This is a genomic window from Achromobacter sp. Bel, assembly GCF_012928505.1.
GTDB lineage: Bacteria > Pseudomonadota > Gammaproteobacteria > Burkholderiales > Burkholderiaceae_B > Achromobacter.
In genome coordinates this window covers 55,813-98,052 of sequence record NZ_JABBJN010000022.1, presented here as the reverse complement: position 1 = coordinate 98,052, position 42,240 = coordinate 55,813, and the positions used below count along the sequence as shown (strand labels likewise).

The window sequence follows — 42,240 nt, the reverse complement described above, 5'->3', positions numbered from 1 at the left end:
GCCCGCTACGCGTTGTGGCGGTCCGGGCCGGGCGCGCCGGCCTGGACCCGCGCGGGCCTTACTTGCCGGCCGCGGCGCGCCAGTCCTTGATGAACTGCAGGCGCTTGGTCTGTTCCAGGTAGTCCAGCAGCGTTTCGTTGACCGGAATCGGCTTGAGCGAGGCGCCCAGTTTCTTGGTCATGCCGTCCACGTCGTTGTCGCCGTCGATGTCGTTGCGCACCGAGGCCAGGTCAGCCTGGTTGGCCATGATTTCCTGGCCCTTCTGCGACAGCAGGTAGTCCATCCACAGCTTGGCCGCGTTGCGGTTCTTGGCCTTCTTGCTGATGAACGCCACGCGCGACAGCACCAGCGCGTAGTCGGTCGGATAGGCCACGCCCAGCGACGGGTCCGACTTGGCGCGCGTTTCGGCATACGAACCCAGGATGTTGTAGCCGATCAGGTTTTCGCCCGACGACACGCGCTCCATCATGGTGCCGGTGGACGACTGCACGATCAGGCCGCCTTTGGCGATGTCCTTGAGCGTTTCGAAGTACTTGGGGTCGTTGGCCTTGTCCTGCACGGCCAGCATGAAGCCCACGGCCGACTTCTCGATGTCGTAGGTGGTGACCTTGTTCTTGAACTTGTCGGGCTGGCTGGCGATGAGCTTGGCCAGCGCGCCGTGCGTGGTCGGCACTTCGTTGGCCGGGATCAGGCGCTTGTTGTAGATGAACACGGCCGGCTCGTACGTCGTGCCGTAGGCGGAATCCTTCCACACGGCCCAGGCCGGCAGCTTGCCCGCTTCGGGCGACTTGTACTGCATGGCGTAGTCGGTGGCCAGCTTCAGCGCCGAGTCCATCGACGAGCTCCAGACGACGTCGCCGCTGCCGCCGCCCGCCGCCTGTTCGCTGATGTAGCGGTTGTAGAGCTCGGTGCTGTTCATGTCGTTGTATTCGACCTTGACGCCCGGGTACAGCGCTTCGAAACCCTTGATGATGGGGCCGGCGGCCTTGGTGTCGGTGGTGGAATAAATGACGACCTTGCCTTCCTTCTTGGCGCCGTCCAGGATCTTCTGATAGTCGGCCGGGTAACCCGCGGGCACGGCCTGTGCAAAGGCGCTGCCGGTGGCAATGGCGAATGCAGCGGCGCAGGCGGCCGCCAGTTGGGACTTGGCAAGCATGGGTGTTGTCTCCGATTGGAATTAGTGTGAGCAGGATCTTGGTCCAGCCTGCGCCCATCTTAGGAGGCGGCGTCTGTCGTCGTCCTGTCATGGAGACAGGTTGCGGCTAGGGGTAATCCCTGGCCGGCATCTACGGACGCTTGGGCGTGTCCGTCACCAGCCGCACCCAGTTCTGCACGAAGCGCGAGTGCCGCCGCTGGTCCAGCCCCACCAGCAGGGCGGGGCTTAGCACCACGGGCTGCACGATGCCGCTTGAACGCGCCAGCACCGCCTCTGACGTCCAGCGTCCCGGCGTGTCTTCCATGATGGAACCCAGCGCCGCGTGGCTGGAGGCCACCTGCTGGCCGGCGGGCGACAAGAGCCAGTCCACCAGCGCGCGCGCCAAGTCGGGGCTGGGGGCGCGCCGCGATATCAGCACGGACCGCGCCAGCACCAGCACGTAGTCCTGCGGGAACACCACGCCGATCTTGCTGCCGGAGGCCTGGCGTGACAGGGCGTAAGAACCCAGGATGTTGTAGGCCAGGTCCATCTCGTCGTTTTCGATGGCGTCCAGCAACTGGGAGGTAGTGGGCGACAGGCGCACGCCGACCTGCCCCATGGCGTTGGCCAGCCCCCAGAAGTTCGACGACACCAGCTCGTCCTGCTCGGCCAGCAGATAGCCCACGCTGCTGGCGGCGATGTCATAGGTGCCGACGCGGCCTTGCAGGCGCGACTGTTCGCGTTCCAGCAGCCGCAGCAGATCCTGGCGCGACCGGGGCACGGTGGCTTCCGTGAAGCGCTTGGGGTTGTAGACGATCACCGCCGGCTCGAAGGTGAAGCCATAGACTTCGTTGCGCCAGACGGCCCACGAGGGCAGCTTGGGAGCGTAGGGCGACGCGTAGCTTTGCGCATAGCCGTCGTTGGCCAGCCGGATCTGCAGGTCCGACGCCGAACTCATCAGCACGTCCACCTGTGTCAGCCTCCCGTCGATCGTCGCTTCGTACAGGTCCCGGCTGCCGATTTCGCGATAGGTCACCGAGACATCCGGCCGCAGCGACTGGAAGCCCTGGATCAAGGGCGCGACGACGGGCGTGTCGGTCGGCCCCGCGATGACCAGCGTGCGCGACGTGGGCTGCGGCGCGGGGTAGTGCGTGACGATCTCTTCCAGCTCCGCCGCCCGCACCGCGCCAGGCGCCGTGGCGAGCAGCGTCGCCGCCGTGAAAAGGGCGCCCAGCCAGGCAACAAGCTGGCGGCCCGACGGCTGCGCCAGCGGCAGGATGACCCGCGCCGACAGGCCGCCGCCCGGGCGGTCGTGCAGCCACAGCGAGCCGCCATGGGCCATCGCCACGGAACGCACGATCGCCAGTCCCAGCCCCGACCCCGATTGCGACTGCCCGGCCCGGCCGCGCGTGAAGCGCTGCTGCACGGCTTCTTTTTCGTCGTCGGAGATGCCGGGGCCGCGGTCCGAGACCGTCAACGCGACACGAAAGCCCGCGACTGGCGTTGCCTGGATATCGACGGTGCCGTCGGGCGCGTAGCGCAGCGCGTTGTCCACCAGATTGCGCAGCATTTCTCGGAGCGCCACGCGGTCGCCGGCGATCCGCGCGCGACGCACCTCGGGGGCGATCTCGATACGCAGCCGTCCGGCTTCCACCGGGCCGATGCGGCGGCGCGTTTCGTTGATGGTTTCGGCAACGCCTACGGGCTCCGGCGGCCCTTTGCCCAGGCGGTGCGTGATGGTGGCGTCCATCAGCAGTTGGTTGATCAATTGGCTCGCATGCGTGGCATTCTGGTGGATGCGGCCGATGCGTTCGCGCAGGCGTTTGGGATCGGTTTCCTCCAGCGCCACCTCGGCCTGCGCGCGCAAGGACGCCAGGGGCGTGCGGACCTGATGCGTGGCGTCGGCCACCAGCGTGTTCAAGGTGTCCATGATGATGGAAAGGCGTTGCATGAAGGCGTTCAGCGCTTCGACCAGCCGGTGGACTTCCCGCGGCACGGGGGTGGTCAGTGGCGTCAGGTCTTCAGGCGCGCGGGTGCGCAAGTCGCGCTCCAGCACGGCCAGCGGGGCAAACGCGCGCTGCACCCCGAACCACAGCAAGCCCAGCGCCACCAGCGAGACGACCAGCAGCGGCAGCACCCCGCGCCCCAGGATTTCGCTGGCCAATTCTTCGCGCGAACCCAGCGTTTCCGCCACGCGCACGGTTACCCAGCCGGCGTGCTGGCTGGCGGACACCAGCCGCCCCACGGTCGCCACGCGGACCGGTTCGTCGTGATAGGTCACATACGCGAACACGGGCGTTGCCGCCTGCGCCAGCGGTAACGCGGGCGCCAGATCGGCGTAGCCCGTGATCAGCCGGCCATTGGAGGTGCGCGCCTCGTAGAACACGCGCTCGCTGCCCGACAGCATCGCCAGCGACGAGACGGGCGGCTCGACGGTCACGCCGTTGTCCTCGATCTGCACGGACCCGGCAATGGTCAGCGCCGACGCGGCCAACAGCCGGTCGAAGGCCTGCTCGGCGGCCCGATGCGCGTAATCGCGCAGGAAGAACACCAGGCCGATCAGCGCGCACGCCAGCAGCGCCGCGCCCAAGGTGAAGACGCGGCGGCGGATGGAGGCGCTTTCAGGGATGCTCATGGCTGCGGGCCTGATAGCCGACGCCGCGCACCGTGACGATATCGATCGACGCGCCCGCCAGCTTCTTGCGCAGCCGCGAGATCAGCAGTTCCAGCGCATTGAGCGACCCGTCATCCAGGTCGAACAGCTGGTTCATCAGCCGTTCTTTGGCCACCGTCTGGCCGATCCGGCCCACCAGGATCTCCAGCAACCGGAATTCGCGCCGCCCCAACTCCAGCGGCGCGCCCGACAGCGTGACGCTACGCCCCGCCAGGTCCAGGCTGAGATTGCCGTAATGCGTGGTGCTGCTGGTCTGCCCGGCCGGCCGGCGCATCAGCGCCCGCAGCCGCGCTTCCAGTTCGCGCAGGTCAAACGGCTTGACGAGGTAGTCGTCCGCGCCCAGGTCCAGCATGTCGATCTTGTCTTCGATCTCGGCCCGCGCGGTCATGACGAGCACAGGCGCCTCCAGCCCGGCCGCCCGCAATTCACGAATGACCGAAAACCCGTCCTTGCCCGGCAGATTGATGTCCAGCACCAACGCGTCCCAGGTCTCGTCCAGCCCCCAGCGCAACGCCGCCAGCCCATCGTGCACCCATTGCACGCTATGGCCCGCCAGACGCAGTTTGCTTTCCACGGCATCGCCTAGATCAAGGTTGTCCTCGACCAGCAGAATGCGCATGTTGTTTCCTCCGGATGTTTTGATTTTTTTGGGGAGTTTACGGGGTTCAGGGGAATGGGGGGCAATTTGAGTTCTTGAGACGCCCGGCGCGCGATGGAGGTTTTCGTCCTGGAGCGTGTTATGAACTTTGGCGTAGGTTGGCAGCATTTCACAGCATCAGCATGCTGAAGACCACTTCGACGGAACTTGTGGCTGCGCTAAAGCCCCGCTAGCATCGGCCCAACTGCATTCCCGTTCTGCCCCCGCATCCACGATGGAAGCCACCGTGACCGAACCGACCGCCATTGAAGTTTCAGCCAAAGCCGCCTCTCATAAGGGCGAATTTTTCCTGATCGACGCCAGCTTCTTGGGAAACGGCAGGGTGCCCGGCATCGAAATCGCCAACGAAGACAAGCTGATCGATCCCGGGATGAATGTCGTCTTGCGTCCTAATGGAATGCCAGACCAGTATCCGCAGCGTCCCCGCCTGGTTCATGTACCGGAGAAGGGCGGAATGCCACGCGATCTGGAAGAGCTCGCTGGCATATGGATTGTGTCGGAGCCGTTGAAGCAACTGTTTGAGCAGTTGGACGCCGAGGCGTTTGCCTTTGTGGCATGCGACTTCAGCCTTGCTGACGGCAGCCCCGCCCCTCAGTACTACCTGGGCAATGTGCTGCGCAGACTCGATGCCCTGGATGAAGCCTCTTCTCGCGTGAGGATCAAGCTCGACCACAATTATCAGACCGGCGAGGACGAGAAACTTTATAGCCTCGTCGGCGGAGCCAGCTTGGTGTTCAAGCCGGAGGTTGTGGGAGATGCCCATATCTTCCGCCAGGATCGCATGGGAGCACCCCCCATCTGCGACCGCGCGATGTTTGATGCATTGCGCGCGGCCAACTTCTCCGGCGTACGGCTGCGCGATGTAGCCGATATTTAATCCCGGATCGAGCGCGCTCCCCCCTCCCACATACGAGAAGACGAATAACCATCAACGATCCACTCGTCAGATGAGAGACAGTGCAGTAACCCACCACAGTCTCCCTGTTAGACGGGGGCGCGCGCACAGGTCTCAATCAGCACGCGGCTATGCGCCGCGCGCCACCCGTCGCTCCACCTCCCCACCTGACTGCGGGGCTCAACAGAAAGCCAATCACCGAAAGCGCGCAAGCGACCCTCGCACGGCGCCCCGACAGCACGTATGCCGAACGCGGCCGCCCGCGCGGCCGCATGAGGCGGGCCACGCAAATTTCGTCAGTAAACAGCGATCCAGCAGCGCATCGAGCCAAGACTGCGCCAGTCCGTCGGCGGGGCCGGGCGGATGGCGCGCAACCTTGATGCGCCCAAGGGAATCCGAAGGGAGCCGAAGGCGGACGAGGATGACGACGGGGACGTCCGGAGCGAAGGCTACGGACCGCAATCGTGGGCGCGCGCCATCCGCCCGGCCCCGCCGACGGGTGACCCACGAAGACCAGGACTCCCGAAGAAAAACCCCGAACATCGCCCGAAGCTACCCCTCAAAGCCCCAGAGCCCCAAAGCCCCGCAGCGACTAAGCCCCGCAGCGACTAAGCCGCATCTCCCGCAGCAGGACTCACTTCCCCCAGATACCGGCAATCCAGCTCCAGGCTCAACTCATCCATCCCCAGGATATCGATCTCTACCGCGGTCCCCCGTTCCAGCTCAGGCATTCCGCCCACCCGGGTCACCAGCGGCGCATTCGCGAACCGGACCAGATCGTCCCGCAACACGTGCGCCACCGTCCGGGTCACGCCGTGCTGCTTGAGCCAACGCAGGCACCAGTAGCGCTCCATCGCGCTCTGGAACTCCGCCCACGCCGCGTACTGCGCGTCGAATGCGCCAATGATCGCGAACAGGTCCGCGTCGCGCGGCTTGAACGGCGCCACCAGGCGGGCCGATACGCCGTGCTCCACCGCGGCGATCAACTGCCATTGGTTGACCAAGTCGACATAGCGGCGCAGCGGCGACGTGCTCCAGGCGTATTGCGGCACGCCGATCGCCTCGTGCGGCAGCGCCTGCGTGCTCATGCGCACGCGGCCCGCCTGTTGCGAACGGTAGATGCCCGGCACGCCGTGTTGGTGCAGCAGGCCGCCCCACTGGTTGTTGGCCAGGATCATGTATTCGGCCACCATGCGGTCCAGCGGCGCGTTGCGCTGGCGGGGCACCAGGCGCACGGGCGTGTCCGGATCGTCCGGGTTGCCGTCCAGATAGAAGCTGTACTCCACCCGCGAATTGTTCTCGGGCTTGCCGCGCACCTTCTCGCGTTGCGCCGACAGCGCCTGTGCCAGCTTCCACAGCGGACGCAGCCAGTGGCCGTAGGGGATGTCCGCCGACGGATCGGCCAGGCTCGCTTCCGTGACCTGGGCGTCCAGCATGTTGTGGCGCAGGTTCTCGCGCACCACCACGCGTTCCAGGCGAGTTTCCGATTCGAAAATCTCGCCCGTCTCGGGGTCGGCCACCACATACAACGACAGCACCGGCACTTCGCGGCCCGCATCCAGCGAGAACGCCTTGATGACGTTGTCCGGCTGCATCGGAATCTTGTCGCCCGGCATGTAGACCGTGGACAGGCGCGCGCGGGCGAGCTTGTCGAACTCGCTGTCGCGGGTCACGGTCAGGCCCGGAGCGGCCACGTGCACGCCCACGCGCAGGCGTCCGTCGGGCAGCTCGGTGACGGACAGCGCGTCGTCGATTTCGGTGGTGGTGACATCGTCCACCGAATAGATCTCGGCGTCCGACAGCGGCAGTTCGCGGTCGACGGGCGGCAGTTCCAGCTCGGGGAACGCCAGCCCGCGCGGGAAATTCACCGCCAGGAAGCGGCGCTTGTGCAAGGCCAGCGCATGCGGCCAGGCGCCCAGCTCAAGCAGCAGGCGGTCCGGCGTCTTGCCCAGCTTGGCGCACGCGGCGTCCAGGGCCTTCCATTGCTGCGTATTCTTGTCCGGGCGGATCAGCAGGGATTCCGCAGCCTGCGCGATGGGTTCCGGCAGTCGGCCGGCGGCCATCTCGTCCACCCATTCCTGCTGCTGCTCGGCCTGGCGCTGCTTCTTGTCCAGCGCGGCCAGGGCGGCGGCCAGGATATCGGGCGGGGCAGGGCGGTAGCGGCCCTTGCCGCGGCGATGGAAGTACGCCGGCGCGCCGTGCAGGCGCATCAGCAGTGCGGCCTGTTCCACGGGCGTAGGGGCATGGCCGAAGTAGTCGGCGGCCAGGGCGGGCGTGTCGAACTCTTCCTGCGGCGCGCATTCCCACAGGAATTGCAGGTCCAGCGCCTCGGCGGCCGCAGCCGCCTGGCTCATCAGCGCCGCCGGCTCGGGCGACGCGAAGTTGAACAGGGTGTTGGCGCGCTTGATCTTGCTGCGCTTGCCCGACTCCGACTCCACCTGCAGGCTGGCGTCGGTCTCGGACAGGATATTGCCGGCCTTGAAGCTGCCGTCGTCTTCGTAAAACACATACATGGTGGGGATCGTCCTGGGCGGCGCGCACGCGCCGCCTTGCGCAGCTATATAAAGTGTTGAGGTCTGGTATTGATTATTGGGGGCGAACCTGCCTGGCGCCAAGGGCGAATTCAAGCACCTCGGGCATCCATTGCGCGAAATCGGATAAACCGTGGTCGCTACCCTGCACGATACGCTGTCGGCAACCCGCGTAGCGATCGCGCATTTCACGCCAATCCAGCACCTCGTCGCCGGTCGCCGCCACCAGGAAATACCGGTCGGGCTGCGTGATGCGAGGGGCATGGATGGCCGCCAGTTCGTCCACATATTCGGGCAAAAAGACGAACGGCGCGTCGGAATGATACATGTGGTGTTCGCCGACCTGGGTCGCCAGGTCGCGCGGCGCCTCCACGGCCGGGTTCAGCAGGACCGCCTTGCAGCCCAGCTGTTCGGCCAGCCAGGTGGCGTAGAAGCCACCTAGCGACGAGCCGATCACGGTCAGCGCCCGGGGGCTGGCCGCAGCCTCCAATTGGCGCCGGGCAATGCCCAGGGCCAGGTCGATCGCTTCGCGGGGGCTGGCGGGTAACTGCGGGCAGGCCCAGTCGGCGGCCAGGCCGCGCTGGGCCATGGCGTCGGCCATCATCCGGGCCTTCATCGAAGTGGGCGAGGAGCGAAAGCCGTGCAGGTAGAGGATCATTTCGTGCTCGTCCGGTATCGGTCCGCCGTTCAACCGCGTGCCTGCAAGGCGTCCAGCAGCTTGCCGTGGATGCCGCCAAAGCCGCCGTTGCTCATGACCAGCACCTGGTCGCCCGGGCGGGCGGCGGCGGTCACGGCGGCCACGAGCGCGCCGATGTCATCGTAACTGGAAGCCCGGTCGCCCAGGGACGCCAGGACGTCGGCCGGATTCCAGCCCAAGGCATGCTTGCCGCTGTGCGCGCCGAAGCAGAACACCAGGTCGGCGTCGGCCAGCGCCTCGGGCAGGCGGGCGGCCATGGTGCCCAGCTTCATGGTGTTGGAACGCGGTTCCAGCACCGCCAGGATGCGTGCCGACCCGACTTGGCGGCGCAGCCCTTCCAGGGTGGTGGCGATGGCGGTGGGGTGATGGGCGAAATCGTCGTAGACCTTCACGCCGTTGACGGTGCCGCGCAGCTCCATGCGGCGCTTGACCCCGGCAAAGCGGGTCAGAGCCTCGATGCCCTGTTCCGCGGACACGCCCACGTGCTCGGCCGCCGCCAGCGCCGCCAACGCATTCATGCGGTTGTGCTCGCCTGTCAGGTTCCAGCGCACGGTGCCGACCGCCACGCCGTTGCGCAGCACGCCGAAGGCGCCCTCCGCATCGGGCTGCGTGGCCTGCCAGGCCCCATCGGCGCCGAACGTGACGGTTTCCGACCAGCATCCGCGGGCAATCACGCGGTCCATCGCGTCGGAGTGCGTCGGGCGCACGATGCGGCCCGAGCCGGGGATGGTGCGTACCAGGTGGTGGAATTGGGTCTCGATCGCGGCCAGATCCGGGAAGATGTCGGCGTGGTCGTATTCCAGGTTGTTCAGGATGGCGGTGCGCGGGCGGTAGTGGACGAACTTGGAACGCTTGTCGAAGAAGGCCGTGTCGTACTCGTCCGCTTCGATCACGAAGGGGCGGCGCGCCGGGTCGTACCGGGCCGACACGTGCAGGTCCTGCGCTACGCCGCCGATCAGGAAGTTGGGCGCCAGGCCCGCGGCTTCCAGCACCCACGCCAACATCGAACTGGTGGTGGTCTTGCCATGCGTGCCCGCCACCGCCAGCACGTGCTGGCCGGGCAGGACGTTGTCGCCCAGCCATTGCGGGCCGGACACGTAGCGCGCGCCGGACTCCAGGATGGCTTCCATCAGCGGATTGCCGCGGCTGACCACGTTGCCGATCACGTACAGGTCGGGCTCAAGCGCCATCTGATCGACGCCGAAACCTTCGATCAGTTCGATTCCCTGTTCGGACAGCTGCGTGCTCATGGGCGGGTACACGCCCGCATCGCAACCAGTGACCTTGTGCCCGGCGGCCCGCGCGATCAGCGCCAGGCCACCCATGAACGTACCGCAGATGCCAAGAATATGCAGGTGCATTGAAAACTCTCCTGCCCTGCATTGTATATATAGAGGCCCCCCACGCTGCGCGGGCTTGCTGCCCCCCGAGGGGGCGTTTTTGTCTTGGGACGGCCCGGCGAAAAAAAAGGCCCCCACGCTGCGCCCGCTGCGCGGGCTTGCTGCCCCCCGAGGGGGCGCTTTTGTCTTGGGGCGGCCCGGCGACAAAAAGGGCCCCCACGCTGCGCCCGCTACGCGTGCTTGCTGCCCCCGAGGGGGCGCTTTTGTCTTGGGGCGGCCCGGCGACAAAAAGGCCCCCACGCTGCGCCCGCTGCGCGGGCTTGCTGCCCCCCGAGGGGGCGTTTTTTGTCTTGGGGCGGCCCGGCGACAAAAAGGGCCCCCACGCTGCGCCCGCTGCGCGTGCTTGCTGCCCCCCGAGGGGGCGTTTTTGTCTTGGGACGGCCCGACGACAAAAAACGGCGGCACCGGTTATGATCGCGCCATGAATCGACGCCTCCTTCTTTCCGCCGGCGTGGCGGTGGCCGCCACGGTTGCGGGCGCTTTTACCTGGATGGGCCGCAAGTCCCAGGATTCCGCCGCACCTGCCAAAGCGGGAGATCCTGCGGCGGGCGACCCCGTCGCGGGGCTGATGCAGTTGCAGATGCCCGACTTGAAGGGTGCGACCCATACGCTGGCCAGTTGGAAAGGCCAGCCGATGGTGGTCAATTTCTGGGCGACCTGGTGCGCACCGTGTGTCAGGGAAATGCCTGAACTCGACGCCATGCAGAAAAAGTACCCGCACGTCCGATTTGTCGGCATCGGTGTCGATTCGGCGGCGAATATGCAAAAATTTGTCGAGAAAGTGCAAGTTTCCTACCCGTTGTGGGTGATCGGCGCCGGGGCAATCGATACCCTGCGCAAGCTTGGAAATCCCAGTGGCGGCCTGCCTTTTACCATCGTGTTCAATGCCGATGGCGGAATTAACCGGAAGATATTGGGTGAAATCCAGCCCGACGACCTGCATCAAACCCTCTCTGGTTTGAAGGCGTAAGTCTGTTGGACAAATAGTAGGAATTGGCGTAAAAAGCTGGTTTATCGGCTGTTTTGCCAACAATTGGCAATCCACTCATTGGCAAGCGCATGGCGCAAAACATACTGGTATTGCATGGCCCGAACCTGAACCTGCTTGGCACCCGGGAACCTCATATCTACGGCAGTCTGACCCTGCCCCAGATCAATGAGCGCCTGGAATTGCTTGCAGGCGAATTGGGCGCCAAGCTGACTGCTTGGCAAGGCAATCACGAAGGTGCGCTGGTTGACCGCATTCAGGCGGCCCGGCAAGACGGCACGGACTTCATCATCATCAACGCGGCGGCATATACGCACACCAGCGTCGCGATTCGCGATGCGCTGGCCGGGGTCGCGATCCCATTTATTGAAGTACATTTGTCCAATCTGTATAAGCGAGAGCCCTTCAGGCATCACTCTTATCTGTCCGACTTGGCGATAGGCCTTATCAGCGGCCTCGGCGCGGACGGCTACGAGGCGGCTCTGCGTTACGCAGTGCGGCACTGATCTCGCACCAACTCACAGCTTTTACATCTTATACGGCGCGGACCCCACGCTGGGACGTCGTCGACACTATCTCGGGAAGCAGCTTCTATGGACCTTCGAAAACTCAAAACCCTGATCGACCTGGTGGCTGAATCGGGTATCGCCGAGCTGGAAATCACCGAAGGCGAAGGCAAGGTACGCATCGTCAAGTTCTCGCAGACCTTGCAGCCGGTGGCTTACCACCAGCCCGAAGCCGGCGCCCACGCCGCGCCCGTGGCCCCGGCCGCAGCGCCTGCCGCACCGGTCGCCGAAGCCGCTCCGGTCATCCAGGGCCATGTCGTGAAGGCGCCGATGGTCGGCACGTTCTACCGTTCGCCGAACCCGGGCGCCGCCCCGTTCATCGACGTGGGCGCCACCGTCAAGGAAGGCGACCCGCTGTGCATCATTGAAGCCATGAAGCTGCTCAATGAAATCGAAGCCGACAAGTCCGGCGTCATCAAAGAAATCCTGGTCGAAAACGGTGAGCCCGTCGAGTACGGTCAACCCCTCTTCGTCATTGGCTGATAGCTGAAAATGTTCGAAAAAATCCTGATCGCCAATCGGGGCGAAATCGCCCTGCGCATTCAGCGCGCTTGCCGTGAGCTGGGCATCAAAACCGTGGTCGTGCACTCCGAGGCTGACCGCGAAGCCAAGTACGTGCGCCTGGCCGATGAATCCGTGTGCATCGGGCCCGCGCCGTCGCGTGACAGCTACCTGAACATGCCCGCCATCATTTCGGCGGCCGAAGTCACGGATTCCGAGGCAATCCACCCGGGTTACGGGTTCTTGTCCGAAAATGCCGACTTCGCCGATCGCGTCGAAAAGAGCGGCTTCGTCTTCATCGGTCCGCGTCCCGACACCATTCGCCTGATGGGCGACAAGGTCAGCGCCAAGCGCGCCATGATCGAAGCGGGCGTGCCGGTGGTGCCGGGTTCCGAGGGCGCGTTGCCCGAAGATCCGCAGGAAATCATCCGCATTGCGCGCGAAGTCGGTTATCCGGTCATCATCAAGGCGGCAGGCGGCGGCGGTGGCCGCGGCATGCGCGTGGTGTACACCGAGGCCGCGCTGCTGAACGCCGTCACCATGACGCGTTCGGAAGCGGGCGCCGCGTTCAACAACCCGGAAGTCTATATGGAGAAGTTCCTCGAGAACCCTCGCCATGTGGAAATCCAGGTGCTGGCCGATGGCGGCCGCAACGCCGTCTGGCTGGGCGAACGCGACTGCTCCATGCAGCGCCGCCACCAGAAAGTCATCGAAGAAGCGCCGGCTCCCGGCATCGCCCGCCGCGCGATCGAGCGCATCGGCGACCGTTGCGCCGATGCTTGCCGCAAGATGGGCTATCGCGGCGCCGGCACGTTCGAATTCCTGTTCGAGAACGGCGAGTTCTATTTCATTGAAATGAACACCCGCATCCAGGTCGAACACCCGGTCACCGAACTGATCACCGGCATCGACCTGGTGCAGCAGCAGATTCTGGTCGCCGCCGGCGAGAAGTTCACGTTGCGCCAGCGCGATATCCAGTTCAAGGGCCATGCGATCGAATGCCGCATCAACGCGGAAGATCCTTTCCGCTTCGTGCCCAGCCCCGGCCGCATCACCAACTGGCATACGCCGGGCGGTCCTGGCGTGCGCATCGATTCGCATGCGTACAACGGCTACTTCGTGCCGCCGAACTACGATTCGATGATCGCCAAGGTCATCACGTACGGCGACACGCGCGACCAGGCGCTGGCCCGCATGCGCATCGCGCTGTCGGAAATGGTGGTGGAAGGCATTTCCACCAACATCCCGCTGCACCGTGAACTGCTGCAAGACGCTCGTTTCATCGAAGGCGGAACCAGCATCCATTATCTGGAAAACAAGTTGGCTCAGCGTCCCTGACCGACCACTAGGGGCCTCGCGGCCCCTTTTTGCCTTTGGGCGAACCGAAGGCAAACCCCTCAGGGGCCTTTTAATTGTTTTACGGTCATCGGGCCGCGGCATCCGCCGCGGCCCGATGACCAGATGGAAGAATAATCATGCGTGAACTCGTGCTCCATTGCCTAGAGGCGCAGGCCGAAGCCTTGTCGGACGCGCTGCTGGAAGCGGGCGTGCTGTCCGTTTCCGTGGAAGACGCCGATTTCGGCACTGACGACGAACGCCCGCTGTTCGGCGAACCCGGCACCGAGCCCGACGTGCAGGCCTGGGACCGCAACCGCGTTGTCGCCTTGTTGCCCGATGGAGCCGATCCCGCGCAGATCATGGAAGAGGCCGCCGCGGCGGGCGAACTGGACCCGGCGCTGTTCGCGGGCTGGACCCTGCGCGACGTCCCCGACGCCGATTGGGTGCGCCTGACGCAATCGCAGTTCGGCCCGATCCACATCGCCGAACGCTTGTGGATCGTGCCCAGCTGGCACCGCGACAACCCCGACGTGCCCGGCTTCGACCCGGCCGCCACGGGCGAGGGCGCGATCCATATCGAACTGGATCCGGGCCTGGCCTTTGGCACCGGCAGCCATCCCACGACCCACCTGTGCCTGGCATGGCTGGAAGCCGAGCTGCCGGCGGGCGCCACGTTGCTGGACTACGGCTGCGGTTCGGGCATTCTGGCCATTGCCGCCCGCAAGCTGGGCGCGGGCCCGACGCAGGCGGTGGACATCGACGCGCAGGCCGTGCAAAGCACCGCCTACAACGCCGAGGTCAACCGCGTCGAGCTGCAGGCCATGTTGCCGGATGCACTGGCTGACGGCACCTTCCAGGTCGTCGTCGCCAACATCCTGTCCAATCCGCTGAAGGTGCTGGCGCCGATGCTGGCCGGCCGCGTCGCCGCGGGCGGCCATCTGGTGCTGTCCGGCGTGCTGGAGCGCCAGGCCGAAGAAGTGGCCGCCGCCTATGCGCCCTGGATCGCCATGTCGGTCTGGCGCGCACGTGACGGCTGGGTCTGCCTGCACGGCCAGAAGGCCTGAGCGGCGGTTCGGCAGGATCGCGACATGGCTCTGACCACCCGCTGCCCCCAGTGCGGCACCTCGTTCAAGGTGGTGCCTGACCAACTCCGGGTCCGTAACGGCCTGGTGCGCTGCGGCGCGTGCTCGACCGTCTTCGACGGCCGGGCATGCCTGCTGCCGGAATCCGGCGCGCCGGCGACGCCGCCGGCCGTTCCGGCCATGCCTCCGGTGGTGCCGCCGCCGCTGTCGCGGCCCTCCGCGGAACCGCCTCGCCAGATCGCCCCGTGGGAAGACGAACCCATTCCGGCGCCGACTCCCCCTCCGCCCGCACCCGTTCCCGCCCCGGTCACGCCCGTTGCGCCTGTTGCGCCCACCGTGCCGCCGGCCGTGCTGCGCGGCCGCGAAGCCATCCGCCGGCACACCGAGCCGGATGAGGATCTGCCGGAAAATGAGGTCGATGATGACGGCGAGGACGACAGCGACCTGCATGACAGCGCCCGCCACGCCGCCTTCGCGCGCCACCCGGAGCCGGTCCACGAGCCCGCGCCGCGCTGGGCGCCGTCAGCCCAGCCTGCGTCGCGCAACGAACCCGTCATCGCATCGCGCGCCACGGAGCCGGTCATCGATTGGGACGCCCGCCGACGCGGCGCCGCCCCGGCCGAGCCGTCCTTCGCCGCCCGCGATGACGAAGACGATCGCGACCGTGAAGACGAGCACCCCGAGGCCCCCTCCGGCGGCCATCGAGACGACTTCGATGATCACGACGATCGCGGCGACGCCCGTCCACGCGATTTCCGCATCCGCGACGACGGCGATGACGACGACGAGCTCGACGACGAGACGCGCGAGCCTGTCCTGGGCGACACGCGCACCCGCTATTCCAGCGCGACCGACGTGGGCCGCGCCCCGCCCGAGTTCCTGGACCAGGACCGGCAGGAGCGCCGTGGCCTGTTGCGCAAAGTGTGGGGCTACGCCTGCCTGGTGGGCTTGATCGCGCTGGGCCTGCAGATGGTGTATGCCTACCGCACCGACATCGCCAATTCCGTGCCGGCGCTGCGGCCGGTACTGGACGTCGCGTGCAAGCCCCTGGGGTGCGCGGTGGGTTACGCCCGGCGCCTGGAGCGCATCGCGATTTCCTCCTCGTCGCTGCAGCCGCCGCCCGGCGCCGCCGCCATCGACGACGGCCGCAGCCGCCTGGTATTGAACCTGGTGCTGCGCAACCGCTATGACAAGCCGCAGCATTGGCCGGCCCTGGTGCTGGACCTGACCGATCTGTCGGATACGGTGGTGGTGCGCAAAGTGCTGATGCCCGAAAACTACCTGACGCCCGAACAGTTGAGCGGCCCGTTCGGCCCGGCTGGCGAGCTCAAGATCTCCGTGCCCATTGAAGTGACCGGTGTGCAGGTCAATGGCTACCAACTCGATAAGTTCTTTCCTTAAAGGATGACAAGCATGGCAACCCCTGTCCTGGTTTGCGGCTCGATGGCGTTCGACACGATCGCGGTGTTCGAAGGCCGCTTCAAAGAGCACATTCTTGCTGACCGCATCCAATCGCTTAGCGTGTCCTTCCTTGTCCCCAGCATGCGCAAGGAATATGGCGGCTGCTCCGGCAACATTGCCTACAGCATGAATCTGCTGGGCGGCAAGCCGGTGCCGGTGGCGACCGTGGGCGAAGACGCCGGCGAATACATGGAACGCCTGTCGGGCCTGGGCATCGACACCGGCCGTGTCAAGGTCATCCCCGACACCTTCACTGCGCAGTGCTTCATCACCACCGACCTGGACGGCAACCAGATCACCGCCTTCCACCCGGGCGCCATGTCGTTCGCCGCGGAAAACGACCTGAGCGACGCGGATGCCGCCTGGGCCATCGTGGCGCCGGACGCCAAGGAAGGCATGTTCGCCCACGCCGAACGCCTGCACCGCCGCGGTATTCCGTTCATTTTCGATCTGGGCCAGGCCATGCCGTTGTTCGATGGCGCCGACCTGGAGCGCATGCTCAAGCTGGCACAGGCGTTGACCGTCAACGATTACGAAGCGGGCATCGTCGAGCAGCGCACGGGCCGCAGCGTGGCCGATATCGCCGCCACGCTCCAAGCCGTCGTGGTGACGCGCGGCGCCGAAGGCGCGACGCTGTACACCGGCGGCAAGACCGTGCAGATTGCGCCGGTGCGCGCCTCGGAGGTCGTTGACCCGACCGGTTGCGGCGATGCACAGCGCGGCGGCCTGCTCTATGGCCTGACCAGCGGCTGGAATTGGGAAGACAGCTGCCGCTTGGGCAACGTCATGGGCGCGGTCAAGATCGCGTCGCGCGGCCCGCAGAACTACGCACCGTCGCGCGCGGAGATTGACGCCGTGCTGCACGCGACCTACGGCATCCATTTGCCCGCTTGATCGCCTTCGCTCCCCGGGAACCGCGATGCGGCGGGATGGTCGAACCCGCATCGTATTTTCGAAAGGCGGCCGTGTGGCCGCCGTGATCAAAGTGCTGTTTTCACCTTTTGGCTGTGAGTTTCAGTGTGTTGCAGCCGAGGGCGCCGTCTGTTCGCGGCAGGGTATTATGATCAACAGTCGTCGGCAGTGCCCGATCGAGGAGTCCAAATGAACCAAAGCAAATCTCTTTCCCTGGTGACGCCGCGTACTGGCCGGTGGTTGGCCATTGCAGCCGTTGTGACGTCGATGGCTGTCCTGGGCGGTTGCGCCAATCGCAGCGCGTCCAGCGGCGTGTATAGCTACGACCAAGCCCAGCGCGAGCAGATCGTCCGTACGGGCACGGTCACGGGCGTGCGCCCGATCGTGATCCAGAACGACAAATCCAGCGGTGTCGGCATGTTGGCTGGCGGCGCATTGGGCGGTGTGGCCGGCAACGCCATCGGCGGCGGCACGGGCCGCACCATCGCCACCGTCGGCGGCGCGATCCTGGGCGCCTTGGCGGGTAACGCCGTGGAAAACCGCGTCGGCACGAATTCCGGCTACGAAATCACCGTGCGCCTGGACAACGGCGAAACTCGCGTGGTCGCTCAGGAAGCGGATGTGCCCGTCAGCGTGGGCCAGCGTGTCCAGGTGATCAGCGGCGCGGGTCCGACCCGCGTCACGCCGATGTAAGCGGCAAAAGCGTCCGTTGTCGAAAAGCCCGCGCAAGCGGGCTTTTTTTTGCCTGCGCCGGGCAGGAGCGGCGACTCCATGCCCTTTGGTTTTTGCCGGAAAATCCGGCGTCGATTATTGGGGCCATGAGCAAAAGGGACGGGAGGGGCGCCGGAATTTGTCGTTCTGCCGCAACGCAGCACCCAGGATTTACCCGCAGGCGTTACGTTTACCAGCCTTTTCTCGCGATTTACCCCAAAAGTTTCATGGCGATTCAACGGCCAAAATGCAATGATTGCGCCTGCGATCGGCATCGCGATTTCGATTTTGATGTAACCAAGTGCATCTTGATGCCGATCTGGATCGCTGGAACCGTCAGTTGAGCTTCAGCATTTTTCTGTATTCTCGTCTGCCTGAATCCCAGGGGATGGGGATGTTTTGCCGACGAGGCAACCTGCACTATCTATGCATACCGAGCAAGAACTCCACACCAAGATCGGCGAGATCGTCGAGTCGATCGTCATGAAGAAAGTCACCCCCGATACGCAGTTGATTGCCACTGGCCTGGTTGATTCCCTGGCCGCGGTGGACATCACGCTGGCGGTCGAGTCGGAGTACGGTTGCAGCATCCCGGCTCCCGAGATCGCCGAGCACCTCCAGTCGGTCCGCACGCTTGCCGGCTATGTCGCTGCCCATACTTCGTAATACGCAGTTGTGGTCCCACGTCGCGGCCGCCGCAACCGCCGTGGCACTGGCGTTCGGGGCGTACTGCGGCGCGGATGACTTGCTCAGCCGCATCGTGACGCCGGTATCGGCTCCGTCCGCGGCCGCTGCCGACAAGAGCAACTACCTGCCCAACCTGGGTCCGGACTGGGGCACGCAGCACGTCAACCTGAATCGCCTGGGCAACGCCCTGAGCGACGGCACGCTGGTCGTGCTGGGGTCGTCGGAACTGTCCAGCCATGACTTGCGCTTCGTGCCTTACCGCTTCTTCCCGGAAGAGCTGAAGGTGCCGACGCTGGCCTATGGCCACGCCATGTTCCAGTCCTACGGCATCGTCAGCGTGCTGGAATCCGTGGCGGATTCACTGACGCCGAACACGCGGCTGGTCATCATGGTGTCGCCCGCCTGGTTTGCCTCGGGCGGCCAATTGCCACGCAGCGCGTTCGCCGAACACGTGACGGGCCCGGTCTGGGACCGCCTGTGGGACCAGCCGAACACCCGCGAGCAGATGCAGAACTGGATCAGCGACAACGCCAACTGGGGTCTGCTGTGGCTGATCGCCAATGGCCAGGTGGCCGAGCTCAAGGACAAGCTGTCGCTGTGGTGGCATGCCCGCAAAGAGCCGGCCCCCGATCGTCCGCGCAGCAAGCTGTCCGTGCCGGCGCACCGTTTCGTGTCCTGGCCGTCGTCCGCCCGCCTGAACGAAGGGCAGTGGGGCCGGCTGACGCATCAGGCGCGCGAAGTCGAACACGGCCTCGGCGGCAACAACCCCTACGACGTCCGCGACGACTACTACAAGCAGTACCTGGCGCCGCTGTATTCGCCGGCACGCAACGAATTCGCCGACGTGGATCCGATCACCCGCACCGAGCTGGGTGACCTGTCGCGCGTGATGGCCTTGCTGCAACGACGCAAGGTGAAGGCGTATTTCGTCATTCAGCCGTTCAATCCCAAGCTGATCCTGGACGTCGAGCGATTCGACCCGGTGGTGGCTGCCATTACCGGCATGTGCCAGCGGTATCAGATGGGTTGCCTGGACCTCTACAGCATCCCGTTCGAACCCGGCATGGTGCGCGACGACATGCATCTGGCCGAACTCGGCTGGGCGATGGCGGACCAAGGCATTGCGGAGTACTTTTCCCGATGAAATTCTTTCGAAAAGAGGGCGCCGGGCGCCGTTTCTTCTGGCACCTGTGCCTGTACATCGGGGTGATCCTGGTGTTCGTGCTGCAGGCGCAGCCCACCACGGGCAGCGGCGGACCGATCAAGGTCGAATTCCAATATCAGCAGTTCTGAGCGCGCCATGGAACTGTTCGCAAGCTTGAGCTTTTTCGGCGGGGCCCTGTTCGGGGGCCTTGGCCTGTTGGCGTACCGGTCCTTCGGCATGCCCTTTCGCATCGGTTATCGCCACATCATCGGCGTCGTCTGCCTGGGCGTGTGGATGGCGGTGTTCTGGGCGCGTCCCTATCAGCCGATCGCGCTGCTGGCCATTTCGGGCAGCGCGCTGTGGGCCATGCGCCGTCACTACATTCCCACTTGGCTGGCCGTCGTCATCACGATGACTCCGCTGCTGCTGGTGAAGACGGGTGTCTCGCATCTGGGCGCCATGCTGGGGCTGTCGTTCGCGACCTTCCGCGCCATCGACGTGCTGCTGTTCGCGCAGCGCAATGAACGCGTGTCGCCGCTGGATTACTTCATCTACCTGTTCTTCCCGCTGACGTTGCTGGCCGGCCCGATGTATCGGTGGCGCAATTTCCAGGCAGATCTGAAGCGCGGCTACGAAGGCGTGACCCTGAGCACCTGGCTGACCGGCCTGGAACTGATCATGCTGGGCGTCATCCAGAAGTTCGGCATGGCCGAACTGATCTGGCGCTACGGCCTGTCCACGCTGGACGCGCACGACTATTCGTTCACTGGCGTGGCGCTGAACGCGTCGCTCTACAGCGCCTACCTGTTCTTCGATTTTGCGGGCTATTCGACGATGGCGATCGGCATCGGCATGCTGTTCGGCTTCACCTTGCCGATCAATTTCCGCAATCCGCTGGCGACGCTCAACCCGCAGGACTTCTGGCGCCGCTGGCATATCAGCCTGTCGGAGTGGCTGCGCGACGTGGTGTTCATGCCGATCTACAAGGCACTGAGCAAGACCAAGTTCTTCGGCCGCCACCGCATGGCGGCGCAGAACATCGGCATCTTCGCCACGCTGCTGGCCATGGGTGTCTGGAACGGCCTGTCGCTGCACTACATCGTCAGCGGCCTGATGTTCGGCGCGTATTCGGTGGGCCACAACCTGCTGATCAACGCCTCGCGCACCCGCCCCGCCTTGCAGGCCGTCCTGGCGCAGCCCATCATGCGTTTCCTGGGCCGCGTGCTTACCTTGATCCTGGCCGCGCTGGCGCTGTACGTGTTCAGCGGCCGCAGCCCTATCTGACGCCGGGAGTTTCGGCATGCGTTTCGACCTGAAGTCCTTCCAATTCGTCGACACCGGCGTGGCGCCCGACGCGCTGGCCGTTGCCGCCGCCGACCGCAGCCTGACCTGGGCGCAATTGCGCGCGGAAGCCGCCGCCTGGGCCGACGAGGCCCGCAAGAACGGCGCGGCGCCGGATGTGCCGGTGGCCATCTACGGGCACAAGGAAGCGTCGTTCTTCGTGGCGATGGTCGGCGCCCTGCTGGTGGGCGCGCCTTTCGTGCCGGTGGACACCATCTACCCGGCCGAACGCCTGCGCCGCATTGTCGAGATCGTCCGCGCCGCCGCCGTCTACGACGCCGCATCCGGCACGTTCACGGCGGGCGACGGCGCCGAACTGGCCGAGCGCGGCCTGGCCTACGTGATGTTCACGTCCGGCAGCACGGGCGACCCGAAGGGCGTGCAGATCGGCCGCGAAAGCGTCGGCCTGCTGGGCGACTGGATGCTGGGCAGCTTCGGCCTGGGCGATGCACCCGTGTTCATGAACCAGGCGCCGTTCAGCTTCGACTTGTCCATGTACGAAGTGTTCGCCACCCTGGCCTCGGGCGGCGCCTGCGTGCTGAACGCGCGCGAACAGATCGCCGCCGCTGGCGCCTGGATGCCCCGCCTGGCCGAGCACGGCGTGACGGTCTGGGTGTCCACCCCGTCGTTCGCGCACCAGCAATTGGCCAACCGCGATTTCTCGCCCGCCACCTTGCCGCTGTTGCGCACGTTCCTGTTCTGCGGCGAGCCGTTGCCGTCGGCATTGGCCAAGAAACTGCGCCAGCGCTTCCCGGGCGCCGTCATCCTGAATACCTACGGCCCTACGGAAGCTACCGTGGCGACCACGTGGATCGAAGTCACCGATGCGGTCCTGGCCGCGCATGACCCGCTGCCGGTAGGGCATGCGAAGCCCGACAGCGTGCTGATCGTGGACGAAGGCGAGATCTGCATCGTGGGCGACCATGTCATGCGGGGCTACCTGAATCGGCCGGACCTGAACGAGGCCAAGCTCTACACCTATGCCGACGGCCGCCGCGCCTTCCGCACGGGCGACCTGGGGCAGATGGAAGCGGGCGGCCTGCTGTTCTGCCGCGGCCGCATGGACGATCAGATCAAGTTGAACGGCTATCGCATTGAGCTCGCCGAGATCGACGAGGCCCTGCATGGCCTGCCGGGCGTGGAGGGCGGCGCGTGCGCGGTCCTGCGTCGCCCGGACGGGACGGCGGTTCGCCTGATTGGTTTCGTGGCGGGAGCGGACGGTGAGGTGGAGGAAGCCCGCTTCCTGGCGCCCGATGCCCTGGCCGGATGGAAAGAGCGTCTGGCACAGCGCCTGCCGCCTTATATGGTGCCGTCCGAGCTCGTGGCCTGCCCGGCGTTGCCGATGTCGAACAACCACAAGATCGACCGCAAGAAGCTGGTCGAGATCTACGCCGGCATCCCGGCGTAGCCCATCAAAGGGCGGGGCGTTGCGCCCCGCGCCTTACAGTCCCATCATGCGCTGGCTGAGATTGTTCAGCACCATCAGCAGCACTTGCGCCACGATCAGCAGTACCAGCGGCGAAAAGTCGATCGCGGTGCGCGGCAGCAGGCGCCGGATCGGGTCCAGCATGGGCGCCGTCAGCGATTGCAGCAGCGGCATCATGGGGGCCGTCGGGTTGACCCACGACAGCACGGCCTGGATCAGCGTCAGCCACACCACCAGGTTCAGCGCCCATTTGATGGCCATCAGCAGGGCCGATCCCATGGCGGCGGGTAGTAGCGCGGCGGGAATCAGCGCGCCGATGGACACCAGCCAGATCAGCACGATATAGGCCAGCGCGGCCAGCCAGGTCGCGACCAGGCTCGTCCAATCGATCTTGTTGCCGGCAGGGATGATCTTGCGCAGCGGCATCACCAGCCAGTTCGTGGCCTGGTAGATGGCGCGCGAAAGCGGGTTGAACGGGTGAAGGCGGATCGCGTGCATCCAGGCGCGGGCAATCAATGCCGCGCCAAACAACGTGAACACGATTTCGAGGAGAAAGCGGAAGATATCACCGAGCATGGACGCGTTCACCGAAAAAAGAAGGAGTCAATTGTCGCATGGGAGTTGCCCGTACGCAGTACGCCCTCTGCACGATTGTGGCCCCGCCGGGGCGACGCGTTGTCGTGGGGGCGCCTGGGCGGCAAAAAGCCACCGACGCGTGCCTGCCGACGGGCGTGAAAAAGCCGCCCGGCATGCCGGGCGGCTCTGGTGAAGCCAGGGCTTCAACCGTCCTGATTACGGACGGCCACCCGTCGGGAACGGCCACGACGCGGCGGGGTTCAGCGCGGTCTTCGCGCCCGGGGCAGCAGCCGTCGACGACGGAGGCGTTGCGGGCTTCTTCGGAGCGGCTTTCTTTGCAGCAGGCTTCTTGGCAGCGGCGGGCTTGGCAGCAGCAGCCGGCTTGGCGGCAGCAGGAGCCTTCTTCGCAGCAGGAGCCTTCTTGGCTACGGCCTTCTTGGCAGCAGGAGCCTTTTTGGCAGCGGGCGCCTTCTTGGCAGCAGCCTTTTTGGCGGGGGCCTTCTTGGCTACCGCTTTCTTGGCAACAGCCTTCTTAGCAACAGCTTTCTTGGCAACTGCCTTCTTGGCGACGGCCTTCTTGGCTACCGCTTTCTTGGCGACGGCCTTTTTGGCGACGGCCTTCTTGGCAACCGCTTTCTTGGCGACGACCTTCTTGGCGACGGCCTTCTTGGCAACCGCCTTCTTGGCGACGACCTTCTTGGCTACCGCTTTCTTGGCGACGACCTTCTTGGCTGCCGGCTTCTTGGCGGCAACCTTCTTCACTGCCGGCTTCTTGGCGGCGGCGACTTTCTTGACAGCTACCTTCTTGACAGCGGCTTTCTTGGCCGGTGCGGCCTTCTTAGCGACTGCCTTCTTGGCGGCGGCGGGCTTCTTCACCGCTGCTTTCTTTACGGCTTTCTTGGCTGTTGCCATGGTCATGCTCCTTAGGTTCAGGGGTCCCAGAACTTAAACCCGTGCCCCGACTCGCCAACAAGGCGAACCGTGCCCGGGCTATTCATCGGCGCATGCCGCTGTTCTGTGCGAGCAACAGCTACTACGGTTTGCGCTAATGAATTCGGCACAGCCATTTGATATGGCCCCCGCTCCTTTGGCGCGAGCCATTTCAAATGGCGCCGATCGGCTGCCTGATCACAGGCTTGCCGACCGCTTGTTCTACGTGTTCGAAATTGCCCCCATGCCGCGCCTTCGGCTCGCTGCCCCCCGAGGGGGCATTTTTCCTTGAGGCGGCTTGGCGACAAAAACACCCTGACCGAGGAGAGTGCCATCAAGCCTGTCGCGAACGCGACGCCCCGTGCTGCTGGAGCGTGCCCGCGCCGGGCCTGATGACGAACTGCTTTTACTCCCAGCTCAGCGTGCCACCAGTTTGGTATTCGATCACGCGAGTTTCAAAAAAGTTGCGTTCCTTTTTAAGATCGATCATTTCCGCCATCCACGGGAAGGGATTCTCTTCCTGCGGGTACAGCGGTTCGATACCGATTTGCTGGCAACGACGGTTGGCGATGAAGCGCAGGTAGGATTTGAACATAGGTGCGTTCAAGCCCAACACGCCGCGCGGCATCGTGTCTTCGGCGTAAGCGTATTCGAGTTCGACCGCTTTGCGGAAGAGTTCTCGAATTTCTTCGCGGAATTCCGGCGTCCACAGATGCGGATTTTCCAGTTTGACGGTGTTGATCAGGTCGATGCCGAAGTTGCAGTGCATGGATTCATCGCGAAGGATGTACATGTACTGCTCGGCGGCGCCGGTCATCTTGTTCTGGCGGCCAAGCGCCAGGATCTGCGTGAAACCCACGTAGAAGAACAAGCCTTCCATCAGGCATGCGAAGACGATCAGGGACTTCAACAGCGTCTGGTCGGCTTCGGGCGTGCCCGTCTTGAAGTGGGGATCCGCGATCGCGTCGATGAACGGGATCAGGAACTCGTCTTTGGCGCGGATGGACGGAACTTCGTTGTAAGCGTTGAAGATCTCGGCTTCGTCCAGGTCCAGGCTTTCGACGATGTATTGATAGGCGTGCGTGTGGATCGCTTCTTCAAATGCCTGGCGCAGCAGGAACTGGCGGCATTCGGGCGCCGTGATGTGGCGATAGGTGCCCAGCACGATGTTGTTCGCGGCCAGCGAGTCGGCCGTGACGAAGAAACCCAGGTTGCGCTTGACGATGCGGCGCTCGTCCTCGGTGAGCCCGTTCGGGTTCTTCCAGAGGGCGATGTCGCGCGACATGTTGATCTCTTGCGGCATCCAGTGGTTGGCGCAAGTGGCCAAGTACTTTTCCCACGCCCACTTGTACTTGAAAGGCACAAGTTGATTGACGTCGGTTTCGCCGTTGATGATGCGCTTGTCAGCAACCTTTACACGTTGCGAGGTGGCGGCGCCGCTCGTGGCGAGGCCGGCCGCGTGTTCAGGCGCGGCGGGCGTCGGCATGGCGGTGTCGCCGAATACACCGGTCGCCGCCCGGACTTCGGGCGCAGCCTGCCCGCCGCCCGCGGGGGCGGGGGCTTTTGCAGGTTGCGTGGCGAGGGTGTCGTCTTCCCAATTAATCATGATTCAATTCTCCGGAGGCGGTTATTGGCAGGCTTCGCACTCTTCGAAGCCGGGGTCGCCCGGCCGCATGGTGCAAACCGCCCCGAGAACTTCGGGTTCCGGCAAAACAGGTGCGGCGCCCACAGCCGCAGCCGTGGATTGGCCACCGGCGGTGACGGCGTTCAGTTCGCCGCCGCGGCCCGTGGATTTTTCGGCGCTGGTGGCGCCCAGGGTACGCAGGTAGTACGTCGTCTTCAGACCACGCAGCCATGCCAGCTTGTAGGTGTCATCCAGCTTCTTGCCCGATGCGCCCGACATGTAGATGTTCAGCGACTGGGCTTGATCGATCCACTTCTGACGGCGCGACGCGCATTCAACCAGCCAGCTCGGTTCGACTTCGAACGCAGTGGCGTAGAGTTCGCGGAGTTCGGAAGGTACGCGATCGATGCGGGACAGGCTGCCGTCGAAGTACTTGAGGTCGGCGACCATGACTTCGTCCCAGAGACCGAGTTTCTTCAGGTCACGCACGAGGTAATCGTTAACGACCGTGAACTCGCCGGAGAGATTCGATTTGACGTACAAGTTCTGGAAAGTAGGTTCGATGCACGCAGATACGCCAATGATATTGGAAATAGTCGCGGTTGGGGCAATTGCAACGCAATTGGAGTTGCGCATGCCGTGCTGTTTGATGCGCGCGCGCAACGTATCCCAATCGAGCGAGCTCGATTCATCGACTTCAACATGGCCACCGCGCTCATCGCGCAGCATCTTCAACGTGTCTTGCGGCAAGATGCCGCGCGACCACAGCGAACCTTCATACGACTGATAGCGGCCGCGTTCTTCGGCAAGCAGGCTCGATGCGAAGTAGGCGTGATAGCACACCGCTTCCATCGAACGGTCGGCGAATTCAACCGCGGCTTGCGATGCATACGGCACGCGCATCATCTGCAGGCAATCCTGGAAGCCCATGATGCCCATGCCCACCGGACGATGGCGCGCGTTGGAATTGCGGGCCTTCTCGACGGCGTAGTAGTTGATGTCGATGACGTTATCGAGCATGCGCATCGCGATGCTGACGGTGCGCTTGATCTTGTCGTGGTCGAGTTCGAAACCGCCGCCGGCTGCCGGCTTCATGTGCGCGACCAGGTTCACGGAACCCAGGTTGCACACTGCGATTTCGGACTCGTTCGTGTTCAGCGTGATCTCGGTGCACAGGTTCGAGCTGTGGACGACGCCCACGTGCTGCTGCGGCGAACGGATGTTGCACGGATCCTTGAACGTGATCCACGGGTGGCCGGTTTCGAACAGCATCGACAGCATCTTGCGCCACAGCGTCAGCGCCGGCATCTTCTTATAGAGCTTGAGCTCGCCGCTGGCGACGCGGTTTTCGTAGCCCACGTAGGCTTCTTCGAATTCGCGGCCGACCTTGTCGTGCAGGTCAGGGCAGTCCGACGGCGAGAACAGCGTCCATTCGCCGGCTTCCATGACGCGCTTCATGAACAGGTCGGGAATCCAGTTCGCCGTGTTCATGTCGTGCGTGCGGCGGCGTTCGTCGCCGGTGTTCTTGCGCAGTTCCAGGAATTCTTCGATGTCCAGGTGCCACGATTCCAGGTACGTGCAGACCGCGCCCTTGCGCTTGCCGCCCTGGTTCACTGCCACGGCGGTGTCGTTGACGACCTTCAGGAACGGGACGACGCCCTGGCTTTCGCCGTTGGTGCCCTTGATGTGGCTGCGCAGCGCGCGCACCGGGGTCCAGTCGTTGCCCAGGCCGCCGGCGTACTTGGCCAGCAGCGCGTTTTCCTTGATGGCGTCGTAGATGCCTTCCAGATCGTCGGAGACGGTGGTCAGGTAGCACGACGACAGCTGCGAGTGCAGCGTGCCCGAGTTGAACAGCGTCGGCGTCGAGCTCATGAAGTCGAACGAGGACAGGATCTCGTAGAACTCGATGGCGCGCGTTTCGCGGTCGGCTTCGCGCAGCGCCAGGCCCATGGCCACGCGCATGAAGAAGACCTGCGGCAGTTCAATGCGGGTGCCGCGGATGTGCAGGAAGTAGCGGTCGTACAGGGTCTGCAGGCCAAGGTAGCCGAATTGCAGGTCGCGCTTGGCGTTCAGCGCGAGACCCAGCTTGGTCAGGTCATAGCTGGCCAGTTCGGGCGACAGCAGGCCGCCTTCGATGCCGCGGGCGATGAACGTGGGGAAGTATTCGGCGTAACGCGCGCCCATGCCGTCTTGCGACACTTCTTCGCCCAGCACTTCCTTGCGGATCGTGTGCAGCAGCAGACGGGCGGTGACCTGGCTGTAGGCCGGGTCTTTTTCGACCAGTGCGCGCGCGGACAGGATGGCGGACTTGAACACTTCGTCGACGGGGATGCCGTCGTACAGGTTCTTGACCGTTTCCTTCAGGATGCTTTCGCTGTCGATGAATTCGTCCAGGCCTTCGCCGGCGGCGACGATGGTCGCGCGCAGTTCAGCCAGGTCCAGCGGACGGCGCACGCCGGCGTCGGTCACGTTCAGCACGTGTTCCTGCGGCGCGGCGGCGGCCTTGTCCTGGCCTTCGGCGGCAGCGGCGGCGGCGCGCTCTTGCGTGCGCTTCTCGCGGTACAGCACGTAGGCGCGGGCAACGTCATGCTGGCCCGAGCGCATCAGGGCCAGTTCGACCTGGTCCTGGATGTCTTCAATATGGAAGGTGCCGCCGTTGGGGCGGTTGCGCACGAGCGCGTTGACGGCTTGGCCCGTCAGGTTCTCGACCAGCTCGCGCACGCGCGCGGACGCTGCGCCCTGGCCGCCGTTCACGGCCAGGAAGGCCTTGGTCATGGCGATGGCGATCTTGCTGGGTTCAAACCCGACCACCGAGCCATTGCGGCGAATGATGTTGTAGCTGGCCCATTGCCCGCCATTGGCGTCGGCAGGGGAATCGGTTTGCGAGGGCGGCACGGCCGAAGGCCGGGTCACAGAGGCGATCGTAGTCTGCATGGAAGCTCCTGTGCGAAAACGCGTAGATAGCGACATGACGGCGGTCATGTCCGGTACGAATGTGGATCTTTTGAGGGGGTCGGAACGCTTGGACGGGCTAATCCAAAAGGCGTGGCCGACGAGAATCAGCGCTTAGGCGACCACAACATATAGTGTAGCACCCCTCGTTGGACACTAATTCTAGTGATCGAGAACTACAGGGACAAGAAGAAGATATGACGAAGCTCACAAAAGATTGTTACTAAATGCACTGGGCGCGCCCAGTAAGGCGCGCCCAGGACAGGACCGCTCAGAGCGAATGTTTATGCGGTTTTCCGCAGGGGCATGTCGCGCGGGGCCGGTGCTGTATAGCTCTGCATCAATCGACCCAATTCCGTCCGATACTTCTCGACGTTCGCAGCCTTCACGTGGCCGTAGCCGCGGATGGTTTCTGCAAGGCCGGCGATTGTAGCCGCTTGCGCGAGCTTGTCCCGGGTCAACCCTACAAGCAGCTGGTCTATGGTCTGGCGGTACTCGCCGATCAGCGCGCGCTCCATCTTGCGCTCGGCGGTGCGGCCGAAGGGGTCGAACCAGGTGCCGCGCAGACCCTTCAGGCGGGTCAGCAGTTTCAGCGCCGTCATGGTGCGCGGGCCCAGCGTCATCTTGCGCGGCACGCCGGTGCGCGGGTCCTTCTGTGCAAAGATCGGCGGCGCCATGTGGAAGCGCAGGCTGTAGTCGCCTTCGAACTGGCCCTTCAATTGCGCCTGGAACGCATCGCCCGTGTAGAGGCGCGCCACTTCGTACTCGTCCTTGTAGGCCATGAGCTTGAACAGGCCGCGGGCCACCGCCATCGCCAGGCGCGGCGTCTTGGCGTCGGGCGCCAGTTCGCGCTCGCGGGCCGCGACGGCCTCGACCACGTCCTGATACTGGCGGGCATAGCCAGCGTCCTGATAGGCGGTCAGGTCCGCGATGCGGCGCGCCACGGCGCGTTCAAAGGTCTCGGGCACGTGCAGCTGCACGACCTGGGCGCGCGGGCGCAGCGCGCTGTCCAGCGCGTCGGGCTGATGGGCGGCCAGGCGGCCGCTGTCGAACGCGGCGCGGTTGGCCGCGACCGCCACGCCGTTCAGCTCGATGGCGCGATTGATGGCGGCCTGCGACAACGGCACGCCGCCGCGCTGCCACGCATAGCCCAGCATGAACATGTTCGACAGGATGCTGTCGCCGAACAGGGCCAGCGCGGCTTCGTGCGCATCGATGGCGGCCGTGTTGGCCTCGCCCGCTGCGTGGCGGATCTTGGCCAGCAGCGCTTCGGGACGCATGGCGGCATCGGGGTTGCGGGTGAAGTCCGAGACCGGCGCCACATAGGTGTTGACGGTGACTTGCGTGTGCCCGCGGCGCAGCGCGCCCAGCGAATCCGGCGCGACCGAGGCGACCGGGTCGCACAGGATGGCGGCGTCGGCTTGCTGCCAGTCCAGGCGCACGGGGCCCGCCGACGCGCCCGCGGGCGCCAGGCGGATGTGGCTGACGACCGTGCCGCCCTTTTGCGCCAGGCCGGTCAGGTCCAGCACCGCGGCTGACAGGCCTTCCAGGTGCGCGGCCATCGACACGATGGCGCCGATGGTGATGACGCCGGTGCCGCCCATGCCCGCGACCAGCAGGCGGTAGGGGCGGTCAAGCGCGGGCGTGGCGGGCAGCGGCAGCTGCCCGATCAGGCCTTGCAGGCGTTCCTGGTCGGTCTTGGGGGCCGCGCTCTTCCTGGGCTTGCCGCCCATGACGGACACGAAGCTGGGGCAGAAGCCTTCCGCGCAGGAGTAGTCCTTGTTGCAGCTGGACTGGTCGATGGCGCGCTTGCGGCCGTACGGCGTTTCCAGCGGCACGACCGACAGGCAGTTCGACTGCACGCCGCAATCGCCGCAGCCTTCGCACACCGCGCTGTTGATCAGCATGCGGCGTGCCGGGTCGGGGAACTGGTTCTTCTTGCGGCGGCGGCGTTTTTCGGCCGCGCAGGTCTGGTCGTGGATCAGCACGGTCACGCCGGGGATCTCGCGCAGTTCGCGTTGCACGGCATCCAGTTCGCGGCGGTGGAGCACCTGGATGTTCGGGCCCAGGTCCACGCCCCGGTATTTTTCGGGCTCGTCGCTGGTGACGACGATGCGCGCCACGTTTTCGCCGCGCAGCTGCTGGCAGATCTGCGGCACCGAGATCGGCCCGTCCACCGGCTGCCCGCCGGTCATCGCGACGGCGTCGTTGAACAGGATCTTGTAGGTGATGTTGGCCCCGGCGGCCACGGCTTGGCGGATCGCCAGATAGCCCGAGTGGTAGTAGGTGCCTTCCCCCATGTTCTGGAAGATGTGCGGCATCTTGGTGTAGCGGGACAAGCCGATCCAGTCGACGCCTTCGCCACCCATCTGCGTCAGGCCGCCGGTGTCGCGGTCCATCCAGGCGGCCATGTAATGGCAGCCCACGCCGGACAGCGCCTGGCTGCCTTCGGGCACTTTGGTCGACGTGCTGTGCGGACAGCCCGAACAGAAATAGGGGCGGCGGCGCATGCCGTCGGCGTCGTTGGACAGCGCGGCCTGGCATTCGAACGCCGCCAGGTCCGCGGCCAGCGGCAGGCCGGCCGTGCGGGTCAGCCAGGCAGCCAGCGGCTGCGCCAGCAGCGATGGGCGCAATTGGCCGGCCGACGGCACCATGGTTTCGCCGTCGAAGCCCTTTTTGCCGATGACGGAGGGACGGTCGGGGTTGTTGAACAGCAGATCCTTGATCTGGCTTTCGACTACCGCGCCTTTTTCTTCGATCACCAGGATGTGCGACAGGCCGCGCGCGAACTCAAGTAGCCGTTCGCCGTCCAGCGGCCACGTCAGGCCGGGTTTGTAGATGCGCACGGGCGCATTGGCGGTAACGGTGTCCACGCCCAGGCGCGACAGCGCTTCCATCGTGTCCAGATGCGCTTTGCCGACGGTGACGATCCCCACCGTGGCCTTCGGCGCGGGACAGGTCAGGCGGTCGATGCTGTGGCGGCGCGCGAACGCGGCCACGGCCTTCATGCGCAGATTCATGCGCGTTTCGACGGCCAGCGACAGGAAGTCCCGCGCCGAATACTCCAGCGATTCGGGCGGCATGTCGGGGTCGGCGGGCATGTCGTAGGCCTGCACGGCGGCAGGCGTAAACGAATGGCCGCTTTCGATGGTCTCGGACACGGCCTTGAACGCGACCCACGTGCCGGAATAACGCGATAGCGCCCAGCCCCACAGCGCGAACGTCTCGTATTCGTCGATGGAGGTGGGATGCACGATCGGCATCTGCCAGCCGATCAGGGACGCTTCGCTGGCATGCGGAATCGACGACGAGACGGCGGTGTGGTCGTCGCCCACCACGACCAGCACGCCGCCGTGGCGCGATGCGCCGGCGGCATTGCCGTGATGCAGTGCGTCGCCGGCGCGGTCCACGCCCGGGCCTTTGCCGTACCACATGGCGAAGACGCCATCGACATTGCGGTCGGCGCGCACGCCGGCTTGCTGCGTCCCCATGACGGCGGTGGCCGCCATGTCTTCGTTGATGCCGGGCAGGAAAGAGATCTTGCTGGCGTCCAGCGCCTGCTTCGATTTCCACATCGCCATGTCGACGCCGCCTAGCGGCGACCCGCGGTAGCCCGACACGAAGCCGGCCGTGTTCAGGCCGCGCGCGCGATCGACCCGGGCCTGCGTGAGCATGATGCGCACGAGTGCCTGCGTGCCGGTCAGGAAGATGCGGCCGGACTCCCGGGTCAGGTTGTCGGCAAGCTGGTATTCAAGGTCCAGCTGGGGTTCGGGGGCGGGCGTGCCGTCCATAATGAATGCTCCTGGTATTTCGCACCATGATAGGTTCGCGGAGCATTCGATTTATTGCGTTATCGGATCGTGCTATCCCTATAATACGCAATGAACATTTCGTGTTCGATAAAAACCAGGAGACAAAGCGATGGACAAGACCGATATCGGCATCCTCAAGGCCTTGCAGGAGGACGGCCGGGCTTCGGCGCAGCAGTTGTCGGAGAAGGTGGGGCTGTCGGCGGCGCCGGTGTGGCGGCGCGTGAAGGCGATGGAGGCCAGCGGGGTGATCCAGGGCTATAGCGCGCAGGTGGACCGCAGCAAGGTGGGGCTGGGTTGCATGTTCGCGCAGATCAGCCTGGAGCGGCATGCCTCCAGCACGGTCGAGAACTTTGAGCGTTCGGTGCGCGATGCGCCCGAAATCCTGGAGTGCTATGCCGTCACCGGGGATTCGGATTTCCTGTTGAAGATCCTGGTGGAAAGCCCCGAGGCCTATGACCGTTTCCTGCACCGGTTCCTGTTCAACATGCCGGGCATCCGCCAGACGCGCACTATCGTGGCGCTGCGCGAGATCAAGCACGAGCAGCGCCTGCCGCTGTGACGCGCATCGCGCCCTCTATATATAGAGGGCGCGATATCTGTGGCGGGAAAGTCGCGGCAAATCCGCCAATCCACGCGGTTTATTGGGGTTGGATGCCTGAAATACGGATCCATTCCTTCCAGCGCGCCGTGTCTTCCTTCACGAAGGCGTCAAAGCGCGCGACATCCATCGATTCCGGGGTCAGACCCAAGGCGCGCAGCTTCTTCGCCGTGGCCTCGTCCTTGACCGCCGCCTGCATATAGCCGTTCATCTTCGCCACGATGTCGGGCGGCGTGTTCGCCGGCGCCGACAGGCCCAGCCAGCCGGCAACGACGAAGTCCGGGTAGTAGGTCGCCATGGTCGGCACGCTGGGCCAGGCGGCGTGCGGCTGGGCGCCGGTGACGGCGATGGGGACCAGTCCCTTGCCGTCGATCTGCCCCATCGCGGTCAGGTAGTCGACGAAGGCGAAGCTGATCTGCTTGCCGCGCAGGTCGGTGATGATCTGTGTGATGTTCTTGTAGGCCGCGCCGGTGATGTTGATGTCTGCGCGCTGCTTGAACAGTTCGGACGGCACTTGCGAGGACGAGCTGTAGTAGCCGAAGAACACCTCGCCCGGATGCTTCTTGGCGTAGTCCACCAGTTCGGGCACCGTGCGGTAGGGGCTGCCGGGGGCCACGACGCCCACCGTGCCGAAGGTGCCCAGCAGGCCGACTTGCCGGAAATCCTTTTGCGCGTCGTAGGGCAGGTTCTTGTACAGGAACTGGTTGGCGGCGTGCGTCGAGTTCGTGGACAAGAGGAAAGTGTAGCCGTCCGCTGCCGCGTTCTTGGACGCGTTGGTGCCCACGATGCCGCCGGCGCCGGGACGGTCTTCGACAACGACCGTCTGCCCGGTTTGCTCGCCCAGGTATTGGGCGAAGGTGCGGGCGGTGAGGTCGGCGGCGCCTCCCGGGGCGGAAGGCACGATGATGGTCACGGGCTTGTCAGGCCAGCCTGCCGCGTGCGCCGAAGCGGTCAGCACGAGGCCGGCGCCGATCAGCGCCGGGCGAAGAAAACGGGGAATGGACATGCTGTCTCCTGATTGCGCGTGCCGCGTGCTTGCGCGGTCGTGTGTCGTTGTCTTGTTGCTGCTGCGGGGGGATAGTCAGCCAAACTGTTCGCGGTGCCATGCCAGGATGGCGGCGGCACTGACTTGCCATTGGTCCGCATACATCATGCAATGCGGTTGTCCGGCCAGCACGGCGTGGGAAAAACCGTAGCGTTGCGCGATCGCCTGATCCTGTCCGGGCGGATGGCGGTCATGGGTGTCCCGCCCGGCCTCCAGGCACAGGCCGGGCGCGTCGAAGGCACCGGCGCCGATCGCCACGCGCAGCAGATAGCGGTCGTTCAGCACTTGCGGGCTTTCAGCGCACAGGCGCTGCGTGACGGAGCGCACATCGCGATCGGGCGAGGTCGCCAGGAAGCGCGCGCGGATCTCGGCGGGGGCGGGCACGGCGCGAAGCGAGGCGTCGGGCACCGGGGGCAACGCCCGGGCGCCGGGCAAGTCGCCAGGCGGGGAAGGCGCCATCAGCACCACGCCCGCCACTGGCCGCTGGCGCGCGGCCAGCAAGGCCGGCAACGCGCCCATGCTGTGGCCGACCACTACCGTGGGGCCTTCCAGCGCGTCCAGCGCGTCTATTACGTCCTGGCCCAGATCGGCGATCGTGGCGGACGGGAACGCCGCGTCCTGGGGCAGCGCGCCATGGCCGCGCACGTCCACCGCCGCGCAGGCCAGGCCGGCGGCGGCGAAGTAGTCCAGATAGTGCGCATAGCACCAGGCGCCGTGATAGGCGCCCGGCACGAACAGCAGGCCGGGCCTGCCGGTTTGCGGCGGCGCGCCGGCAATCAGGCGGCCCTGGCCCGCGCGGCGGGCGGGCAGGCGGTCGGCAAGGCAGAAATCCAGCGGGTCCGTGGTGACGGGGGCGGAAACGGAAGAGGGGGCGGCAGCGTTCATCTTGCGGCAATCTTAAGTGCGCCTCTATGATCAGAAAACTTTATTTTTCCTATGATTTGATAAGTTTTCCAAATCGAGCTGCCCGATGCCTGCCCTGCCTGACCTGTCCATCGCGCATTACCGGCACTTCCTGCTGGTGGCCGAGCTGCGCAGTTTCCGCGCGGCCGCCGCCCGGGCCTTCCGCTCGCAGCCGGCGCTGTCCTTGTCCATCCGCGAAATGGAGCAGCGCCTGGGCCAACCGCTGTTCGAACGCGGCAACCGCAATACGCTGACGCGCTTCGGACAAGATTGCCTGCCGCTGGCGCGCGAACTGGTCGAACATCACGACCGCGTGGCGGGCGCGCTGTCCGGGCTGGCCAACAACGGCGCCGGCACCCTGACGATGGCGTCCGTCGCCACGGTGGCCACGCACTGGCTGCCGGAACTGGTGGCGTCCTACCGCGAACACTACCCGGCGGTGGCGCTGCGCCTGTTCGACGACAACTCCGAAGGCGTCGAGCGCATGGTGCTGTCGGGCGAAGTCGAGCTGGGCGTGTGCAGTCCGGTGCTGCAAGACCGCCGCTTGTCGTTCGAGCCGTTGCTGCGTGACGCCTTCGGCCTGGTCTGCCATCGCGGCCATCCGCTGGCGGGGCGCAAATCGGTGACCTGGCGCGAGATCGCCGGCTTGCCGCTGGTGGGCACCGTGGCGCACCGCCAGCTTGCCGGCTATCCGCAGGCGGCTTTCATGATGGACCGCCAGGTGTTCGTGTCCAACATGATGTCGCTGCTGGCCATGCTGGAACGCGGCGTGGGCGTGACGGTGCTGGCGCGGCTGGGGGTGCCGCCGGACTCGACGGGCCTGGCGTTCGTGCCGCTGTCCCGGCCGCGCATCGAACGCGAACTGGGCATCACCCGGCTGGCCGGGCGCAGCTTGTCTCCGGCAGCGGCGCGCATGGAAGACATGCTGCGGGCGAAGGCGGTGCGAGGTGGGCGCAGTGTCGCTTGAAACCAACGCATTTGTGCGGTTTCCGAGGCTAAAGCCGGGCCTTTCAATGCTCGACTGTTGCGCAATTGCATACCGCGCGGATCGTCGTTGATTCTTCCCTGGCGGCTCTTTAGAGTGCGTGATGTTTGCTGCGCGAAGGGCGTGCCGATGTGATCGGCGCGACGCGTCGACAGACGTGTTGAGGAAGACATGAGCAGTGTGTATTTGCGTTCGGCCGGCATCGCCTGCGCCGTTCTGGTCCTGGCCGGTTGCGTAGCCAGAAAGCCCGCCGTCATCACCGAGGCCCAGCCTGCGGACCCCCCCAAGCCGGTGGCTTGCGTACCCGCCCAAAGCGGCGATCCGATGATCGGCACGTGGTTGTCGAACTCGAAACCCCGTGACGTCAGCGGCGACTTGCAATCGCTGATCGTGTTGTCCGCCGATGGCACGATGGCCTACGAAACCCTGCTGAAGATCGGTCGCAAGGCGCGGCCCGCGCTGCGCGAGACCGGCTGCTGGACGGTGGCGGACGGCATCTACACGATGCGGACCACCAAGTCCGCCGGCGAACTGGTGGACGCGAACGATCCGATCTACCTGAACCGCTACCGCGTCGAAAAGGTCGAGAAGACCAAGCTGACGCTGCGCGAACTGAAGACCGGCGGCCAGGTCGTCACCGCGCGCCGCATGCCCACGGGCTACCGGCTGCCTTATTGACTATTGCGCCGTGACTGTTGCGCCGGGCGGACATTCCCCCTGGCGGCTTCGCCAAGACGGCCGGGCTGCGGTAAGGTGCGGGCTTCGACTTTCCCCCTTGCCGCCTGCCTTCCATGCCCGCCATGTCTTCCGAAGCACGCGCCATTGCGCTGCTTGCCCTGGCTGCTTTCGTCAGCGCCAGCGCCTTCCGCATCTGTGATCCCATGCTGCCGCAACTGGCGGCGGAATTCGGCACCACCACCGGCCAGGCCGCGCGTGCCGTGACGGCATTCGCGGTGGCCTATGGGGTGCTGCAAATGTTCTTCGGACCGGTGGGTGACCGCTACGGCAAGTACCGCGTCGTCAGTGTGGCGACCGTGGCTTGCGCGCTGGGCAGCGCGGGCGCCGTCATGGCCGAATCCCTGGATGTGCTGGTGCTTTGCCGTGCGCTGTCGGGCGCGGCGGGGGCGGGCATCGTGCCGCTGTCCATGGCCTGGATCGGCGACAACGTGCCGTACGAACGCCGCCAGGCGACGCTGGCGCGTTTTTTGACCGGCACCATCCTGGGCATGTCGGCCGGGCAACTGGCCGGCGGCTTGTTCGCGGACACCATCGGCTGGCGCTGGGCGTTTGCGGCGCTTGTCGTGGGATATCTGACCGTGGGCGTGTTGCTGCATCTGGAAGTGCGGCGCCAGCGGGCGTCCGGCTTCGGCCGGGTGGACGCGGGCGCGGTCAAGCAGGGCTTCGTGGCGCAGGCGCGGCTGGTGTTGGGCACGTCGTGGGCTCGGATCGTGCTGGCGACGGTCTTCGCGGAAGGCCTGCTGGTGTTCGGGGCGCTGGCGTTCGCGCCGTCGTATCTGCATGAACGCTTCGATATCTCGCTGACGGCGGCGGGCGCGCTCGTGGCGGTGTACGCCGTGGGCGGGCTGATTTATACGGTGGTGGCCGGCCGCATCCTCAAGCGCCTGGGCGAACGCGGCCTGGCGATCGCCGGCGGCCTGGTGCTGAGCGTCGCCTTCCTGTCCTACCTGCTGGGCCCCGTCTGGATGTGGAGCCTGCTTGCCAGCGTGCTGGCCGGCTTCGGCTACTACCTGCTGCACGCCACGCTGCAGACCAATGCGACGCAGATGGTGCCATCGGCCCGCGGCACCGCCGTGGCCTGGTTCGCGTCCTGCCTGTTCATGGGGCAGGCGGCGGGCGTGGCCCTGGCGGGCGCGGTGGTGGACGAGATCGGCGCGGGTGCGCTGTTCGGCGGATCGGCCGTGCTCTTGCCGCTGCTGGGCGCGTTCTTCGCACGGGCGTTGAAGGCGCGGGCGGCGATTCAACAGGCTTGAAACGACGCGGGCCCGGCGCATCCTGGGATGCGCCGGGCCCGTGGCCGGTATGCCGCGCGGGTTAGATCGCGGCCAGGCGGGCCAGTACCGTCTGCTTGCCCAGCAGGGCCAGCACGGCGTCGACGGCGGGCGTCTGCGTCTGGCCGGTGACGGCCACGCGCAGCGGGATGGCCAGTTGCGGCATCTTCAGGCCGCGGTCGGCCAGCACGGCCTTGATCAGCGTCGAGATGGCTTCGCGGGTCCAGTCGGTGTCCTGCGCGCGCTGGGCGAAATCGGCCAGCGCTTCGCGCGCCGGCGCGGTCAGGTGCTGTTCGACGAGTTCGGCCGCGGCGGGCTTGAACTCGGCGCAGAACAGCATGGCGCCGTCCGCCAGCTGCTCCAGCGTTTCAGCGCGGTCTTTCAAGAGGCCCATGACGCCCGGCAGGTCGATTTTTTCCGGATAGCCGCCACGGTTGGCCACGCGCGGGGCCACGCGCTCGGCCAGTTCCGCGTTGTCCATCTGCTTGATGTAGTGGGCGTTGACCCAATTCAGCTTCTTCGGATCCCATTGCGAGGCCGACTTCGACAGGTGCTTGGTGTCGAACCACGACACCAGTTGCTCGCGCGAGAAGAGCTCGTCGTCGCCGTGGCTCCAGCCCAGGCGGGCCAGGTAGTTGATCATGGCCTCGGGCAGGTAGCCGTCGTTGTCGTACTCCATGACGTTGACCGCGCCGTGGCGCTTGGACAGCTTTTCGCCGTCCGGGCCCAGGATCATCGGCACGTGGCCGTATTCGGGCAGGGTCGCGCCCAGCGCGCGCAGGATGTTGATCTGGCGCGGGGTGTTGTTGACGTGGTCATCGCCGCGCAGGACGTGGGTGATGCCCATGTCCCAGTCATCGACCACCACGCAGAAGTTGTAGGTGGGCGTGCCATCCGGGCGCGCGATGATCAGGTCGTCCAGTTCGGTGTTGTCGAAGCTGATCGTGCCCTTGACCATGTCGTTCCAGGAGGTGGCGCCTTCCTGGGGGTTCTTGAAGCGCACGACGGGCTTGCGGCCGTCGGGGATGGCGGGCAGCGTCTTGCCCGGTTCCGGGCGCCAGGTGCCGTCGTAGCGCGGCTTGTCGCCGCGGGCGCGGGCGGCCTCGCGCATGGCTTCCACTTCTTCGGGCGAGCTGTAGCAGTGGTAGGCGGTGCCGGCGGCCAGCATCTGCGCGACCACTTCACGGTAGCGGTCCATGCGCTGCATCTGGTAGAAGGGGCCTTCGTCGGGCTGCATGCCCAGCCATTCCATGCTGTCCAGAATGGCCTGCACCGCTTCCGGCGTGGAGCGTTCGACGTCCGTGTCTTCGATGCGCAGCACGAACGTGCCTTGGTGATGGCGCGCGAAGGCCCAGGAGAACAGCGCGGTGCGCGCGCCGCCCAAGTGCAAAAAGCCCGTGGGCGAAGGCGCGAAACGGGTACGAATGGGGGAGGAGGCGTTGGAGGTCATAGGTGGCAATGATAGCGGCTGCGGCGCCACAAAGCGGCGTCAGGCAGGGTCCATAGCAAGCGGACGACGGGATTGTCTTGTTACGATGAACGGTATTTTAGATTAGGGCCCGACTAGCGCCTGCTCCTCCCTATGCTGCGACACGCTCTTGCCCCGATGTTCGAACCCGGCTCACTGGTGATCGTTGCCGATCGGCCCCTGCCGGCGACGGGTTCGCTGTCGCCCGCGCTCAAGGCGAAAACCACCGTGGTGGCCTGCGAAACCGGGGCCGCGCCAGAACTGCCCTCGGCCCTGCAAGGGCTGGCGCCCGGCGAGCGGCCTGATCTGGCCCTGGTTTGCGTATCCCCGGCGGTGTTGCCGGAAACGCTGCGGCGCCTGGCGCCGCTGGCGCCGCGCTCGGTGATCCTGTTGCCCCACGAACTGCCCGATCCGTATCCGCGCGGCACGCTGGCCCTTTGCCGGGCCTGGGCCGAAGAGAACCGCTGCGAATTGCTGGGGCCGCGCTCGTTCGGCGCCCAGCGTCCCCATGCCGGCCTGAACTTCAGCCAGCACCCGGTGCTGGCGCGCGCCGGCCGCGTCGCGCTGCTGGCGCAGTCGCGCTCGATCATGGCGGCGGTCATGGATTGGGCCGAAGACGTGCACATCGGATTTTCCACCGCCGTGTCGCTGGGCGACGAAGCGGTGGTGGGGCTGTCGAACGTGCTGGACTACCTGGCCAGCGACCCGCGCACCGACAGCATAGTGCTCTACCTGGAAGACGTGGGCCCGGCCCGCGAATTCATGAGCACGCTGCGCGCCGCCGCCAGCGTCAAGCCGGTCATCGTCCTGAAAGCCGGCCGTTCCGACGCCGACAGCGCCGATGCCATTTTCGACGCCGCCTTGCGCCGCGCGGGCGCAGTGCGGGTGCGCTACTTCGTGCAGCTGTTCTCGGCCGTGAAGGTGCTGGGCTACACGCGGCGTCCCAAGGGCCGGCGCGTGGCGCTGATCTCCAACGGCAACGGCCCCCCGCAGCTGGCCATGGACCTGATCGGCCCCGACGCCGCCGTGCTGCGCGCCGATCTGGCGCCCGCCACGCGGCGCACGCTGGAAGCCATGCTTGAGCCGGACGCCGTCAGCGCCAATCCCGTCATCACCTATATGCCGATGACCCCGGAGCGCATCCGCGCCATCCTGGAGGCGGTGCTGGACGACCCGGGCGTGGACGGCGTGCTGGTGCTGCTGGCGCCCGACGCGCTGGCCGACATGCCCGCCGTCGCGCGCGAATTGGCGCTGATTGCGCCCAAGGCGAAAAAGCCCGTCGTCACCTGCTTCATGGGCGACGCCGGCATGCGGCCCCTGCGACGCATGCTGGACGACGCGGGCACGTCCGCCTTCCGCACACCGGAATCCGCCGCCGATGCGTTCGGCGTGCTGGCGTCGCACCACTACAACCAGCAACTGCTACTGCAGACGCAGCCGCAAGAGCCCCCCAGCCACGTGCCCGATCTGGCCGCCGCGCGCGATGTCATCGCACGGGTGCGCGCCGACTGCCGGCGCGAACTGAACACGTCCGAGATCCGCACCCTGCTGGGCCTGTTCTACGTGCCGCTGCGCGACATGCCGGTGGACGTGGCCGCGGTCGAGCCCGAATCCCGCCCCATGGCGATCCGCGTGCGGCGCGATCCGCAATTCGGTCCGGTCATCCGCTTTGGCGCAGGCGGTCCCGACGCGATGCTGTCCGCGTCCGACCGCGGCATGGACCTGCCGCCGCTCAATGGCTTCCTGGCCCGGCAACTGATCGAACGCAGCCGGCTGTGGCGCCGCGTGCTGGCGCCGCGCATCGGCCATATCGCGGCCGAATCCCTGCAGCAGGCCGTGGTGCTGGTGTCTGAAATGGTGTCTGAACTGCCCGACATCGAAACCCTGGACATCGACCCGCTCTACGCCGGTGAAACGCATCTGCGCGCCGGCGGCCTGCGCCTGTTGCTGACCGAGACACCGGGCTGCGAAACGCCGCAGACCTCCGGCTATCCGCACATGGCCATCCACCCGTATCCGACCCGTCTGGTGCAAGTGCGCCGATTTAGCGACGGCATCCCGTGGGTGTTGCGCCCGATCCGCCCGGAAGATGGCGAGGCGCTGCAGGAATTCATCCGCGGCTTGTCGGAACGTTCGCGCTACATGCGCTTCGTGTCGATGATGCGCGAGCTGACCCCGCGCATGGTGTCGCGCTACACCCAGGTGGACTACCACCGCGAATTGGCCCTGGTGGCGGCGACGCAAGTGCCCAACCCGGCCAACCGCGGCCATCCGCGCGAAGTCATCGTGGGGTTTGCGCACTACCTGCGCAATCCTGATGGGCGGGGGGCGGAATACGCGCTGGTGATCGGCGACGACTGGCAGCGGCGCGGCCTGGGCCGCCAGCTGATGACGGCGCTGATCGATGCGGCGCGCGAGCAGGGTCTGGAGTACATCGACGGCCTGGTGCTGTCGACGAACCGGCCCATGCTGGCGCTGATGACCCGCCTGGGCTTCACCAACGACGCCGACCCCGAAGACCCGACGATGCGCCGGGTGTGGCTGGGTCTTGCCTGATCCCGCGCGGGATCAGGCCGCCGTCAGTCAGGCGGTCTTCCTGGCCGCCTGGCGGGGCGTCAGCCGCGACGCCGCTTCATCCACCGACAACACGTCGCCAAAGAACAGCATCCAGCCATAGAGCGAATGCTCGTGCTCGGCGGGCGTGACTGCGGCCAGCGCGTCGTCCACCATGATCGTGCGGAAGTCCCGCATCATGGCGTCGCGCGCCGTGGATTCGCAGCACACGTTGGTGACGGTGCCGGCGATCAGCAGCGTGTCCACGCCCCGCCCGCGCAGCAGGGGTTCCAGCTCGGACGAGCCGGGCGCCATCGCGCTGTAGAAGCGCTTGACCACGCGCAGGTCCGACGCGTGCGCATGCAGGTCCGGGTGCAGTTGGAAGCCGGGGGAATCGCGGCGCAGCGTTTCAAGCCGGCGGGCGCTGCGTTCCGGCGTCAGCATCACGCCATGGTGGTGCGACCAGAAGGCGTCGGCATTGTCCGAGGCCGTCTGCACCCAGACGACCGTTCCGCCGGCTGCGCGCACGGCGTCGCACAGGCGGTTCACCGGCGCGATGATCTCGCGCGCCGGCGCGCATTCGCCCTGGTAGCCGGGCAGCGTGAAGTACTGCTGCATGTCCACCACGACCACCGCCG

34 protein-coding genes (1 of these 34 only partly in view) are annotated in these 42,240 nt (G+C 65.8%); 19 read left to right on the top strand and 15 right to left on the bottom strand.

Going from position 1 to position 42,240, the window contains the following annotated elements:
• Window positions 1-58: 58 nt before the first annotated feature.
• From HG262_RS15670 to HG262_RS15660, 3 genes are all read right to left on the bottom strand, one after another.
• Complete coding sequence (locus tag HG262_RS15670) at window positions 59-1,156, bottom strand: ABC transporter substrate-binding protein (RefSeq protein WP_169271881.1); 1,098 nt, start codon at window positions 1,154-1,156, stop codon at window positions 59-61.
• 130 nt (window positions 1,157-1,286) lie between these two features.
• Window positions 1,287-3,770: an extracellular solute-binding protein gene (locus HG262_RS15665; protein ID WP_169271880.1), complete on the bottom strand. Its 2,484-nt coding sequence runs from the start codon at window positions 3,768-3,770 to the stop codon at window positions 1,287-1,289.
• The gene (locus HG262_RS15660; protein ID WP_169271879.1) at window positions 3,757-4,428 is read right to left on the bottom strand and encodes a response regulator transcription factor; all 672 of its coding nucleotides are present in this window, start codon (window positions 4,426-4,428) and stop codon (window positions 3,757-3,759) included. The genes HG262_RS15665 and HG262_RS15660 overlap by 14 nt, the downstream gene beginning before the upstream one ends.
• A gap of 253 nt (window positions 4,429-4,681) precedes the next feature.
• Between HG262_RS15660 and HG262_RS15655 the strand changes: the two genes are divergently transcribed.
• Window positions 4,682-5,344, top strand: a complete 663-nt coding sequence (locus HG262_RS15655) for a DUF1629 domain-containing protein (RefSeq protein ID WP_169271878.1) — start codon at window positions 4,682-4,684, stop codon at window positions 5,342-5,344.
• 626 nt (window positions 5,345-5,970) lie between these two features.
• On the opposite strand, the gene HG262_RS15650 is transcribed toward HG262_RS15655, so the two are convergent.
• The 3 genes from HG262_RS15650 to mpl all read right to left on the bottom strand — a co-directional run bounded on the left by HG262_RS15650 (window position 5,971) and on the right by mpl (window position 9,951).
• Window positions 5,971-7,875, bottom strand: a complete 1,905-nt coding sequence (locus tag HG262_RS15650) for an RNB domain-containing ribonuclease (RefSeq protein WP_169271877.1) — start codon at window positions 7,873-7,875, stop codon at window positions 5,971-5,973.
• A gap of 73 nt (window positions 7,876-7,948) precedes the next feature.
• The gene (locus HG262_RS15645; RefSeq protein ID WP_169271876.1) at window positions 7,949-8,551 is read right to left on the bottom strand and encodes a YqiA/YcfP family alpha/beta fold hydrolase; all 603 of its coding nucleotides are present in this window, start codon (window positions 8,549-8,551) and stop codon (window positions 7,949-7,951) included.
• Between the two features lie 29 nt (window positions 8,552-8,580).
• A complete protein-coding gene (mpl, locus tag HG262_RS15640) occupies window positions 8,581-9,951 on the bottom strand; it encodes a UDP-N-acetylmuramate:L-alanyl-gamma-D-glutamyl-meso-diaminopimelate ligase (protein WP_169271875.1) in 1,371 nt (456 codons plus the stop codon).
• Window positions 9,952-10,411: 460 nt separating this feature from the next.
• Between mpl and HG262_RS15635 the strand changes: the two genes are divergently transcribed.
• From HG262_RS15635 to HG262_RS15575, 13 genes are all read left to right on the top strand, one after another.
• A complete protein-coding gene (locus tag HG262_RS15635; RefSeq protein ID WP_169271874.1) occupies window positions 10,412-10,960 on the top strand; it encodes a TlpA disulfide reductase family protein in 549 nt (182 codons plus the stop codon).
• A gap of 89 nt (window positions 10,961-11,049) precedes the next feature.
• The gene (gene aroQ / locus HG262_RS15630; RefSeq protein WP_006226654.1) at window positions 11,050-11,484 is read left to right on the top strand and encodes a type II 3-dehydroquinate dehydratase; all 435 of its coding nucleotides are present in this window, start codon (window positions 11,050-11,052) and stop codon (window positions 11,482-11,484) included.
• Window positions 11,485-11,571: 87 nt separating this feature from the next.
• Window positions 11,572-12,027 (top strand): acetyl-CoA carboxylase biotin carboxyl carrier protein, encoded by a 456-nt coding sequence (accB, locus tag HG262_RS15625; protein ID WP_105559338.1) that lies wholly within the window; start codon window positions 11,572-11,574, stop codon window positions 12,025-12,027.
• Between the two features lie 9 nt (window positions 12,028-12,036).
• Window positions 12,037-13,383: an acetyl-CoA carboxylase biotin carboxylase subunit gene (gene accC / locus HG262_RS15620; RefSeq protein WP_054427251.1), complete on the top strand. Its 1,347-nt coding sequence runs from the start codon at window positions 12,037-12,039 to the stop codon at window positions 13,381-13,383.
• 137 nt (window positions 13,384-13,520) lie between these two features.
• Complete coding sequence (gene prmA, locus HG262_RS15615) at window positions 13,521-14,447, top strand: 50S ribosomal protein L11 methyltransferase (protein ID WP_169271873.1); 927 nt, start codon at window positions 13,521-13,523, stop codon at window positions 14,445-14,447.
• Window positions 14,448-14,471: 24 nt separating this feature from the next.
• Entirely contained in the window at window positions 14,472-15,866 is a 1,395-nt protein-coding gene (locus tag HG262_RS15610) for a DUF3426 domain-containing protein (RefSeq protein WP_169271872.1), read from the top strand.
• A 12-nt stretch (window positions 15,867-15,878) separates the two neighbouring features.
• Window positions 15,879-16,820: a carbohydrate kinase family protein gene (locus HG262_RS15605; protein ID WP_169271871.1), complete on the top strand. Its 942-nt coding sequence runs from the start codon at window positions 15,879-15,881 to the stop codon at window positions 16,818-16,820.
• Between the two features lie 207 nt (window positions 16,821-17,027).
• Window positions 17,028-17,531 (top strand): glycine zipper 2TM domain-containing protein, encoded by a 504-nt coding sequence (locus tag HG262_RS15600; RefSeq protein WP_169271870.1) that lies wholly within the window; start codon window positions 17,028-17,030, stop codon window positions 17,529-17,531.
• Window positions 17,532-17,975: 444 nt separating this feature from the next.
• Entirely contained in the window at window positions 17,976-18,215 is a 240-nt protein-coding gene (locus HG262_RS15595) for an acyl carrier protein (RefSeq protein ID WP_006226661.1), read from the top strand.
• Entirely contained in the window at window positions 18,193-19,380 is a 1,188-nt protein-coding gene (locus HG262_RS15590) for a D-alanyl-lipoteichoic acid biosynthesis protein DltD (RefSeq protein ID WP_169271869.1), read from the top strand. The genes HG262_RS15595 and HG262_RS15590 overlap by 23 nt, the downstream gene beginning before the upstream one ends.
• Entirely contained in the window at window positions 19,377-19,529 is a 153-nt protein-coding gene (locus HG262_RS15585; protein WP_105559333.1) for a hypothetical protein, read from the top strand. Before HG262_RS15590 ends, HG262_RS15585 begins: the two co-directional genes overlap by 4 nt.
• Before the next feature lie 7 nt (window positions 19,530-19,536).
• Window positions 19,537-20,664, top strand: a complete 1,128-nt coding sequence (locus HG262_RS15580) for an MBOAT family O-acyltransferase (RefSeq protein WP_169271868.1) — start codon at window positions 19,537-19,539, stop codon at window positions 20,662-20,664.
• A 16-nt stretch (window positions 20,665-20,680) separates the two neighbouring features.
• The gene (locus HG262_RS15575; protein ID WP_169271867.1) at window positions 20,681-22,129 is read left to right on the top strand and encodes a D-alanine--poly(phosphoribitol) ligase; all 1,449 of its coding nucleotides are present in this window, start codon (window positions 20,681-20,683) and stop codon (window positions 22,127-22,129) included.
• Window positions 22,130-22,162: 33 nt separating this feature from the next.
• Here the strand turns inward: HG262_RS15575 and HG262_RS15570 are convergent, their stop codons facing one another.
• The 5 genes from HG262_RS15570 to HG262_RS15550 form a co-directional block, all read right to left on the bottom strand.
• The gene (locus tag HG262_RS15570) at window positions 22,163-22,723 is read right to left on the bottom strand and encodes a YggT family protein (RefSeq protein ID WP_088590285.1); all 561 of its coding nucleotides are present in this window, start codon (window positions 22,721-22,723) and stop codon (window positions 22,163-22,165) included.
• A 216-nt stretch (window positions 22,724-22,939) separates the two neighbouring features.
• Window positions 22,940-23,635 (bottom strand): histone H1-like DNA-binding protein, encoded by a 696-nt coding sequence (locus HG262_RS15565; protein ID WP_169271866.1) that lies wholly within the window; start codon window positions 23,633-23,635, stop codon window positions 22,940-22,942.
• A 424-nt stretch (window positions 23,636-24,059) separates the two neighbouring features.
• Window positions 24,060-25,259, bottom strand: coding sequence for a ribonucleotide-diphosphate reductase subunit beta (locus HG262_RS15560; RefSeq protein ID WP_169271865.1), 1,200 nt, complete (start codon window positions 25,257-25,259; stop codon window positions 24,060-24,062).
• Window positions 25,260-25,280: 21 nt separating this feature from the next.
• The gene (locus HG262_RS15555; RefSeq protein ID WP_169271864.1) at window positions 25,281-28,211 is read right to left on the bottom strand and encodes a ribonucleoside-diphosphate reductase subunit alpha; all 2,931 of its coding nucleotides are present in this window, start codon (window positions 28,209-28,211) and stop codon (window positions 25,281-25,283) included.
• Between the two features lie 302 nt (window positions 28,212-28,513).
• Window positions 28,514-32,020: an indolepyruvate ferredoxin oxidoreductase family protein gene (locus HG262_RS15550; protein ID WP_169271863.1), complete on the bottom strand. Its 3,507-nt coding sequence runs from the start codon at window positions 32,018-32,020 to the stop codon at window positions 28,514-28,516.
• A 130-nt stretch (window positions 32,021-32,150) separates the two neighbouring features.
• Between HG262_RS15550 and HG262_RS15545 the strand changes: the two genes are divergently transcribed.
• On the top strand, window positions 32,151-32,600 hold the full coding sequence (locus tag HG262_RS15545) for an Lrp/AsnC family transcriptional regulator (RefSeq protein ID WP_169271862.1): 450 nt from the start codon (window positions 32,151-32,153) through the stop codon (window positions 32,598-32,600).
• Between the two features lie 79 nt (window positions 32,601-32,679).
• On the opposite strand, the gene HG262_RS15540 is transcribed toward HG262_RS15545, so the two are convergent.
• Both HG262_RS15540 and HG262_RS15535 read right to left on the bottom strand, forming a co-directional pair.
• Complete coding sequence (locus HG262_RS15540) at window positions 32,680-33,645, bottom strand: tripartite tricarboxylate transporter substrate binding protein (RefSeq protein ID WP_169271861.1); 966 nt, start codon at window positions 33,643-33,645, stop codon at window positions 32,680-32,682.
• Window positions 33,646-33,720: 75 nt separating this feature from the next.
• Window positions 33,721-34,569 carry an alpha/beta hydrolase gene (locus HG262_RS15535; protein WP_169271860.1) on the bottom strand — a complete coding sequence of 283 codons (849 nt, stop codon included), beginning with the start codon at window positions 34,567-34,569 and terminating at the stop codon, window positions 33,721-33,723.
• 85 nt (window positions 34,570-34,654) lie between these two features.
• Between HG262_RS15535 and HG262_RS15530 the strand changes: the two genes are divergently transcribed.
• The 3 genes from HG262_RS15530 to HG262_RS15520 all read left to right on the top strand — a co-directional run bounded on the left by HG262_RS15530 (window position 34,655) and on the right by HG262_RS15520 (window position 37,563).
• Window positions 34,655-35,554 (top strand): LysR family transcriptional regulator, encoded by a 900-nt coding sequence (locus HG262_RS15530; protein WP_169271859.1) that lies wholly within the window; start codon window positions 34,655-34,657, stop codon window positions 35,552-35,554.
• 189 nt (window positions 35,555-35,743) lie between these two features.
• Entirely contained in the window at window positions 35,744-36,250 is a 507-nt protein-coding gene (locus tag HG262_RS15525; RefSeq protein ID WP_169271858.1) for a hypothetical protein, read from the top strand.
• 113 nt (window positions 36,251-36,363) lie between these two features.
• Entirely contained in the window at window positions 36,364-37,563 is a 1,200-nt protein-coding gene (locus tag HG262_RS15520; protein ID WP_169271857.1) for an MFS transporter, read from the top strand.
• 61 nt (window positions 37,564-37,624) lie between these two features.
• Here the strand turns inward: HG262_RS15520 and gltX are convergent, their stop codons facing one another.
• On the bottom strand, window positions 37,625-39,031 hold the full coding sequence (gene gltX / locus HG262_RS15515) for a glutamate--tRNA ligase (RefSeq protein ID WP_169271856.1): 1,407 nt from the start codon (window positions 39,029-39,031) through the stop codon (window positions 37,625-37,627).
• A 132-nt stretch (window positions 39,032-39,163) separates the two neighbouring features.
• Between gltX and HG262_RS15510 the strand changes: the two genes are divergently transcribed.
• Entirely contained in the window at window positions 39,164-41,605 is a 2,442-nt protein-coding gene (locus HG262_RS15510) for a GNAT family N-acetyltransferase (protein WP_169271855.1), read from the top strand.
• Between the two features lie 27 nt (window positions 41,606-41,632).
• Here the strand turns inward: HG262_RS15510 and HG262_RS15505 are convergent, their stop codons facing one another.
• On the bottom strand, window positions 41,633-42,240 hold the 3' portion of the coding sequence (locus tag HG262_RS15505) for an isochorismatase family cysteine hydrolase (protein WP_169271854.1). 85 nt of this gene lie beyond the right edge of the window; 608 of the gene's 693 nt are visible here — the last part of the coding sequence; its start codon lies beyond the right edge, outside the window; it ends in the stop codon at window positions 41,633-41,635.

Bases quoted from the DNA above. Each gene is read 5' to 3' on its own strand.
- HG262_RS15590 (WP_169271869.1), top strand. From the start codon at position 18,193: ATGTCGCTGCCCATACTTCGTAATACGCAGTTGTGGTCCCACGTCGCG.
- HG262_RS15670 (WP_169271881.1), bottom strand. From the start codon at position 1,156: ATGCTTGCCAAGTCCCAACTGGCGGCCGCCTGCGCCGCTGCATTCGCC.
- HG262_RS15575 (WP_169271867.1), top strand. From the start codon at position 20,681: ATGCGTTTCGACCTGAAGTCCTTCCAATTCGTCGACACCGGCGTGGCG.
- gltX (WP_169271856.1), bottom strand. From the start codon at position 39,031: ATGACCTCCAACGCCTCCTCCCCCATTCGTACCCGTTTCGCGCCTTCG.
- HG262_RS15550 (WP_169271863.1), bottom strand. From the start codon at position 32,020: ATGGACGGCACGCCCGCCCCCGAACCCCAGCTGGACCTTGAATACCAG.
- HG262_RS15650 (WP_169271877.1), bottom strand. From the start codon at position 7,875: ATGTATGTGTTTTACGAAGACGACGGCAGCTTCAAGGCCGGCAATATC.
- HG262_RS15560 (WP_169271865.1), bottom strand. From the start codon at position 25,259: ATGATTAATTGGGAAGACGACACCCTCGCCACGCAACCTGCAAAAGCC.
- HG262_RS15545 (WP_169271862.1), top strand. From the start codon at position 32,151: ATGGACAAGACCGATATCGGCATCCTCAAGGCCTTGCAGGAGGACGGC.
- HG262_RS15610 (WP_169271872.1), top strand. From the start codon at position 14,472: ATGGCTCTGACCACCCGCTGCCCCCAGTGCGGCACCTCGTTCAAGGTG.
- HG262_RS15595 (WP_006226661.1), top strand. From the start codon at position 17,976: ATGCATACCGAGCAAGAACTCCACACCAAGATCGGCGAGATCGTCGAG.
- HG262_RS15510 (WP_169271855.1), top strand. From the start codon at position 39,164: ATGCTGCGACACGCTCTTGCCCCGATGTTCGAACCCGGCTCACTGGTG.
- HG262_RS15525 (WP_169271858.1), top strand. From the start codon at position 35,744: ATGAGCAGTGTGTATTTGCGTTCGGCCGGCATCGCCTGCGCCGTTCTG.
- HG262_RS15660 (WP_169271879.1), bottom strand. From the start codon at position 4,428: ATGCGCATTCTGCTGGTCGAGGACAACCTTGATCTAGGCGATGCCGTG.
- HG262_RS15600 (WP_169271870.1), top strand. From the start codon at position 17,028: ATGAACCAAAGCAAATCTCTTTCCCTGGTGACGCCGCGTACTGGCCGG.
- HG262_RS15665 (WP_169271880.1), bottom strand. From the start codon at position 3,770: ATGAGCATCCCTGAAAGCGCCTCCATCCGCCGCCGCGTCTTCACCTTG.
- HG262_RS15580 (WP_169271868.1), top strand. From the start codon at position 19,537: ATGGAACTGTTCGCAAGCTTGAGCTTTTTCGGCGGGGCCCTGTTCGGG.
- HG262_RS15565 (WP_169271866.1), bottom strand. From the start codon at position 23,635: ATGGCAACAGCCAAGAAAGCCGTAAAGAAAGCAGCGGTGAAGAAGCCC.
- aroQ (WP_006226654.1), top strand. From the start codon at position 11,050: ATGGCGCAAAACATACTGGTATTGCATGGCCCGAACCTGAACCTGCTT.
- HG262_RS15555 (WP_169271864.1), bottom strand. From the start codon at position 28,211: ATGCAGACTACGATCGCCTCTGTGACCCGGCCTTCGGCCGTGCCGCCC.
- HG262_RS15655 (WP_169271878.1), top strand. From the start codon at position 4,682: ATGGAAGCCACCGTGACCGAACCGACCGCCATTGAAGTTTCAGCCAAA.
- HG262_RS15605 (WP_169271871.1), top strand. From the start codon at position 15,879: ATGGCAACCCCTGTCCTGGTTTGCGGCTCGATGGCGTTCGACACGATC.
- HG262_RS15520 (WP_169271857.1), top strand. From the start codon at position 36,364: ATGCCCGCCATGTCTTCCGAAGCACGCGCCATTGCGCTGCTTGCCCTG.
- HG262_RS15530 (WP_169271859.1), top strand. From the start codon at position 34,655: ATGCCTGCCCTGCCTGACCTGTCCATCGCGCATTACCGGCACTTCCTG.
- accB (WP_105559338.1), top strand. From the start codon at position 11,572: ATGGACCTTCGAAAACTCAAAACCCTGATCGACCTGGTGGCTGAATCG.
- HG262_RS15635 (WP_169271874.1), top strand. From the start codon at position 10,412: ATGAATCGACGCCTCCTTCTTTCCGCCGGCGTGGCGGTGGCCGCCACG.
- mpl (WP_169271875.1), bottom strand. From the start codon at position 9,951: ATGCACCTGCATATTCTTGGCATCTGCGGTACGTTCATGGGTGGCCTG.
- HG262_RS15585 (WP_105559333.1), top strand. From the start codon at position 19,377: ATGAAATTCTTTCGAAAAGAGGGCGCCGGGCGCCGTTTCTTCTGGCAC.
- HG262_RS15645 (WP_169271876.1), bottom strand. From the start codon at position 8,551: ATGATCCTCTACCTGCACGGCTTTCGCTCCTCGCCCACTTCGATGAAG.
- HG262_RS15535 (WP_169271860.1), bottom strand. From the start codon at position 34,569: ATGAACGCTGCCGCCCCCTCTTCCGTTTCCGCCCCCGTCACCACGGAC.
- prmA (WP_169271873.1), top strand. From the start codon at position 13,521: ATGCGTGAACTCGTGCTCCATTGCCTAGAGGCGCAGGCCGAAGCCTTG.
- HG262_RS15540 (WP_169271861.1), bottom strand. From the start codon at position 33,645: ATGTCCATTCCCCGTTTTCTTCGCCCGGCGCTGATCGGCGCCGGCCTC.
- accC (WP_054427251.1), top strand. From the start codon at position 12,037: ATGTTCGAAAAAATCCTGATCGCCAATCGGGGCGAAATCGCCCTGCGC.
- HG262_RS15570 (WP_088590285.1), bottom strand. From the start codon at position 22,723: ATGCTCGGTGATATCTTCCGCTTTCTCCTCGAAATCGTGTTCACGTTG.